The organism is Niallia sp. NCCP-28, from assembly GCF_023168165.1.
Classification (GTDB): domain Bacteria; phylum Bacillota; class Bacilli; order Bacillales; family Cytobacillaceae; genus Niallia.
Genome location: NZ_BQYJ01000011.1, coordinates 1 through 57671, shown reverse-complemented (window position 1 = coordinate 57671; position 57671 = coordinate 1). Strand labels below are relative to the sequence as shown.

Here is a 57671-nt window from a genome sequence, read left to right as displayed (position 1 = left end):
ATGAAGCCCATTTGCGGCATGCTGTAAATAAATTAGGGGAACAGCAGAATTATGGTATAGATGAAAATACTGGAATCCACTTCCAAAATGGAAAAATGCATACAATTGAAGGCAAAGGAGTATATACAATTAAAAATAAGCAATTGCTGAAAATGCACTAAAGTAATTCTCATTACTTTAATTAAAAAATAAGAACCAGCAAAGATCCTTTTAACAAAGAATCTTTGCTTCTACAAAACTCTACAGCCTAGCTGTTCTTTACATCAAAATTGATAATATACTCTTCTGGCAGCAATTTATTGCCGATGTTTTCAAGATCTAAATCACGATTAATATGTAGTGTATAATGTTCTCCATCACTATAGCCTTTTTCTGGAGGGCTGATAATTACATTGTTTTCCCTATCTTTTTTGACGGTAACGGCCACTTGATTTTTATTATGGTCTAGAACATATATATTCTCATCAGAAACAATTGATTTATTTATTCCTTTATCAAAGGCAATCGTAAATTCCTTTTGTTTATCTACTTTCTGAGAATACAATTCTTTTTTGTTACTAATTTCCTTCTTTTCAAAAGGATGTCTAGTAAATAGAACAATCAAAAGTACAGCGCTTATGGAGAATAACAAATTAATTTTCTTCATCTATAGCTCCTTTCTATTTTTACATTTTTGATTTTACCTATAATACCCACTTTTCTCAATATATTTTTTAAATTTTCCGTCTACTATCTAAGAATATCTCTATGCTGCTAATACTTGTCTACAACTGCTCCAATGCTAGATGCTTTTACATAAGATTTTCCTTTTAAGCTAAGGAGATCTTCTTTTGTTCCGGTTACGACAACGCCGATGATTAAGCCGTCTTTTTGCTTTTTCTGCACAGATTTGTATAAATTTTTATCATATTTTTTTAAATGCTTTAAAAATTCTGCTTCACTTTTTATAGTAGGAATACTTTCCGATTCTCCTAATGGAGAGGTAGGTTTATAGATTCCCAATAGCCAGCGTCCATACTCTGGTTCACTCCTTTCCGCAGAATCATCATCATATTCATTCACCCAAAACCAAGTTGGATGTACAGACTTTGGCAGCATTTTTTTGACTTCTTCTAACGAATAGCCTTTATCAAAAGAAACAGCAAGCTCCATATACTTATCTTCTGGATAATCTTTTAATTTAGCCAAATCATTCAAATACTTTTTATATGTATATTGAGGCACATAAAACATCATTTCTTTTTCCCCGCTAGGAATATTCACAACTGTCGTATCATTCACCCTGGTGCTATATGACGAAAAAGATGTAGAGTAATATCCATGATAATCATAATGCACATCTTCGGTATCCCATGGAATAATTTTATCTTCGATCACTTTATAAACTTTTCGTTTGACTGTGCCTTGAAAAAAACCATAATCAATCGTTTCCATTTCAATAGATGTATTAGGCGCTTTCATTACTGCATCTGCTTTTTGATGTTCTAATGTAACTTCACTCCCTCTTTTATCGACAATCCAAATATTCGTTCGATACACTCCATAACCGACAGCCAAACACACAATAACAGAGATAAGCAGTGTCCGCACTAAAGTAATCCATTTTGCTTTTTTTAATGTTTTTTTAAAGCTTTTTTCATCAAAAATATCTTCCAATTCATTTTCTTTATTTTTTTTCATTGTTTTCCTCCTGATAAATCTCTTTAAATTTTTTTCTCGCTCGTGCTAAGTAGGTTTTGACATTGTTTGGCTTTATTTCTAAATAATCGGCAATTTGCTGATAAGACCAATCTAATTCATATTTTAGAAGAAGCAGCTGCTTATACGCAGTTGGCAGCAACTCAAGCATTTTTCTGATTTGCTGCTGATTTTCTTTTGTAATGAGTACATCCTCTATTAACTCTGCATTGGATGCTAAATTTTCATCTAGCATTAAACTCGGTGCTCTATTTTTTTTGCGGCAGTAATCATAATACAAATTGGTTGCTACTTTAAAAAGCCATGCCCGATATTTATCAGGATCAACAGCATCCATATGGATCATCATCTTATACACACTATCCTGCACAATATCCTTTGCCGTTTCCGAATCAGCGCCTTGCTTCATTAAATAATAATAAAGCTCATTCATCACTTTCTTTAAAACATCGTTGGACAACTTCTTTTTCAACTATCTTCCTCCCTCTGTTTTTTAAACGTTTAAAGAGGATAAATGTATACAATCATTAATAATATTAATTGCAAATCATTTTCGTTAATCAAAACTTCCTTTTAAATAAAGGAATTCTTTAATCATTGAGATTTTTTGCGAGCAGTGATTCTCCATCTAGAATTCGCCTAATCTTGAGCTAGGAATCTTACTACCTGTTAAATAGGGATAAAAAATCATTCAGAAATAAGGAAGACTTATGCATACAGCATATGTAAAATTCAACCAAAAACAATGCTATAGCGTTGTTTTTGGTTATTTTCCCCTTTTTTATCTTACCTGTAAAAATCATTCAGAAAGTCTTCTTCTAACATTGATTTTTCAAAGAAGAAGAAAAATTCATTTTCATTTCATTATATTAAATTTCCTGGCTGGTTGTTTAAATAAACAAATATATTAATGAATAAACATGGTGTAAATTTCCAAAACATGCTATGTTTTTTCTATTTCAAAACAAAAAAACGTTAGGATTTCTCCTAGCGTTTCAGTTTGTCGACAAAAAGGTTCAGAATGAGAGCATTCTGAACCCTTTTAAGATAATGATTGGCTGGAACTAATTGATCTAAAGAGATCATTCCTAATGGATCTCTTTGAATAGAAGAATGTTTGGAAAGTATGATGTCACCTCTCTTATGTATATCCTTATATTTTAAAGCTAATCTATTTAAAATTCTATACGAAATAAATTGAAAACAGGTTGATTGGATTGAAAGCGGTGAGACTCCTACGGGATTAGCGAGACAGTCCGAGACCCTGCAGGAGCGAAGCGACGAAGCGGCTCGGCGCTCGCCCCGTGGAAAGCGAACCCCTGAAACGGAAATCACCAACTCCATTTATAATAAAAAAACTGTAAACAAACTTCCTTTTAAGGAGAGTTTGATACAGTCTGAAAACGTTAGGATTTCTCCTAATGCTTTTTTCTTAACTTATCTGCCCGCCCACAACTTTAATATCCTCTTCATATTGTAGTGCTGCTTCTATTCCAACTTGTAGACCCTTGACAATCGTTTCAAGCGACATGCTTGGCTGGCCTGCATTGGCACCTTTGATTTGTTCTGGCAAAAATGGAATATGAATAAATCCGCCGCGGATCGAGTTATTCCCTTTAGCTAGATGATCCATCAATCCATAAAAAAAGATGGTTGCAGACAAATGTTCCTGCTGTATGGGATACAGATGCTGGGATGCCCTTTTTATTCATTTCCTTTACCATTGCTTTAATAGGCAATGTCGACCAATAAGCAGCTGGTCCTCCTAAAATGACTTCTGTATCAATTGGCTGATTTCCGTTATTATCAGGAATCCGTGCATCATTGACATTTACTGCAATTCTTTCCACCGTAATATCCGTTCTGCCTCCTGCTTGTCCTACACAAATAATAAGATCTGGATCAACTTCTTCTATTGTCTTCACTAAATGAGTTATAGATAGATCAAAAACAGTAGGAATTTTTTCGATCTGTATATCGTATTCTCCCATACATGCACCACTAAACGCCTTTACCGCTTCTAATGCTGGATTGACCAATTCTCCTCCAAAGGGCTCAAAACCTGTAAGCAAAATTTTGGGCATCATTTATTCCTCCTATTTAAAAATGATAAACTAAGAAATACATTAATAACATGTTTACTATCATTAATGGAATGGCAATCGGAACTTGTGCTTTTATTACTGCATTTTTATCTTTTAAGTTTAATAGCATTGCCGGAACAATATTAAAATTGGCAGCCATTGGTGTCATCAGCGTGCCGCAATAACCGGCGAACATGCCTAATGCTGCCATAATCGCCGGATTTCCTCCATGCATTTGCACAATTAATGGAAGCCCAATTCCTCCAGTAATCACTGCAAAAGCAGCAAAGGCATTTCCCATAATCATTGTAAATAATGTCATTCCTAAACAATAAGCAACAACGGCAACAAATGCATAGTTTGTCGGCAGCAGATCGCCAACAATTCCAGAAACTACTTTCCCGACGCCAGCTGTTGAAAAAATGCCCCCAAGTGCAGATAACATTTGCGGCAAAATAATGGCCCAGCCTATTGCCTGCATTAAGCGGCTGCTTTCCTGCATAGGAACAGATGCTTTTGCTTTTGTTAAAACTTGTGCAGCTATATAAGCAACAATAGTACTAATGCCAAGAGAAATAAGTGTGGCATTTTTCGGATCAGCGATATAAACATCACCAAAATGAATTTTTCCTAATGTCAATGTACCAATTACCGTTACTGCTGGAATAAGAATGGCCGGCAAAAAGATTTTTCCTTTTAAACGCTCTGCATGACTCTCTCGTTCTTCTTTTTTTAATTCCTTTTCTTTTCCTGCTTTCACTTTGCCGAATGATGCAATAATAACCATAATCAATACTAAGTAGCCCACTACAATCGGCGGCATCCATTGTCCAAATAAAAACGTTGATGCAAATATTCCCCAAAACAGGAAGGATCCAATACGAGTTGGATGGTTTTTATCAAGAAGCACCCGTATTGCTACAAAAGCAACAATAATGCCAAGTAAATAATAAATGCTTTCTAATGTGATAATGTTCATCTTATCCTCCTTCTCTTATGCCGTTGTTTTTTTGGAATGATTTATTTTCCCGCTAGTTGTTGCTTTTTGAATTCGTTTATCTAATAAGCTAAAACGCCACCATGAAAGAAGCAGTGCAGAAATTGCTGTTGGTATTCCCCATAAAGCCATGTCCCAGACACTTACATCTATGCCGACAGAATCATAGAATCCTTTCATCAATAGAATGGCGCCTGTTGCAATAAAGATATCTTCTCCAAAAAACCAGCCGACATTTTCAGATGCCGCAGCATGTGCTTTAATATCTTCTTTCAAATCCTCTGGAAGTTCCCCATGTTTGGCTGCTGCAGCACCTTCTGCCATTGGAGCAACCAATGGGCGAACAGTCTGAGCATGTCCGCCAATATTTAAGCCAAGGGCTGCAGAAAATTCACGAATAATTAAATAAGATAACATAACACGGCCTGCAGTTGCTGCTTTTGCTTTTTTGATAAAAGATTCTGCTCGTTCTTTTAATCCGTATCTTTCCAATATTCCGATAACGGGCAGTGTAAGAATAATCGGCAATGACATATAACGGTTATCAATAAATATTTGCCCAAACTGTGTTAACACATCATTAAAGGAAAATCCGGAAACAAGTCCTGTCACAATCCCTGCCAACATAACAACTAATAATGTATTTAGCCTAAATCCAAATCCAATGGCAACAATAAGAATTCCAATTAGTTTAATCATTATTTCCCCTTCTTTCTCCAACTTGTTTTTTCGTATATACTTAGGCAAAAGGGACGTCTTCTTTTGGCCATAATACGAAGTTAGCAAAAAATTACTTCTTATGTAGTTCAGTATTTCGGAATTATTGTTCCGAATTTTCGTAATATAAATTATTTTAGCACGATATTTGAAGTTGTAAAATAAAATGTTAGAAATTCTTACATTTTTTTTGCATTTGCACTAAATGCATGTATTTTAGTTCACCATTAATCTGATTCGCTTATTTTTTGCTTTTATTCCATAAAAAAAAGCCCTATGAAGAGCTTCTCTTTTAACAATTGTATGGTTATTTATACACAATGTCCCCTGCGTATCCCATTTTCTCCGATACTTCTTTGGCATGAGCCTTTACTTTTCGAATAAATTCCGGCAATCTTTCTGCTTGAAAACGAATATCTGGTCCTGCTAAGCTAAGCCCTCCAACAGCCTGGCCTTTATGGTTAAAAATAGGGGCAGCAATCGCTGTTGTATGGTCTTCTAGTTCCGAGTTGCTGATCGCATAACCGGAGTTTCTCGTTTCTTCTAAAATAAGGCGAAGTTTATCTAGCTCTGTAATGGTTCCAGATGCATATTTCTTAAATTCAACCGTCTTCAAATATTGTTCCTGCTCTTCTTTTGGCAAAAATGCTAAAATGATGCGCGGACATGCCCCTGCATACAAAGGAGATCTTCTGCCAACAGCTGTATATAACCGGACTGGATGGGTGGAATCCAGCTTTTCTACATACATCGCCTCATCGCCGTCTTTAATAATTAAGTTCACCGCTTCTTCTGTTTCCGCGCGCAATTTTCTCATCACAGGCAATGCAATTTGCCTTACATCAAGCCTATCGGCAACTAATTGCCCAAACTGCAAAAATAATAGACCAAGAGAATATAAGTTATCTTCATCTTTATCAAGAAAACCCATATCCTCCAAAGAACCAAGCATACGATGGACAGATGTTTTTGGCGTTTCTGTCAGCTGAATGATTTCATTAAATGAAAGTTTTGAATGTGTAAGAAAAAGCGTTAATAGATCCTTTGATTTAATGACTGTTTTATTTTTGTTTTGCATGCACCATTCCCCTTTTAAACAGATTTATCTATTTTAATTCATTAGGTTATCAAAATCATTAAAATCTCTAAATCCAATTAAAAATTCCAATAAATTCCTTCATTCGTCAATGTTACCTAAATAACATTTACTCGAACTGGATGTAACCCTACACCCGATACTCCATTTGCAAAAGCATCTGAAAATACTTTTCTCATTATATTGTAAGCCCCGTTTACATCAGCATTAATTAATTCACCTTCAGCAGATTTGAACATTCCACGTTTAACTCGTTTTCCTTTGTAGGTATCATGTTTACAAATATCTTCTAAGTCTAAAAAGCTACACTTAGACGTATACGGCTCTTCTGTAATAATCACACTCAATCCCACATTCTCAGCTTTATATTGTAGTTGCTGTATGTACATTTGATGAGGAATGCCGACAAAAGACTGGTTAACCTTCTTACTCATTTTACTTTCACGTTTCCAATCTTTATTGTTACCGACAACAACAATATTACAACTTAATGATAAAGCGTGTTTAATAGTCCAATTACTTGCTTGATGAATGAAATTACTGATTATATTGTTTCTTTTGATTGTCAATCTATTCATCTTATCTGTCCAATCAAGTTTATTCATTCGTTTAGCTATTTCACGATAATGGGAAACATCCTTATTATACAATTTATTTATTGATTTTAGACCTTTACCATTAATAACTACTGGAATTTGTCCAACGTTATTTACAATGGTTGCGAAGTTATCTAGACCAATATCAATTGATAAGTATTTCCCATTATTTATTTTATTTTCTTTTACTTGTGTTTTGTAAACTACTTCAACAACAATGTATTTATTTCTAGGAAGAACTCTAACTTGCTGTAATTCTTTTTCTATTTTTGTATTCAAATAAAACCCATTAAATGACTTAGGAAACTTGATAGTATCACCTTTGATCTTACAATTTTGATTAGTGAGAATTACTATTTGTCTACCATTCTTGCTTAAATATTTTGGTAACTTTGGTCTACCTGTATATCTATTTGGATTTTTCTTGTGATCTTTTACACTATTAAAAAATGACTTCCAATTTTTATCTAATAGTCTTAATAATTGTTGAGACGATTGAACTAACGGCATTTGTTTATAATCATAATTTAATTCTTCTTGTTTAAGCAATTTGTCTAAATCCTTATACCCTATATATTTTCCATTATTAATAAACCTTTGTCTAATTTGATAATTTGCAAAGTTGTATAAATTCTTAGATTTAAAACAAAACTCATCTAACATTTTATAATGTGTATGATTAGGTTTAATTATATGTTTTTCTACTCTTGTAACAATCATATTTTCACCTCCTTTATTCTGGTTCTTCTCTTTTAACCAGTTCCTTTATTATTTTATTTTTTCTTTTACTATACATTTTCATTGAGTAACAATGCAATAAACTCACCATTTCCTCAAATACTTCTTCACTGTCTAGCTTCGCATACCTATTTCACTCATGACGATAATTTCCGTATTATATTTTTAAATAAATGTTTAAATAAATTAAATCCTACTCTACTCATACGATCTTTATATGTAATAATCACTCTTTCTACTTTCCCATTAACAACCTCATCTAACATTTCAAAGAATTGTTTTCTTTTTTCAAATGAAATTCCACTTGCTATATCTTTATATATTTTATTTATTTGCCATCCATTAGAAAAACAAAACTGTTTTAATAATTCTATTTGATTTTCTAAATCTTTCTTTTGTTTATTTGTAGATACCCTGGTATAAATGTACGTATTTCTTTTTACTCCGTCATTTAGAAATAAATAAACAGCTTCTTCATTATTTATAATACACCATATATAAATACCAATTTAAATGTATTTTATTAAAAATTTTAATGTTTTTCATTATTTTTCTTATTATTTAAGCCTATATATTTTTCCATTACAAATACAAGAAAAGGGCAGAAGAAAATAAAAGAAGTGTTTAAACAAAATTATTGTTTAAACACTTCTTTTTAGCAGTCTACTGTTTCATTAAAATAGCGTGCTTCAGCTGTTTCCAATGTTTTTCCTTTTCAAGCTGCATCTGCTGCGCTTCTTCTAGTGTGATAAGCTGAAAGCGAACTTTTTCTCCTGGCTTCCGTTGTGCCAAATAAGCTAAATCAACGGAAGCTACTTGAGCAATTTTCGGGTAGCCTCCTGTTGTTTGGCGATCAGCGAGGAGGATAATGGGATTTCCATTTGGAGGAAGTTGGATAGTGCCAAAAGAAACAGCTTCTGAAAGCATATCTTCCTTTTCCTGAAGCTCCATCGTTGGTCCTGACAAACGGAAACCCATCCGATCAGATTGAGGGGTTATACGAAAAAATTCTGCAAAAAGCTGATGTTTTCCTTGTTTTGTTAATCGATCATATTGCCTTCCAGGAAGCACTCGGATAAACGCTTCATCCGCCCCAGAAAAAAATGGATTGGAGTCTACAAACCAATCGGTCGTGGAAAAATGATTGGTGGATGTTGCATCTTTCAGCTTGCTAACAAGCATCATGGATCGTTCAGAACATTTCCCCCGACCGATAGTATCCCCCTTTTGCAGCGACCTTCCTTTAAAACCGCCGATTTCTCCCCTCAAATAGGTGCTTTTGCTGTCCATAATTGTTTCAACAGCAAATCCGCCGGCCACAGCAAAATAGCTGCGGCATCCAGATTTTGGTGCACCAAACTTTATTACGCTTCCCTTTTTTATCCAAACAGGGCGCCAAATAGGCAAAGGAATTCCGTCTACTGATGGAGATAAATCAGCTCCCGTAATGGCAATCAGCATATCTTCATCTACACTTATCATTGGCCCCATCAGTGTTATTTCAAGGGCAGCTTCCGTTTCCTTGTTTCCAATCAATACATTTGCCATTCTTAAAGAATAAACATCCATTGCACCACTTGCAATAACGCCATATTTTTGAAAACCATATCTGCCCGTATCCTGTATACTAGTCAGAAGTCCTGGATGAAGTATTGTTATGCTCATATCGAAAGCCTCCTTTCCATTCGTTATATTCTTTCCAAGCAATAGAACGAAACTTCACTATATCACCTGCTTGAAGCAAACTTGGAGGATTATGTTCTGGCAAAAAAAGATCTAATGGAGTCCTCCCAATTAAGTTCCAGCCTCCTGGTGTGCCAATTGGATAAACACCTGTTTGCACACCAGCTATTCCAACAGAACCAGGGGGAATAAGAGGACGCGGCGACGAATGTCTAGGAGCGGCGATTTTTTTCGACATCCCGCCTAAAAAAGGAAAACCTGGAGCAAATCCAATCATATGAACAAGATATTCTCCACTTGTATGTATAGCTATTACTTCCTCTGGCGTTAATTTGTTAATGGATGCCACCAGTTCTAAATCTGGTCCAAATTCGCCCCCATAGCATACAGGTATTTCCATGATACGCGGGCTACATTTTTCATTGCTGTTTAGCTTCCCAATAATTTCTTCCATCAAAGCATACACCATTTTGTATGGGGAAACCGATTGGGATGAATTTTTATATTTTTCATAAATAACAACAGGATCATAAAACACAACAACATTGGTGAATGCGGGTATATACTCAATAAACCCTGGAAAAGAATGTTGATCTAAATAGCGAGTTAATTGTTGAATATGCTGATGAATGTCTTTATTTACTTCCTTGCCGAATTCAATTAATATCGCAGAATCGGAGAATGGTTCTATATGTGCTGCTATTCGCAAATCTGTTTTTGTATAAGTCAATGTTCATCCCCTCTTTTTACACGCCCATAATATCTGAATATTACCATAACTTCAATTAAAAAAATAGAAACTAACTAGAAATTCATCTTAGTAGTTTCCCATTTTTGTGATTAATCAATTTCCTGCAAAAATTGGATCATTATAGTAGATTACTTCAGAAAGAATTTTGCTTCCATTTAATTTTGCCAATGTTTCTCTTGCTTCCTTTTCGCTTGTAAACTCATACATGCATAATTCATTTTCTTTTGAATAGAGGGTAATAACCCACATATTTAAATGCCTCCTGACAATCCTGTAATATTTGATAAATGGATTTTACGTCATTCCTTTTTACGGAACTAAAGTTCCATTATATAGATTTAATTATATTATAGTGATCCTTTTCAAAAAGAACAACCGTTACTTTTTAAATAATTATTTAAAAATTTCCATATCTATATTAAGATTATGATAGCTTGCCTTTTTTGGAACTACTATTCCGAAATATAGGCAAATACATAGAACCATTTTAAAAAGGGAGGTTTTTTGCTTGCATCAAATTGATTTAAATTGTGATTTAGGAGAAAGCTTCGGCACATACAGCAAAGGAAAAGATGAAGAAATTCTTCCTCTGATTACATCTGCTAATATTGCCTGCGGATTTCACGGGGGAGACCCTTCTGTCATGGGAAAAACTGTTCGTCTTGCCCTTGATAGCGGAGTAAAAATCGGTGCACATCCAGGGCTGCCTGATTTAATTGGTTTTGGACGCCGCAATATGGATATTTCTCCACAAGAAACATATGATCTTGTACTCTATCAAATTGGAGCATTAAACGCATTTGTGAAAGCAGAGGGTGCAAAGATGCAACATGTCAAACCACACGGAGCATTATATAATATGGCTGCCAACAATAAAAGTTTGGCAGAAGCAATTGCAAAAGCCGTATATAAAATCAATCCAGAACTTATTCTTTTTGGATTATTCGGCAGTGAACTTATAGCCGCAGGAAAAAAAATCGGCCTGCAAACGGCAAATGAAGTTTTTTCTGACCGCACCTATCAGCAAGACGGAACACTTACACCAAGAAAAGAAAAAAATGCTCTTATCCATAACAATGAACAAGCTATTTTGCAAGTAACCCGTATGGTGAAAGAAGGAAAAGTAATATCGGAGCAAGGAACAGATATAGAGGTCCAAGCAGACACAATCTGCATTCATGGGGATGGACCAAAAGCTCTGACATTTGCACAGCTGATTAGGGATTCTTTTGCCAAATCGGATATTTCGATACGGGCAATCGGGGAGAAATAAAGATATCTCCCCTCCTCAGGCGATATAACCAGATATACTTATAGAAGCAAAAACTGTCTATTTGGCTCAATTTTTTGTATTTTGCTTCAACCTTCTAATGGTTTGGTGCAAATTTTTTAAAATAGCTGCTTTTCGACAAAATCCGCTATTTTCTGCTTATCTCCGTTAAGTAGAGTTGTTCCATAACTGCTGATACTACTGTACTTAACGGGGTGATAATAACAGCAGATGCTTTCTTTTCCATCTCTTTAGCCCCATCTGCCATAGATAATTGGGCAACGGAAAGTATTTTCTCCCCTTGCTTAATCAATTCAAGCAAAGCATTCTTTATTTTTTGATCGTATTCTTCTTTTAATCCTTTCATAATCAGCTCAAATGAATCCGGAACCACCACAACCTTAAAATCTATTATTTGATGATGAGCATCTGCATACTTACGAAGGCGCGCTACTGTGTCCTCCACCGTTTGGGGATTGGAAAAAAGCATGGTTTGCGGTTTTTTATTGCGACAAATATGGGCAAAAAATGGCTCATCGATTTTTATGATTGGTGCATTTATAGTCAGTTCTACCTCTTCTAAAACAGCAATATAGGTGGTGCACGTAATAAGAATCGCATCCGCTCCGCATTGGTCCATCCACTCTATCTGCTCTTTTATTTTATTTTTCACCGCATCTGTCTGAAGTTTCCCGGCTAGTGCAACTTGGTAAATTAAACCTGGATCAACAAAATGAATAAATTCAATTTCATAAGCAGAAAACGCTTTTTCTATATACTCTATGTTGGAAAAATGAGCATGAAGGCAGGCTATTTTTTTGTGCACTTTTATTCACATCCTAAAATTTACTTTGATCGTTTATACTTCTCCATCAAATTCTCTATCTTGTTTAACCGAAAACTATTTACTCATTTAAATGAATGCCTATATTTTTTAATTGTTTTTCTAAATGCTCTTGCTTCACTTTTCCATTTTCCTGATATTCAAGTTAATAATATGCCGTCATAAAAACAGGTGCATCAAAACTCAGCCAAATATCGCGGTAAATGTTAAGAGCATCCCTTACGGTTAAAAACTCTCCGTTTTCTAATTCCATATCGTCATCTACTCCAAATTGAAATCGGCAGCATTTACATATTTCAAAAGAACCACCCGCTAATTTTTCAAAATCATCATATACAAGTTCGTCAAATCCCTTATAACCGCATACTGGACAAATATACTTCATGCTACTATAAATCTCCTGCTCTTTTTCATTAGTCTAACATTAAACCTGCTTTAGAATAGCTGTGATAACCTCTATTCAAAATTATTTTTAAAATAGCCTATTATGCATAAAAAATAGAGGCACCTATTATGCCTCCATTTTTTTACTTATTTGCTTTCATATGCAACTAAATGTTGCTGCTCAAGCAGCTCCTTTGCACTTTCGTATAAAAAATAAGCTGCTTTAATAAGTGCATTCTCCTCTATATGTGCAGACCAATCTTTATGTCTATATTGTTCCATATCCTTAAAATGTGTCCCATGTCCTTTTAGCCTTGGGCCATAAACCGTGTAGCCGATTTCTGCAAATTCCCTTCCCAAATAGCGAACGTTTTGAGGCGTTCCCATAAATCTATGGGAAATTAAGATGTCCACCTCATTCCCTTGCAAAAAATAATTCCGCTCCTTCCATAACAGGAGATCTTTCACTCACCCTTCTATCTCCTCTTTCTTTCAATACGATATTGATTTACACTTGTCGTTTCGGGTTCATGTAAATAAAGCAAAATAAACTCATTTAATTTTTTAGTTATTCCACCTTTGCCGAACTTAATAGATTTTGGAGAGTTGACATTTCCTTCTTTAATAAAATCTAAAAATGCTAAAATATAGATGCGTCTATAGACCACATTTGTCATGCCATATTCAAAGAACCAATGATCAATGACATTATAGCTCCCTCGATTAATGCCATACAGTTCATCACATCTTTTATAAAAAGAAATGTCAGGGAGATTTAAATAATAATTGGCCGCCAAAAAGTTTTTCTTCTTTTGCTTTAGTAAACTGCTTAACATAAAAATGGATTCCTCCTTTGACTGCATACTAAATTTTATATACTGATGCTTATCTTCTGCTTCTTTCTAAATCTATCTTTCGCCTTTCAATTGTTTCATCCTTATCTGCTTACGATATTCTAGTTCAATTTCTGATAACGTTAATTCATATAGTTGATGTGATTCTTTTTTATAAATGCCAAAAGAAATTAACTGTTGAATCAGTGTTTCTTTTCTATACTCGACAGCCTTAAGCAGCTCAGTCATTGATTATTCCTCCCCTTTGTTCAAATGGTTATTAAAAATACAAAAGAGACTTAAAAATAAAGTAAAACTTCAATCAGTGGGAGTTTTCTCCATCCCCCATTGATTGTTAGTTGAATCAATCGGGCCTTTACAGGCAGTTACCACCACCTAGATTTCTCGTTTCTTCTCATTCTCCCTTAGATGGAAGTTTTACTGCCCGTTAATGCCAGATAAATTTTGATAACCTATCCATTGTTGAATGTTTTTGTAATTCCTTTCTTGAGAAACAAAAGCTGCACCTATACTTAAAATCTATAAATAAACTAAATCTCTGCCCAAACGAAGATAAAAAGGCCTAACCTTAAGTAAGGTTAGGCCTTCGTTCGTACGATCGGCTGCAGCTATTGATTAATACGATTATAAACACACTATTCCTACCTGTCAACACTGATTTAAAATCCAACTGCATAATAATGGCTAATTTTATCCCCGTAATTGTTTAGTTAAAATTAAGGTAATTCTTTTGATTTATTAACGATTGAAAAAAGCGGCTGATACAAGCTCCAAGGAAGTCCCTGTCGTTCTAGTTGGCGGCGGTTCCCTCTTAGCCTGGGGATATATTATTTTAGAAGACTGCCAATGAATGGCCTATGTCACTTCTGAATTGGTCACATAAGGGGAAAATGAAGATGTAGTATAGCAGAACCACGATAAAAACCAGAGTGATGACCTAGATCTTCATTTGGTTTTTATCGTATGCATTTAATATAGTGGCTTCAATTAAAAATAAATACTCCTGTCCACTGCTTTCGCGATTTTGATGAACCACTTTATATCGTCAAAACCATTCACTAAATAATCGGTGCAACAACATTAAAGCCAAGTTTTTTGGCTTCATCTTCATTAAACCCATTATCAAGATGCATACAGTAAACTTTCTCTCTTGCTTTTGCATCCATTAATTTATCTAGTTTTTTCAAAGATAGATGCACATTCCCTTCATACTCTGCTATGCAAGTATCTTGATAAAACAAGTCAAAGCCGCCATTATTCTGCCTATTAAGAATATCTGCAGGAATGTCATTGCAATCACCGCTATAATAAATGGTTTTATTTTCATAGTGGATAATATATCCATACGATTTTAATTCTTTAACGTGAGACACTTTAATTGATTCAAAGTCAATATGAAAATCAGCATACTGATATTCTGCTGATTCACTGAATTGAATTAATTTATAAGCATTTTCTTCTACCCCCATCATTTGAAGAAGGGGTTTAATATTCAAATCATTCGGCGCGTATACACAAACATTTGCTTCTGCCGGCTTATTCATGGAGTAATAGCCATATAAAATTAAGTCTCCTAATGAGCCTATATGATCACAGTGCGTGTGTGTTAAAAGAATACAAATTTCTTCAACATCTTCAAGTAAATTGGTTTTCTGCAGCCTTGCAAAAGTGCTGCTCCCACAATCAATTAAAAATAGTACATGATCCTTTTTGATAAATGCTCCATTGTTCCCTAATGCAATATTAAAAGCACTTCCACAGCCGATAAAATTCAACAATTTCATTCCTCTTTTCTAAAAATTGTATTTGTTTTGACCTACATACTGAAATACTTCATATTTATAAATCTTTTTTTAGAAAATATTCATTTCATTAACAGCCCCTTAATAAGGGTATCTAATCTTTAAACAACTATCTTTGAATATAACACTCACTTCAGAAAAAACAAATCTCCCTAGACACGTTCTGCACAAAAACTCTTATATTGAGACTTGCCTATCATTGCTCCTTATTCGACTAAACAAAATAGACTATCTAAAAAAAGCCAATGCGTTTTTAACGCATTGGCTCGTCGACTAGTCTATCTGCTTACTCATTAACTTACAGTTGGCTGTTTAATCGTTTTGGTAAAAAATCAAGCTAGCTTAGAAGTTCATCATGATGTGTATGTCTTTTATATCTTTTCGACTATGTTAAAAACAAGGAACATAAATCGAATGCATTTATACAATTAGTTTACATGCCCCTGTGTCAGCTGATTGTTATACAAGCTGGAATAAAATCCATTTTTCATTAAAAGGTCTTCGTGTGACCCCTGTTCAATGATTTCTCCATCTTTAATTACTAAGATAGCGTCCGCCTCTCTTATCGTACTGAGCCTGTGTGCAATGACGAAGCTTGTTCTCCCTTTCATTAAAGACTTCATTGCTTCTTGAATATGAAGTTCTGTTCTTGTATCGACACTGCTTGTTGCTTCATCCAAAATAAGAATGGAAGGATCGGCAAGAACAGCGCGGGCAATTGTTAAAAGCTGCTTTTGTCCTTGACTTAAATTTCCTCCTTCTGCGTTTAAATGCGTATCATATCCTTTGGACAGCTTTTTTATAAACATGTCAGCATGAGCAAGCCGAGCTGCATCTTCCACTTCTTTATCCGTAGCATTCAAACGGCCATACCGAATATTTTCTCGAATCGTTCCAGAAAATACATAAGCATCCTGCAAAACAAGTCCGATTTGCTTTCTTAGAAATTGTTTGCTGAATTGCTGAATATTTTCCCCATCAATAAAAATCTTCCCTGATTGTATCTCATAGAATCTTGTCAATAAATTAATAATGGTTGTTTTCCCTGCACCAGTTGGTCCTACTAAAGCAATCATCTGACCAGGCAGAGCATTTAGAGAAAGTTTTTTTAGAATAGGTACATCTGGCTTATAACTAAAATTCACGTGATTAAAAATGACTTCCCCTTTTATTTTTTTATCAGACATTGCTTCTTTCTCTTCTACAGTTTCTGACTCTAAATCCAACACTTCAAATACACGTTCAGCTCCTGCAATCGCAGATTGAAGCATATTATACTGATTGGCAAGCTGATTGATCGGCTGGCTAAATTGGTTGGAATAATGAAGAAAACTGACAATGACTCCAATTGTAATAATGTCATGGTATGCAAAAATACCGCCACATACTGCAATAATGACAAAACTTAGATTGCGCATCGTATTCATCATAGGTCCCATTGAACCAGAGAAGCTTTGAGCTTTCACACTGACTGACCGCAATTTTTCATTAATCTCTCGAAAATCTTCAATGGATTTGGCTTCCCTGCCAAACACTTTCATCACCTGTAAACCGGAAATGCTTTCCTGAACAAATCCATTTACTTCCCCTAAATGCTTTTGCTGTTCAGAAAAATACTGGCGAGTATATTTAGTGATTTTTTTCGTAATGAAAACAATGGATGGAACAATCAAAATGGTAATCACTGTCATCCAAAGACTTAAACTCAACATCATGACAACACTGCCAACTAGCATAAAAACACTGGAGATAAGCTGCACGACCGTTTGGTTCAGCGTATTGGAGACATTTGCGATATCATTTGTGGTTCGACTCATCAACTCTCCATGTGTCTTTTGATCAAAAAAAGACACAGGCAAATGCTGATATTTCTCAAATAAATCTTGGCGCATGTCACGAACGGTGTTCTGAGATAAACTCGAAGCCACATATTGTTGAATCCATGTGAAAACAGCGCCTAAAAAATAAACCCCTAATAACAGAAATCCCATTAGAATAAACCCATCAAACTTATGTGGAACAATATAGTCATCCATTGTTTTTCCTATTAAATAAGGACCTAAAAGCAGCAAACAAGAGGTTAAAGCAGTACAGAAGATTACTACCAGCAGTCCTTGACGCTGGCGTTTGACATAGTTCCAGATTTTGAGCAGTGTCCCTTTTGCATCCTTTGACCTTACTATCGGAACTTCTCCAGGTCTTGGACCCCGACTTTGCTGAAAACCCATTTGGGAAAGATTTGCTGAACCTTTCTGTTCATTAGAATGTTTGTTGCTCGACATAAGACGCCTCCTGCCTGCCAAATTGAGACTTATAAATATCTTGATAAATCTCACATGTATCCAATAATTCTTTATGAGTGCCGCTGCCTACAATAGCCCCTTCGTCAATCACTAGAATCTTTTGGGCTTGTATAACAGATGAAATTCGCTGAGCAATTAAAAATGTAATATTTTCTTTCATGAAACTTTTTAAGGAATCTCGGAGTTTTTTCTCTGTGCCAAGATCCAAAGCACTCGTACTGTCATCCAAAATTAGTATCGGAGGCTTAATCAGCAGGGCTCGGGCAATGGAGATTCTTTGCTTTTGTCCACCAGATAAATTGACTCCTTTTTGGCCAACTTTCGTGTCATAGCCATTTGGCAGCTTGGAGATAAACTCATGTGCTTGAGCTATTTTAGCAGCCGCCTCAACCTCCTCTTGCGTGGCATCCGATTTGCCGAATGCGATATTATCTTTTATAGACCCAGTAAATAAAAAGGACTCTTGAAGAACCATTCCAATGTTTTGCCGAAGTTCTAAAAGGGGGAGATCTCGAATATCCTTTCCATCAATCTCAATAGAGCCGGATGTGACATCATACAACCTTGGAATCAACTGGACAAGCGATGATTTCCCAGAACCTGTGGCCCCAATGATGGCAACTTTTTCTCCACATGAAGCCTTAAAATTCACATCTCGCAATACTAAATCCTTTGAGCCAGCATAGGAGAATCCTACATGACGAAATGCAATATGCTGAGCTAAAATAGAAGAATCCTTGTTTTTTTCTGCGTTTTCCATTGCAGGATTTGTTGTTAAAACTTCGTGGATGCGTTTAGCCGACACATTAGCTTGTGAGACATTCACAAGAAGCCCACTCACCATCAACAAGGAAGACAGTACCTGTATCACATAGTTAATAAAAGCAACTAAATCTCCCACCTGAACAGAGTTCATCCAAACCAAGTTCCCCCCATATAAAAGGATCGCAACAAGACATGCATTCATAATAAATGTAACGATTGGAGAATTTATTGCAATAAAACGCGCTGCTTTTATGGAGATGTCCGTGTAGTCTCTATTGACTTGTTTGAATTGCTTTGTTTCATAATCAGACTGGACAAAAGCCTTTACTACCCGAATTCCTGCCAAATTTTCTTGCATCCTTGTATTTACTGCATCAAGTTTTTCCTGGACATTGGAAAACAGTGGATAAGAAAATCTGATAAGCACGAAGAGAACTACAATTAAAATGATTAGTGTACCCAGCAAGATAAGCCCCAGCCGCAGATTGATTATCAAAGCCATCACCACACTGCCTATTAATAAGCTTGGTGCCCGGACGAGACCTTGAAGAGCGATTTGCATAAAGTTTTGAACTTGAACAACATCATTTGTCATTCGTGTAATTAATGATCCTGCCTTAACTGTATCAATATTCTCAAATGAAAAGCTTTGAATTTTTGTATAGAGGGCCTCCCGGATGTCTGCACCGAAATTCTGAGAAGCGCGAGTGGCAAAAAAGTTGCATCCAATACCTGCCACTAGTGAAAGCAATGCCACCAGAACCATCATCCATCCAGTATGATGAATAATTTGGAAATCACGCTCTACTACTCCAAAATTAACAATATGAGCTGCTAATTTAGGCTGGAGCAAATCAAAAAACACTTCGAATATCATAAAAAGAGGTCCGAGAATCACGTATTTCCAGTAAGGCTTTATATATGTTTTTAATCCCCACATCATTACTTTTCTCCTTTTGCTAAAGATTCTTTATAAAACGGGATCATTCTAAGGATTCTTTTTCCTCCTCTCTCTATTTGTTTCGTTTTTGTATTTATTTCTTCTGCTTTATGGAGTTCAAAGCGCTTGGTAAATTCGCCAATCACCAACTCAATCGCTTTTAATTCTCCAAGAATATTTTTTTGATCCCATGAAACTCTGGTGCCGCCAGTTGTTGTCTTAATGTTTTAATATAAACTGTTTTACATTCAGCAACTTCCTTTACGTTCTCCTCCCTTATGCTTTTTACTTTTTATTTTGCCTTCAAAATTCTTTATTGTTAGGCACTCCTTACATATATTTGCATACATAATCTATATACCAAATGTATACAATTGTATACACTCTGTCAAATGAATTTTTAAGAATTTTAAATACTAATTTATTAATAGATATTTTTTTGCCAGACGATAAAGCAAAAATTTAAGGAATGATATTTTATTCAAAAAAAGCAATCAAATTTCGCAGAAACAAACATAAAAAAGGCAAAGCCACAGCCTTGCCTTTAAATGTTTCTTTACTTATTTGCAAAATCACAATAAAGTTATTTAATTTTAAAAACATCGAACAAGCATGACTCCGTTCTAAATTTAGGGTGGGGTTAACAATAAGTCGTTTGAAAATCTAAGTTTTATCAACAATAGCCCTTTATTGCGGAAGAACGTTTCAAAGACTTAAATGAAGAAAGCCACCTCTTAAATAAAAAACTATCCTTAAGTCCACTCTTTTCCATGTTGACGAATAAATTTAATATCGTTTTGATAATGTTCAAGATGCCCTTCATCTATCATCTTTTGAAAAGCAATGTCACCTTCACTCGCTTTTCTTATAATTGTTTTACATAATCCTTCTAATCGCAGCAGTACCATGTCCAAATAATCTTCTTCTATTCCCTCACCGTAAAATTCAAAAAACAATCTGACTCTTTGTTTTATACGGTTAGCATGCTGCAGTGGATTATAATAAACTTCCTCACCTGTTTCAGAGAGGTAAAATCTACTTAAGGGAACACAAGTATAAAGAGTATAAGCTATGTCCCAAAGTCTTGGGCCAGGTCCAGCCACATCAAAATCAATAATGCCTATTGGTTTTCCATGATTAAAAATAATATTGTATCTAGCAAAATCATTATGGCATAATACCTCCACTTTGTGAGGAGTATTATCTATTGGTTTCCAATCTTCTGATAATGGAAAATCACTTACAGCATCATGATAAAGACGGAGCATCTTTGCTATATCTTTTAAAACATTATCAGACCACATGTATTTTTTTAAAGGATCGTTACCAGCTTCTCCTTCAATAAAGGAGAGTATTTCTCTTCCTTTTTCATCAATACCTAAAAACCTTGGCGCATAACTAAATCCATTATTTTCTAAATGTTTTAATAGCTTATGAATTTTGGGACTATCCGGCTTTAATTCTCGACGTACAGTATCTCCAAGACGATAAACATTAGAGACATTCCCTCCTGCTAATATTTCTTCATTTTCATGGTTTGGCATCTATATATTCTCCCCTAATATGAATTTCCATTGTTCAACTAATGTTCCTTTAACTTCCTTTTAATCATCCCAAATTTCCCTTAGATCCGCAATTAATTACTCAAGAATATGGCCCAATTGTTAAATAGAATGACTCGCATTTTTTATAACTTTATTATTTTTTAAACAGCTTTATTGTAAATCAAACAACTTTTTTGTCACTTAACATTATTAGATTAAGACAGCTAATTTCATAAGCAAACGATGATAATTTGACATGATGATCCAGAGATTTAAAAAAAGGTTGGGACACAACTAATTAGATAATCTGTAAAGACGAATAATCTCTAAGTTAGCTTTAAAATAAAGGCTAGTTTCGCAATCTTGGTTACTTGTGTTTTTACATATAGTCAAGTGTAAAAACGAATTCGTTCCATTGCGCTACAGACACTCCATTCCACTTCGTTTTTAAAGGGTGTTATCTAAAAAAATTTAAAAATAAAAAAATTAATTATCTGGAAAAACTGAGCAGCCTGAATACACGTAGACTCCTGTGGGATTAGCAAGACAGCTTAGACCCTGCAGGCGAAGTGTATTCAGGCTACGGGTAGGGTAATAACAACAAAATTTCCTGAAACCACCCTTTTAAAAGTTTAATAAAAACGAATGATTATACGTAAATTCCGTATAATCATTCGTTTTTATCTTTAACTGGAATACTTATGTTCCAGCCTTGTATACAGGGATCTTTATCGTAAATGTGCTTCCCCTCCCCACTTCACTAGAAACTCGAATGGTTCCCTTATAACTTTCGACAATCCATTTGGCAATAGCAAGCCCGAGTCCATGCCCTCCTATTTGCCTTGTTCGTGATTTATCTGTTCGATAGAAACGTTCAAATATTTGTTGTTGATCTTTAGCATCAATTCCAATCCCCGTATCCTGCACTTTCATCACCAAATCTTTTTCATCAGCAGCTAAAAAAAGAGAAACCTTTCCTCCGTTTGGGGTGTATTTTATTGCATTATCTAATAATATATATAATAACTGAGTAAACTTTTGGGAATCTCCATAGACGATCAGTGATTCAGAGACCTCAAAAAAGAGTTTAATTTGTTTGGAGTCAGCAAGAGTTTGTACAGATTTCATCGTTTTTTCGGCAAATGGCTGAAAATCAAATCGTTCATTTGCCTGTTCTGCTGTCTCTAAGTCAGAACGAGCCAATGTCAATAAATCCCCCACCATTTGTGTCATCCTTTTGACTTCATTTTTCAAATTGAAAAGCAGCTTATAAGAATAATCCTCTTTTTTCCATTCTGTGGTCATTTCCATCGCATTAATGGAAGAAAGCATAACACTTAAAGGTGTACGCAATTCATGAGAAGCATCCGCTACAAATTCCCGCTGTCTAGCAAAAGCTTTTGTGATGGGAGTCATTGCTTTTTTTGACATATAATAACTGATCACTATAGCCACCCCTAAAAATAAAAGTGCTATTCCTAATAAGATATATGGCAGCCACTTAAATAATTGATAAGCAAATGAAATCTCCTTCCCTATATAAAGCATTCCTATCACTTCTCCATGATGATAGATAGGTTCGGCAGATATCAATAGACGAATCGTGTCTTTCCTTTGGGTAGGCTGAAATTCATTTTTTCTTCCTCTTTCTTTTAATCTTCTTTCTGAATAATTTATTTTTAATGTTTCGCTGCGTATTTCATTTCGGGAAGGATTCCAGCCTTGGACTGTACTTAATATTTCTGAACGAAAATCGGAGATTGTTTCATCTCCTAGGACAAGAATCCCTGAAGGATTAACAACATAGAAAAAAAATTGATCGACATCCTTTTCAACTGATTCTTGATTTTGAAATTCCAATAAGCTGCTTTGCTTATTTTGAGTCAAATAATTTTCTATGCTTGCCGCTTCCTGCTTAACACTTATCTCTAGATCACGTTCTTGTTCTTTGAAAATGGTAAAGTATAACAAGAAGTAGACCACGGCAATAAAAAGGAGCAAAAAAAGCATCAGCAAACTACTATAAAGAACCGTTAAACGAAATTGTGTGCTCTCAAAGATATCCCATTTATTGCGATTTTTCAATAAATGGATAAGAGATGCTTTTTTAGCTTTCAACTTTATAACCAACCCCTCTTATGCTTTGCAGCAGCTCTTGCTGTCCAATCACATCCAATTTTTTTCGAAGCAGTTTGATTGTTGCATCAATCGCCTTCATAGATACATCCGCATCAAAGCCCCAAATGCGATCTAAAATTACTTCCCGGGGCAGTACCTGTCCTTTATTTTGGGCCAATAAATCAAGCAATTGAAATTCACGTGGACTTAACTGAACCTCTTCCCCATTATTGCTTATTGTTTGACTAAGGCGATTTAATTTCATCTCATGAATAAAAAGCTGTTCTTCAAGGATGGGGGCATAATTCCGTCGTGACAGCGCCCGCAATCGAGCAAGAAGTTCATCGATTTCAAAGGGCTTAACCAGGTAATCATCCGCCCCAGCATCTAAACCGCTAATGCGATCTTCCACAGAATCTTTTGCAGTCAGCATCAAAATTGCCCCTGAATACTGTCTGCTTCTTAAACGCCTGCAAACCGAAACACCATCTCCATTTGGCATCATCCAATCTAATATCAATATGTCATAGTAAGATGCATTGGCATAATCGTATGCATCTTCTCCCTCCGTGACCCAATCTACCTTATATCCTCCCTTTTTCTTTAACATATATTCCACTAGTTCACCCAATTGCAAGTCATCTTCTGCCAACAGAATGTTCAAGCAAACTCCCCCTTTTACATCTATTTATATCGTTGCTAAAATTCAGTGGAAATCCTTTCAGCATAAGAAGTTCGTAAATAAACCACCTTAATAAAAAGAATAGAGCATGTTTAGATTAGCTAAACATGCTCTATTTCACCCAGCGTTTATGCAGCTAAACCTGTATATCTGGACTTTCTCTTGCTTTGTCATCCTATATAAATTAGTAACTCATTTTTACATTTTTTACCAATCCATTAATCTCCTATTCCAATCTCTTGAATCCTACCAACTTTTTCTTAATATTAACTTAAAAATGTTTTTACAATAAAAAAAACTGCATAAAGAGACTGTCCAAGCAGCACTAATCCCACCATCATCGCTGGAATCCACTTTAGTCTTGATAAAAACCCTTTACTTGTATAAACATTTCGATTAATAATACTTCTTTTGATTTCCTTACACGAATCTAGAATAGATTGTACAAGAATAATAGAAGGGAGAAAAATTCCTAAATGCATAATGGCTGTCTTTTGGTTGAAATACAGCGGTATAGCTAATAAAAGAATACATGTTATTATCCACATACATCTAATTGGATTACGAATCCATAAGAAAAGGACGAGTACCAGTAAGCCAATTAATAAACATAAAATTAGATAATAGTTTTGTTTTCCTGCTAAATAAAATAACCCTATTGCCACGACCAATGTTACAGTATAACCAATATACAGATTAAATAAATTCTTTAAGGCAATTTTTTCTAACTCTGTTCTTTTTTTGAATTTATCTTTATTCCATATCAATCTATTATTTTTTCCACCTATAAAAACCAAAAAAGTTTCTAAAATCAGCGTATTCCAAATCGAAAAATAAACTTTCAAAAAAGAAATTCTGCTAATAATCAGTGCTGCCCCCAAATAAATAATAATAAGAAAAGCATTATCCTTCACCTATATTCTCCTCTCTTTTTTATACAGAAAAGAAGCACCTTCCTATCTATTCAGGTGCTTCTTTTCTGTATATCTTCAATTATATTGTCTCTTTTTCACTCTTTAGCTTCTCTATTTCCCTGCTGATCTCTTCTTCGCCTACCAAGTTTAAGCTGTTTGCTTCATAGCTTGATAATGGATTCGAAGAATAGCTTCCTGCTTGCACTTCTGCCTCCATTAAGAGAATTTGTTCTTCTGCTTTTGTCACACCTCTTAGAATAGTATCTGATTGGAATGAATTCGAAACTTTTTGAATCTGCTTCATAGATTTTGCTACATTTGCTCGTGAAGCTAACAAGATTTTTTTATGCTGCAATTCATGATACGTGGTTTGCAGTTCATTTACTTTTTCTTTCAGCATCACCGTTTGCTCTTTTATTGCTTCCAGCTGCTGTTCATAAAGACTCAGCTGTTTTTCATGATGGATTTTCTCCTGTACCGCTAATTTGGCAATAGCCTCTTCCCCTTTATCGATTGCCAGTTTTGCCTGCCGGGTTCTTTTTTCCACTAGCTCTTTGGTTTCTAATAAAAGAGCGGTTTGTTTATTTTCCACAAAAATTTGCTGGGATAAAGCTTTTTGTGCTTTTCCTATCTCTTGCTCCATTTCTCTGGAATACTCATTCAGCATTCCAATTGGATCCTCCATGCTATCTAGTAAACTATTAATATCCGCCTTTACGATTGTTTTGATTCTTTTAAAAATACCCATTTTATTTACTCTCCTTTTTCGTTGTGATATTTTTTTCCCATTGATCTAAAATACTTGCATTATTATGGTTTATTAATGGCTTCGGTGAAGATGCTAAGGATGTATCAATAAACTGTTGCATAGAAGAAGTTTTTGACTTCTTTTTTAGCCATTTAACTACTATTACTAAAACAGCCAGTCCAATGATAAGGAATAATAGGAATCCTATCCAAGAAAAGCCAACTCCATGGTGAAAACCTTCCATCATCCGTTCATGTCCAAATCCATTTTGCGGATGCATTTCCATGCCCCTTCCGTGTTCATGAAAACCAGCTGCAAAAGTAACGGTTCCTCCTATTAGATTGGAGATAAAGCTCATTACTACAACCATCGATGTAATGACTGTACTCCAGAAAATACCTTTTTTTATTCTAGTATTCACTGTTTTCTTTCCTCCTTTCCTTTTCGATAGTTGTAGTTTAGTAGCCTTTGGTGAAAACTTGGTGAAATCATTTCAATTAATAGAATTTCTTTTAAGTTTTTGTAAGAAAAGAAAAAAAAGAGTAGATATTAGCTGCTTTAATTAAATGAAAACAAACTTTTATGTGGGTAGACTGATTTTAAATGAACAGAATAATATCCTTTAGATTTAATTTCTCTATATCGTCTAAACTATAGATAGAAACTAGATGAAAAAATGTATTTAAAAGTATGCATTCTTAAAGATTATATAATTTGGCAAAGGTTATATTGACACTTTGTATACAAACGTATACAATTATTCTACGATATACATCCGTATACAAAAAAGGAGTGATATGATGAGAAACAATCACGACAGAGGATACAAAAGAGATGAAAGACCATTTGAAGGTGAGCATAATCGAGAAGAATTTCGTCATCCTAAAGGCGGCGGCCATAAACGCAAAGAACATCATCGGGGGGCAAAAACATTCCGGCGAGGAAGAGCCATTGAATTTTTAGACAGGTTAAATGTAAAACGTGCAACATTAAAACAACAATTAGAATCACCAGAACTACAATCCATTAACCCCATTTTAGTGGGCGAGTTAAAAGCTGTTGAAACAATCATCAATGAATTTATTCAATTATTTGAAATCCATGAAGAGGAAGTAAAGGGAAATAACGCTATTGTAGATGAAGAAGCGACGCCTAAAGATAACGTGCCAACAGAAGAATAATTTTAAATACAGCGCTTAAGTGTGTAGAAATAATTAATTTATCTATAAAATACAGATTGGAGATAATTTATGTTTATTCAATTAAGAAAAATGACCATAACAGAAGGAAACGCTGAACAAGTAGTAAATCGATTCAGCAAAGCAGGAATTATTGAAGAACAAGAAGGTTTTGTTGACCTTAAAATCATGGTAAAAAAAGTGAGACGTGGCGAGGAAGAAGTCATTATTTTAGTAACCTGGGAATCAGAAGATTATTGGAAACAATGGGAAAAAAGCGATGCACATATTGCTGGCCATAAAGCCAAAAATAATCAAGCAAAACCAGAATATATTATCCATACAGAAGTAGGCAAGTATGAAGTTAAAGCAGTTAAAAAGGCAGTAAGAAAAGAAGAAAACCCTGTATAAGGTGAAATTTAATCAATGAGAATTATATTCTTCATGCAGGATAAACAAATCTGGCACATTCATTCAGCGGAAGAAACGGAATGTCCAATAAGTCAATTTCTTTTGCTATAAATATTTATTTTTCCATCTTCAAAGGGGCAGCCCTCAAAACTCAGTAAAACGAATTTTGAGAGTTTCCCCCTTTTTTCATTTATTTTTCTTCAACAATTTCCTTAAAGATTTGATACGACCGTTTTTGTTTATCAGGATCAAAGATATAAGAAACCGCCATAATCTCATCTACATGATACTTTTCTTGAAAATTCATTAACTGTGCTTTTATTGTCTCTTTGCTTCCCATAAACGTCATACTGGACATAGAGGAAGCCATTTCTTTTTCATGTGGACGCCAAATGGCATCCATGCTGTCCACTGGCGGCTGCAAGGGGTTTTGGGTACCTCGGACAACATTCAGGAAAAATTGCTGCATCGTTGTAGACTCTTTTTTCGCTTTTTCATCCGTTTCCGCTGCAATTACATTTAAACAAACCATCATGTATGGAGCATCTAAATATTCAGAAGGCTGGAATCGATTACGGTAAATCGAGATCGCTTCCTCCATATATCTAGGAGCAAAATGTGAAGCAAATACATATGGAAGCCCTAATTTAGCCGCTAAATAGGCTGAATCTGTTGATGATCCTAAAATATATAATGGAATATTTGTATCAACACCTGGATATGCCTTCACATAGCCTTGTTTTTCTTTCGGCCCAAAATAAGCGAGCAAGGAATTTACGTCATCAGGAAATGTATAAACAGCGGCATCATTTTGTGAACGCCGTAACGCACTTGCCGTTTTCATATCCGTGCCAGGAGCCCTGCCAAGTCCTAAATCTAAACGATTTGGATAAATGGTTGCCATTGTGCCGAATTGTTCGGCAACAACTAACGGAGAATGATTTGGCAGCATAATCCCGCCAGATCCAACACGGATGGTTTTTGTATGCTCCAATGTATGTTTAATTAAAATGGAAGTAGCTGAACTTACTAATGTGGGAGAATTATGATGTTCAGCAATCCAGTACCGCTTATACCCCATTTCCTCCGTAGCTTGAGCTAAATCAATCATTGATTCAATAGCTTCTTTAGGTTCCTGTCCCTCGCGAATTGGTGCAAGGTTTAAAACTGAAACGGGTATATTTATATTTGTCATTTCTATAATTCCTTTCTAAATCAAGATACCCTACTATAGTAGCAACTAGCTTAGCAAAAACAAACTGATATGCTTGGATATCAAATCGAATCGCTTTATGCATTGTAGTGAATAGAAAGATTATATTTTCATTTAAATTAGCATCTATCCCATATGCTTAGAAATATTTTGCCCATACATAATCACTCTATTAAAAAAAAAGAAATAGCCAAGTGACAACCTAATTTATTTTCATTTGAAGTTATCGCAAAATGATTTTCTATCTTTTTCAAAAATACTTATCCATCTATAAATAACAAATTATTGTGCTTTCTTGCAAAACAATAAAAATACTCTATCAAAATGCAACAAAAATGTTACATCAGAAATATAATAAACATAAATTTCATCAAAATGTTACTTATGGAAAAAATTTCAGGCAGATATAATTACATTTATATTGAAAAGAAAGGATGTTTTGATTTGCCTAGTAATAAAAAAGAAGGAATTATTTTTGGAATGTTTATGTGTTTTGGAATGGTGTTTATTATGACCTTTTACAACACAGTTTTACACGGATTTTCATCATTTACAATAAAAGGTGCAGTGTTTCAATTTGTTATCACATTAATCGTTGCTTTTACTGTAGAATCATTAGTCGAACCGCAAGCACGAAAAATTGCCTTTTCACTTCCTTATGATAAATCGAAAAAAATCAATGTCATTCTTGTATTCGCTTGTTGTATGGTCCCTATGATGGTTCTTATTATGTCCATTTATGGCCTTGTTTTAACGAATATCATGACAGGAATGGAAGGTCCTATTTTCACCGCTTATCTTAAAACAGTTGGGCTAAATTTTATCGTGGCACTTCCAGCACAATTATTAATTGTTGGCCCTATCTCTCGTTGGCTATTAACTAAATATGTGAAACCATTGACACAAAAAGCTGAATTAAACATGTAAAAAACCAAGCAAGCTACCACTTGGCTAGCTTGCTTGGTTTAAAGAACACTTTCAAACTAACTTTTATTTTATATATATAAAATAAAAGTTAATAGATTTTTTGGATACGTAAAATTTAATACAAGAGTACTCTTCCCTCTGCTAATAGGAAACTAAAAGTACTTTTCTTAAAAATATAATGCCTCGCCATTATATTTACGCTATCTAAAAACGCAACAGCATCTAGCAAACTGCTCTCCCTTACAATATTTTCCGCTTAGAAATAATCGACTGACGCTATTACAAAAAAAAGACAGATTTTCTATTCCCTTCTTTAAATGAAGCATATAACTTTGCGTCTTTTGGCATGTATGCTACAATGCCCTGTAATGAATGGAAAGAGGTGTTAATATGCAGATCGAAGTATGGTCTGATTTTGTCTGTCCCTTTTGTTATATAGGGAAACGAAGATTGGAAATGGCGCTGGATAAATTTGAGCATAAAAATGAAGTGGAAGTGGAGTTTAAAAGTTTTGAATTAGACCAAAACGCCCCGCTCTATTCTGGAATAAACATACATGAAATCCTTGCATCCAAATATGGAATAAGCATAGAACAAGCCAAACAGAATAATGTTCAAGTAGGCCAACATGCTGCTGGTGTGGGATTGACTTTTAATTTTGATGAAATGAAGCCAACAAACACATTTGATGCCCACCGTCTGGCAAAATTTGCAGGCGAAAAGGGAAAAGAAAAAACACTTACTGAAAAATTGCTTTATGCTTACTTTACAGAAGGAAAAAATTTAAGTGATGTGGATACTATTGCTGACATTGCGGAAGCTTCTGGTTTAGATAGAGAGGACTCAATAAATGTTCTAAATGATAAAACAGCCTATGCAAATGATGTTCGCATAGACGAAGAAATTGCCCAGCAATACGGAATTTCCGGGGTTCCTTATTTTATCATCAACCGCAAATATGCCATTTCAGGGGCACAGCCCCTTGAAACATTTGTCGGTGCCCTTCAAAAGGTTTGGGAAGAAGAAAATCCAAAGCCTAAATTTAAAGATCTTTCCTCAGAAAATGGGAATAACGCTATATGCCAAGACGGAAGCTGTGTTGTGCCACCAACGTCAAAATAGACTGCTTCTGTTATAAAAATAAGCTCTAAAAAATTTGTTCTTTTTCTCCATTTTAAAACCTGGGGCAAAGCAGGTTTAAACACTCTTGTCCCAGGTTTAATAAATGAGGTTACCCGAAAAGGACTGCCTCTTTTTTATCAATTCCAACTCTTTCTTCTGCTGCACCAATTTTTTTATCAATTTCGCTCCTCTTTTTATCGATTCCGCCATTTTTTTATCGATCTCGCCTTCTTTTTTATCAACTACACTCTCTTCCTTCTGCTGCACCAATCTTTTTATCGATTTCGCTCCTCTTTTTATCGATTTCGCTCCTCTTTTTATCGATTTCGCCATTTTTCTATCGATCTCGCCTTCTTTTTTATCAACTACACTCTCTTCCTTCTGCTGCACCAATCTTTTTATCAATTTAACTCCTCTTTTTCTCGACAAGGTACATGTCGAGTTTGGAATGGTGGCTTTAGCCCGCAATATCCTGAAAGTAGCAGGCATCCGCCAGCTACTTTCAGATAATAATCCGAAAAATAGAAAAGAAAGTGAAGAAAATCAATTCAGCTTTCTTCACTTTCTTTATTTTAAGAACTTATCGGACAGCCTCTTGTTAATTCAGCTAATCCCTCAATCGCTTCCTCTAAGAAGGTCCTTGCAGCAGCAACTTTTTCTAAAGTGCTTTGTGGATTTTTTAATACAGCTTTTGCATGCTGAATTCTGCTTTTATTTCCAGCTTTTAATCTTTCTTCAAGCAAATCGAAAGCTAAACGACGCTTCTAACAATTCCAAGCTTTTTTTAACCGTTGAATTCCTTTATCAATTTCTGATTCAGATAACCCGCCAAATCCTATTAAAATATGTGCATGATCTTTTTTTATATCCGTATCATGATAGACAGATAATGGATATACTTTTACACCGGCATCGAACGCCCTTCTTATCAGCACCTCTTCTTCCATTCTGTTGTTCACTTCTAAAACAATATGCAGACCTGAATGTTCACCAATTATTTTTACATTATCCCTTAAATATCTTTTTACAGAGGTTATTAAGACTTGATGCTTCTTTCGGTAAAGCGCCCTCATTTTATTCAAATGTGTTTGCCAATGGCCATTTTTCATAAACCGAGCCAATGTATCTTGGTGAAGACGGGAAGCAGTCTGCTTATAAATGGTAAAGCTCTTTTTGTATATTTTCAGCAATTCTTCTGGCAATACCATGTAGCTTATGCGAATCGATGGAATCAAAGACTTTGAAAATGTACCGAAATAAACAACTCTTCCTTTTGTATCCAGTCCTTGCAAGGATGGAATGGGCTTTCCTTTATAACGGTACTCTCCGTCATAGTCATCTTCTATAATATAGCCAGTCCTTTCTTCTGCCCACTTTAATAATTCCAGTCTGCGGGAAATCGGCATAATCATTCCATAAGGAAATTGATGGGGTGGGGTCACATACACTGCATCCGCATGCGTATTTGCTAACTGGTTTATGTCTATGCCATTATTATCAAGAGGAATGCTGTTAACAGATGCTCCCAAATCCTCCAGCACCGCTCTTATCCGATTAAATCCTGGATCTTCCATTGCGAAAATATTCTCTTTGCCAATCACTAAACCCAGTATGCCCATCAGCACCTGGGTTCCTGCTCCAATAATAATTTGGTCAGAAGAGCATCTAACTCCCCGGGATGCAAATAAATATGCAGCAATCTGCTTGCGAAGTTCAAGCTCTCCTTGAGGATCTCCTGTATAAAATAAGTCCCCCTGATCTTCGTATAAAGAGCAAACAGTCAACTTCCGCCATGTAGAATAAGGAAAATGGCTTACATCAATTTTGCCCGAATTAAAATCAATTTTATTATTTGCTTGGATACTTTCATTCTTTTTCTCACAGTTCCGAGAATATTCTTGATTAGCCATTATGTCATCTTCAAGTTTTATTGCATAAAAACCTTTCCGAGGTCTGCTTTCTATAAATCCTTCTGCATTTAATTGATCATAAGCTGATTGAATAGTATTGAGGCTTAAGCCAAGATGATCGGATAATTTTCTTTTGGAAGGCAATTTTTCTTGTGATTTAATTTTGCCAGCTGCTATCTCTTGTTTGATATAATCAGCCAGCTGCAAATAGAGTGGTTTATTGCTTTTGTATTCTAAAACTGGTGTGATTTCCAACATAAGCTTCTTCCCTCCCCTTAACTGGAACCTCTAAAATTTCCTAAACTGATACTTTTTATTATACCAGTTTGTGATTAAATAAAAGATGAATCCACTTATAGGGAGATGTTAAAAATGATTAAAATAGAAGAATTGACAAGTGAGCTTAAATGGAAAGAAGCCTTTCCATTAATGAAGCAATTAAGAACACATTTAGATGAAACAAATTATCTTCAATTGGTGCAAGAAGCGCGAGAAAAGAATCAATATAAAATGGCTGCATTGTATAAAAATACACAAATTACAGCAGTAATAGGTTTTATGCCAATGGTTACTTTATATAATGGCAGATTCATTTGGGTATGCGATCTCATTACAGATGCAAATAATCGATCAAAAGGGTATGGCACTAAACTTTTAAGTTATGTAGAAGAATGGTCTAAGAAGCATGGCTATGATATTGTCTCCCTCTCATCAGGACTGCAGCGTATAGACGCTCATCGATTTTATGAAGAAAAAATGGAATATAACAAAGGCAGCTATGTTTTTCTTAAAAAGCTTCCGATTTGAACAGATAATATGATGAAGTCATCTAAAATAAAAACATAAAGGCTGGTAATGCTTAACGTTTTTTATGAAAATAACTCGGCAGACAGAACAACCAATCGGTGAACAGCCCATTGCTCTGCAACTGAGCTGCAATCACACTTATATTTATTTAATCAATATATAATAGAAGAAACTAAGTTAATTTAAGATTTTATTTGCCTAATGATTATTACTGTCCCCTTTTTTAATCTCTTTAATTTTAAATAAGAAAAAGCTGCATAGAACTTTGCAGCTTTTTTATGCACTACTATATTTCGGTCCCATAAAGCGATACATTTAAACTTTCCCATTAAATGAAACATTATACTTTGCAGATAACTTCTCTTTAATCAGCGGCAATAATAAACGTCCTGTATTAGTTGCTTCTTCAAGATGCGGATATCCTGATAAAATAAATGTAGAAATGCCTGCTTCAATATATTCTGAGAATCGCTCTGTTATTTGTTCAGGCGTACCTACAAAAAGCAGACTTCCTCCATCACGCACTAAAGATAAGCCTGACCAAAGATTTGGTGCAACCATATAATCTTTTTCTCTTGAAGACGATCGCAATTGATTTTGCCTTTTTTGGCCGACCGCTTCAAATGTTGAAAACTTTTCATCTGCTTTCTCTATAGTGGCCTGATCAACTTTGCTGATTATCTCCCATGCCGCATTCCAAGCTTCTTCTTCTGTTTCTCTTACTAAAACATGCGCACGTAATCCGTAGCGTAAAGAACGTTTAATTCCCTTATTTTTTTCTAATTCAGCTCTATATCCTTCTACCTCCTTAATTTGTTCCTTAATCCAGTCTACAGGTTCTGCCCACATAAGATAAACATCCGCTGTTTCAACTGCTACTCTTTTTCCAATTGCTGAACTTCCGCCGAAATAGATAGGCGGATGCGGCATTTGAACTGCCGCAGGATAACTTATAGTGCCTTCTAAACTATAATATTTACCATTAAAATCCAGTTTATCTTCGTCTGCATTTTTGGGTTTTCCTATTGAAAACTCTGAATAGCCAGGTCCCTTCGATTTCTCCCAAAGAGTTCTTACAATGTTTAAAAACTCACTGGTTCTTTCGTACCTTTCATCATGGGAATCAAAAAGCGGATCACCTGTTTCTTTTAAATCTTGAGCAGAATGTCCAGTCACTATATTAAACATCGCTCTGCCATTTGAAGCTACATCTAAAGAAGCCCCCATTCTTGCAGCTGCCACTGGAGCTATTAGACCTGGCCGCATAGCAACTAGCGGTCGAAGCGATTTTGTATGGGAAGCTATCACTGTTCCTATAATCCATGAATCTACGCATGCTCTTCCCGTTGGAATCAAAGCAAAACTAAAACCAGCATTTTCAGCAGCTTGGGCTACCTTAATTAAATACTCCATCGTTGGTTCGCGTTCTGGTTCCACGCCTACATATCTGCCATCGCCGCGTACAGGGATAAACCAGCCGAATTCAACATCTTTTATATTCTCATTCATGCCATCTTCACTCTCCTATATTTTTCATCCTGTTTTATTATTGAATCCCAATTTTCTCTAGATAGCTTGCATCTACTAAATCATTTACGTCGACATCTTTTCTAATCACTTTATTTTCTCTTAAAGCTTTAGATGTCTCCCCTATAGAATCAATGGCTTCCTCTTTTAAACGGATATCATAATTGATTCTTGACATGGATTTTTCTACAATTTTCTTATCAGTTCCATATAATTTAGATATATCTTCAATCGCTTTATCAGGATGCTCTTGACTCCATTTTTCTGCTTTATCAAGAACTTTTAGTACTCTTTCTACAATCTCTGGATGATTTTTCGCAAAAGACTCAGAAACTACATAAAGACTATAACTATTCAAAAGGCCGGTGGCATCTAAAACCTGATGCCCAATGCCTTGCTCCTCCATCGTAGAAATCCAAGGTTCATAGGTTACAGTTGCATCAATATTTTTTTGTTCAATTGCCGTTTTTATATCTGGCGGCTGCAGATTTATTTGTTGTATGTCTTTTGGAGATAAACCATTTTCCTCCAAATATGCATTAAGCAACCTGTGTCCTACAGAACCTACTGTAACCCCCACTTTTTTTCCTTTTAAATCTTTAATAGAATTTATTTTCGAACCCTCTGGAACAACTAATCCAATGCTTTTGGAACCAGAGGAATAAACGCCCACTGCTTTAATTTTAATATTATTAGCTTTTGCTTGAATTGCCGGTTGATCGCCTACTTGCCCAAAATCTAATCGTTCTCCCGCAAAAGCCTCAATAAGTGGAGGTCCAGATAGAAATTTATCATATTCAATAGCAATTCCATCTTTTTTAAATTCCTCTTCAAAAAAACCTTCTTCTTTGGCAACAGCAAGCATCGAAGGAACTGTAGTATGGCCAAATCGTATAGTCGTTACTTTTTCTCCTTGTTTTTTTTCAATTGTATTTTCTTTATTGGTGCTGTCTGCTTGGCCGCATCCTGCAACCACCATTAATAGCAATACAGCAATTCCCATTAGAATGATCTGCGCCTTTTTCATCGTGAATTCCCCCCATAGATTACAAATAACTAGATAGTATATACAAATGGTTCTTCCTCTTTAACAAAAAATTCATTGTATATAGCATTGCGGATATGTACAAAGTCATAACTATTTCGATCTCTCGGACGTGGCAGATCAATTGGAACAATTCTTTTTATCGTCCCAGGTCTGCTGGACATAACAATCACTCTATCCGCCAAATAGATTGCTTCATCAATATCATGGGTAACAAGTATCATGGTTGTTTTTTCCTTTTTCCAAATCCGCAGAACCTCCTCCTGCATATGTATCTTAGTCATTGCATCAAGTGCGCCAAATGGTTCATCTAATAACAGCACTTTAGGTTTATTTATCAATGCTCGTGCAATGCTTGCTCTTTGCTGCATTCCTCCAGATAATTGATGGGGATAAGCTTTAGAAAACTCATTAAGACCAACCAATTTTATATGATCTTCAACTAAACGTTTTTTCTCCTTTGCAGAAACCCTGTCTTGAACTCCAAAAGCAATATTTTTTTCCACCGTCAGCCAAGGGTAAAGCCGCGATTCTTGAAACACCATGCCTCTATCTATCCCTGGCCCCGCAACGGCTTCTCCTTTTACTAATACTTCTCCACCGTATTCCTTCTCTAGTCCTGCAATAATTCTAAGCAAAGTACTCTTTCCGCAGCCACTGGCTCCTACAATACAAATAAATTCTCCCGTTTTTATTTTCAAATTAATATTATTGAGAACTTTAACGTTTCCGGTATCGATTAGGAATTCTTTATTAAGCCCTTCTATTTTTAAAAGCTCCTTATCATGGACTCCATCAAGCATTTTTTTCGCCTCTTTCACTTATTTAAAATAATTAACATTCCATTTGATAAAATGTGCCTGAATCTTTTTCAGTACAATATCCAAAAGCAAACCAACTAACCCAATGCATAAAACACCGGCAAGCATTACATCCGTCTGTGAAAGTTCACGGGCATATGACATCATATATCCAATGCCCGCTGAAGCCGCAATCAACTCTGCCCCCACTACACTTCTCCATGCTAAATCCATTCCTACACGCAATCCTGTAAAGATGGATGGAAGAGCAGAAGGAAGGATTACTCGCAAAAGGAAAGTTCTCTTATTTTTTTCAAGAATTTTTGCTACCTCCAGATATTTTTTATCCGTATTCTTAATTCCGTCTATCACATTAATTAGAACCGGCCAAAAACTTCCTATAGCAATAACAGTTATTTTAGAAGACTCATCAATTCCCATCCATAAGATAAGGACAGGCACCCAAGCCATAATAGGAATAGGGCGCAAAATCCCCGTAATAAGGGATGTAGCTTGTTCTACCCCTTTATTTAAGCCAATTAAAATTCCAAAAGCCACTCCTAAAAAACTGCCTATGGCAAATCCTTGAATAATGCGCCAAAAACTAATGCCAACATGAATAAAAATTTCACCCGACAGCAATAAATCTAAAAATGTTGCTCCAATAACGGAAGGAGCTGGTAAAACAGTTGAGCTAATAACTCCTCGATCACTTAGAAATTCCCACATCATGATTAACAATAAAGGAAAACCAAATTTTATTATAAGATTTGTATAAGAAACCTTACTCGCTCGGCGAAATAGGGATATTTGTTTAGTCTTATGTATATAATTGCTGTTTTTAATACTTGGTGTAGCTATTTTAATCTTCTCCCCTCTTTAATAAAACGAATATTCCGATAACACATTTTAAACGACTGCCACAGGCAAAAAACCTGATAAATTAGCATTTCTAAACAAAAAGAGACCTCTAAAAATAAATTTACATTTAAAAGTAAATTATTTTCAGGGTCTCTGGTTGTCCAGTTGACTCTATTAAAATATAAAATTAACAAGTTTGTTAACTGTTTAATGTAATTATCTGATAACAATATTATATCCATTATTCTTAGGTGTCAACTAGGAATTTAACATCTAAGCATTTTTGCAGTTCTTTTAGAAATAATTTCTTGAGGTGTCTACTTTCTCCCTGCGTCAAGAAATTATTTCTCTCTTTTCATTCGATCTGCCTATTACGATACGAATCTCCCTTACTTATATATCTTTTCCTTTTTTCTATCTCTAATCTATTCCCTAAACTATAAGTTAATTGAATGCTTACTAAAACAGCTTACTCGTTTTAGCTGGGAAAAACTCATCTTGTCTTACGATTTTCCGCCAAAAGTAAAAAAACAGTAAAAATATCAAAAAGATCCCAATTAAAGCATTATTAGATGGATATAGAGGGTTTCTAAATCAAATAAGAGTTTTAATTCTTCTTAAACCTACTTGAATTATAGGAATAATAAGTTTATAATCCTCTTATTAATTGCAATTAATCTAGCATATTCTTTTTTAGTCACAGCTTTTTATATTTGTGAATTGGACAACCATAAGCAATACAGTGACATAAAACTTTATTAAAAAATAAAGTAATTATCATCATAAAAAGAAAGTTTGACCATTAATAAATAAAACTTTCTCCGTAAAATTCCAAATATTAAAAAGAAAGGGAATAAAATATATGCAAAATAAAATATCCTTTGATTTTTTTCAACGTATAGGAAAATCCATGATGGGAGTAGTATTGATTTTGCCGCTTGTGTCAATCTTTATGGGAATTGGCGGAATCATCATTAATCCCAATATTCAAAAACTACTGCCGTTTCTTGCTTCTGATGGATTTCAAACGGGAGGGATACTTCTGCAAAAGTCAGGACAAGCCGTTTTCGCTAATTTAGCTGTACTTTTTGCAGTTGTGATTGCTGCCAGCTGGACAAATAAAGTAATGGCTGGTTTTTCAAGTTTAATTGCATTTTTAGTAATGCATACAGTAATTGGGGCTCTCATTGAAATTAACAAGCCAAATTTAAATGAAAAAATGCTAGGAACTGAGTTGGGGATCCCTACGCTTCAGTTAGGTGTATTCGGCGGTATCTTTATCGGTTTTCTGACAGCATATCTATATAATAAGTTTTATAAAACAAGATTTCCTGATTCATTAGCTTTGTTTGGAGGAGAACGCTTTGTGCCAATTGTTTCTTCCATTGGAGCGGTAATATTCGCTTGCGTTTTTTATTTCATTTGGCCTTCTATTCAAACTGTTATTGGATCAGTAGGAGAATACATAGCTACTCACGCAAATCCGTTTACAGTCGGATTATATGGTGGAGTAGTAAGATTATTGGTTCCCTTCGGCCTTCATCATATTTATAATGCTCCTCTTTTATTCACCGATATTGGCGGAGTATATACAACACTTGATGGAGCCAAAATCGTTGGCGACCAAAATATTTATATTGCCCAAGTAATAGATGCTTTAAAAGATCCATCTGTAAATATAACTGGGGGTCAATATATAGGCGGTAAATTTATTCCCGTTATGTTTGGTTTGCCTGGAGCTGCACTCGCTATGTACCACTGTGCTAAAACAAATAAAAAGCAAGTTACAAAATCACTGTTGTTGGCTGCTGCCCTAACTGCATTTTTAACAGGCATTACAGAACCTATTGAATATACCTTTTTATTTGTTGCTCCGTTATTATATATAGTTCATACGCTGTTGGCAGCATCAGCCTACGCTCTTGCAAGTGCGCTGGACATTCATTCGGGATTTGCAGGAGGTTCAGGAATAATCGATTTCACCTTATTTAATGCTCTTCCAAATATAAATAATGACTGGATCTTTATTCTTTTATTAGGCATTATATACTTTTTCGTTTATTATTTTATATTTAAGTTTTTAATCAAAAGAAATAACTATAAAACACCAGGACGAGAATCAGATGAGGAAGAAACCCGCCTATACTCAAGCAAAGATATGGCAAATAAAAAAGGAACCAAGTCTTCTGCATTACCAATTGAGATTTTAATAGCGCTTGGCGGAAAAAATAATATTACAAATCTTGATGCATGCATTACCAGACTCCGTGTTGGTGTAAAGGACATTTCACTGGTCGATGATAACCGTTTAAAACAATTGGGAGCTTCTGGAGTGTTAAAAGTTGGAGACGGCGTTCAAGTCATCTTCGGGGCTAAGTCATCGGTTATAAAAGCAGAAATTGAAGAAGCAATGTAAGCTATACTTCCATTTATAATCGCTGGCTTATCGAAAAGCAATCATCCATTCGAAAAATTTCCAATATTCGTTATACAGTACTGAAATGTCTAAAAAGCTAGTGTAAATTTTCTATACACACATATCTATCAACTAACAAAATATATAGCAGGATCTAAGAATTATTCCTCTTAAATCCTGCTATTATCATTATTTGTCTAAAATGGAGGAATACATTATGAATAAACCAAATATCATCTTTATGATTTCCCATGATACAGGAAGATACCTCGGATGTTATGGACATCAAGTAGAGACTCCTGAAATTGATAAATTAGCAGAAAAAGGGATTCGGTTTGATCAATACTATTGCCCAGCACCCCAATGCAGTCCAAGCAGAGGCAGCATTTTAACTGGACTTTATCCGCATAATAATGGGCTTATCGGTCTTGCCCACCTTGGATTTGCAATAAAAGATGAAATAACCACACTTCCCCAAGCAATGCAAAAAGCAGGCTATGAAACTGCTTTAATTGGATTAAGCCACGAAACTATTGGAACTCCTCCACCTATTGAAGATCGCGTTTTTAGCTCTACTTATAAACTTGGCTACGATAGATTTGAAGAGGTAAAAGGAGATAGAAGTCCTTATGTAGCTAAAAAAGCCATTGAATTCTTAAATGAAAAGTCCAGCAATTCCTCCCATCAGCCCTTTTATTTAAATATTGGATTTTTCGAAACACATCGGGATTTTGACGAGTATGAGCCGTATGCAGATAATGTAGAAGATGTAGAAGCATTTGCCTATTTGCCAGATACACCCAATGTTAGAAAAGACATATCTTTATTAAATGGTTCTGCTAAGGTGCTGGATAAAGCTATCGGAGAAATTATGGAATGCATTCATAATAGTGAATTAAGCAAAAATACAATTGTCATTTTTACTACGGATCATGGATTAGCTTTTCCTCGTGCAAAGGGAACATTTAAAGATGCTGGATTAGAAACAGCACTTCTCATTTCTGGCCCTGAAATTAATGGGTCTCAAATAAATCAAAACTTGCTTTGCAATATTGATCTCATGCCTACCTTATTAGAATTGGCAGGTGCTCCTATCCCGAAGGAACTAGATGGAAGAAGTTTTGCAGCTTTAATCAAGGGTGAGAAAAAAGAAATACGAGATGAGTTTTTCTGTGAATTGACTTGGCATGATCGCTATCATCCAATGCGTGGAATTCGTACAAATCAATATAAATATGTAAAGAATTTTGCAGACGGGCCTAATATTTATATGCCTTTTGATGCTCATAAAAGCCTTTCAGGGCAAGAAGTTCGCAAAGAATATTATGTTCCAAATGTACCGGAAGAATTATATGACTTAGAAAAGGACCCTCTTGAAAAAAACAATATCATTAATGAAGCATCCTATTCTTTAATTGCAGAAGAATTGCGCAAAAAGGTTGAAAATTGGATGATTCAAACAAAGGATCCTCTCTTAAAAGGACCTGTTTTAGGAGTTGGTTCGAAAAGATGGGAAGAGGAATTGCGAAATAATAATGCTTATCCTGGAAAAGAACATTTTTTAAAATAAAAAGATGCTTAAAAAGGGAAATCAGGTGCAAAATAGACTCTTTAAACGTATTTTTATATAGTATTTTTTTACTTCATCAAAAAATGCCATACAAATTTCTATGTATCTAAAGAAGCATTTCAGCACCTGCCTAATCCTTTTTATTTTATTTTGATAGTCGCCACTTGCTATAGTAATATATTTAACAGGCTTTTCCCCACCTTAAGGTTATAATATAAGAGCAAACCAAAAATCTAAGTGGAGATAAAAAACCCTTCCATTAATTAAAGTTGCACTTTATCGCTCTGCTAAATATCTGCTGCACATCGAAAACCGATATTTCCTGTTGAACTATCTGGTGTATTCGAACTTCTGGCTGCTACTCTGTAACGATTGCAATAAGAATGATGGCAAAGATAAGAGCCTCCTTTCATAACTTTGGCACTGCCCCTAGATGGACCTTTTGGATTTTGCCATAAATCATTTTTATGAAATAATGCTGTAAACCAGTCAGAGCACCACTCCCATACATTTCCTACTGTATTATATAATCCATATGAATTTGGAGGAAACGAATTTGCTGGTGCAGTTCCCATATAACCATCTAGGGCAAGATTATTCAAAGGAAATTCCCCTTGCCAAATGTTGCATCTATATTCGCCGTTTGGCGTTAAACTATCTCCCCAGGGATATAACCTTTGTTCCAAACCTCCTCTTGCAGCATATTCCCATTCTGCCTCTGTCGGCAATCTCTTGCCCGCCCACTGGCAGTATGCAGTAGCATCATTCCAAGAAATATGAACTACAGGATGATCCATACGTTTATCAATAGAAGAATCCATGCCCTCAGGCTGTTTCCAATATGCCCCCTCTACCAACAACCACCACGGTGTCTGCTGCACAGATCCTTTTACTTCTTTTGTATCATTAGATGATAAAAAACTATAGAAAACAAAAGAATTGCCAAACGCTTCTGCTTCGGTCTTATATCCTGTTTCTTTCACAAATTTTGCAAATTGAGCATTGGTTACCGCAGTGGCATCTATATAAAATGGATCTATCACTACCTTTCGGATTGGACCTTCTCCATCTGCTGGATGCCCTTCCTTTGAATTTGTCCCCATCAAAAATTCTCCACCCGATAAATAAATCATTTCTTTTTTGCTGCATGGCTTTAATGTATTAATTACTGGTTGATTAGCAGCCTTTTTTTCATTAGAATTCTGCCTATTTATACTGCAGCAAGCAGACTTAACTGGTTTAGACATTCTATTTCCTCTACTTTCTAGTTTTATAGTTTGTTTTTCTCTTATTTGGCTGGCAAACTTTCCATCTAATAACTTATTGATATCAGTATTTTGGGCTAATCTATATTATGCAATAGACTAAATTCAAACTGCCTACACTTCATGCTGACTAAAAAATGCGCTAAACCTAATAAGCCTCTAATTATAACAATAAACAAATAGCCTCAACTTTAAAAAGAAGAGGACAAATAAAAGTATTTAACTTTCTATCTTAAAACTAGCACTTTTTTAGTCTGACACTCAGATAATAATCCGCCATTTTCCATCATCAAAATTTTTTAATAGATAAAATCAAGCTCTTTTCTTTTTCCAGCGCAGTGATCCCATATCACTGTGAGGATGATTTTTTGCGATAGCCATTCTGAATTGAAATTCTAATTCTTTTACAGACATCTCATAAAGATGCTTATCCTCTTTTTTATATACTTTTAAAGCAATAAGTCTATTTATTAATTTTTCTTTCCTAGCCTGCTCATCTATACGTAAAAGATTTCCCATTACTATCACTCCTCATTATTCAATTTATTTCGTCAAAGAACGCGGGATAATCGCTTCCGTTCTCTAGACATCCCTAAATTATTTGCTTGTCTTTAAATAAATGCAAAAATTATTTCGCCTGTTTTATTGTTGTATTCAGTATATAACAAATTATTCCGATAAGTCAACTTAGAATTAAACAACTTTAGGACATATATGCAAACTATATTTGGCATGATAACCATTCTTTTCTTTAAACAATCCCTCGAACGTTGTCTTTATCACACAGCAACGGGCTTTTTCCCCCTACCTATGGGATGATAACAGAACACAAGAAATCCAGGTGGATAGAAGCTTGCTTGTAATAGCCTGATTGGTTCAACTAATAAACAGCGGGGGACGTGCCCCCACTGTTTGCGTTTTCACTTTATTTACCAACCTCGATTTTATTAAACTTCTATATACTGATGAGTTTTTCGAATGATTTATTCCTTATTAATAAGGAATAAATCAGATTTAGTAGCATCGGGAAAGAACTAACTAACCATCGCTTTCCCTTTTCACCTAATTATGCTTAATTTCCTTTGGAGCAAGTTCAGTGGCAGATTTTAAAGCGGCAACCATGCTTCTTTCATCTGCAATTCCTTTTCCAGCAATATCAAAAGCAGTTCCATGATCAACTGAAGTGCGGATCATTCCACCATTTAATCCTACTGTAATGTTGACGCCTTCTTCTAAACCTAAAACCTTTATAGGAACATGCCCTTGGTCATGATAACAAGCAACAACTATATCAAAATCTCCTCTTACCGCACGGAAAAATACAGTATCTGCAGGGTGTGGTCCTGTTACATTTATGCCTTCATCTGCCGCTTTTTCAATAGCAGGCAGTAATTTTTCTTCTTCTTCTCCCATTCCAAATAAACCGCTTTCACCAGCATGGGGATTTATCCCGCATACTGCTATTCGTGGATTAAGATAACCAGCATTGCTTAATGTCATATGAGCCAATTCTATTACCTTATATGTTCTTTCAGGATCTATTAAATCGATAGCTTTTCTAAGACCAACATGTGTAGTTAAATGTATTACTTTAAGTTTTGGAGAAGACAGCATCATCGAATAATCTTTAGTTTCTGTCAGTTCTGCCAAAATCTCCGTATGACCTGGATATTTATATCCCCCTTTACGCAAGGCCTCTTTATTTAATGGAGCAGTGCAAATCGCATCAATTTCTTTTTCTTTCGCTAAATGAACCGCTTTTTCCAAAAATTTAAAAGCTGCTGCACCAGCTTTTGCAGAAACTTTGCCAAATTCAACTTCTGAATCTAATAAATCTAAATCAATAATGTCAATAACACCATGTTGAAAAGCCGCTTCTTTAACAGAAATAATTTTATTCAATACAAAAGATATCCCTATTATTTTCATTGCTCTATCTAAAATAAAAGAATCACCAATTACTATCGGTCTACACATTTTATATGTTTCAGATTTTGATAAGGCCTTAAGAATGATTTCTGGCCCTACACCAGCTGCATCACCCATTGTAATTCCTATAACTGGTTTCATTTTAATCTTCTCCTTAAATTTTTTGCCTCTATCATAAATAAAGGCCCTTAATTCTTTAGCTCATTTTTTGATTTTTTTCCCATTGAATTTATTTAAAGCATTAATCATCGTATATTCATTTCCGAAGTTTCCTGCTTTTGTTACCGCTATGATGTTGCTGTCATCTAATTTTCCAATAGGAATCCCAGCTTCCACTTCATCTAATAAATGAAAATATTTAATGCCAAGCTGTTCTAATACTTGCTGTGCTGTATCTCCTCCTGTCAGGAAAAGACGTTTCACCTTACATTCTTTAATGATATGGAACGCTATTTCACCGATTGTTTTAGAAATAAGATTGCTGATTTCCACTGCAGATAGCCCTTTTGATTTCCCTATTTTTTGTGTCTCTTCAACTAAATCAGAGGAAAATAAAACTGCACTTTGCTGATTTCCAAAAGCTTCTATTGCTCGTTTTTTTAACAATCTAATCTCTTCTTTTGTTTTCGTTTCCTCTGAAAAGAAGGTAACAGAATTAAATTCAATTCCCACTACAGACCGATCATTTAGTAAATAACGTAATTGTTTACGCCCAATCTTGCTGACACTTCCAACTACGAATAGTGCTGGAAGTACATGATTAGACAGTAAAAAACGATTATTTTCTTCTATTTGCAAACCAAACATCTTTGGAATATGGGATATTAATCCGGACGAACCGCACCAAACAATTTTATTCTTTAATGAGATTAAAGATTCTAATAAAAGAACAAAATCTTGTTCCTCTACTGAATCAACCGTAATATACTTAATTCCTTTTTGTTTATAATAACGAAAAGTTTCACAAATAGCATTCGGTCCACTAAGCAGTACATCTCTATTTATGTGTCCTGTTTTTCTATTTGACTGTTTCTCTATTAACAAAGTAATATCCGATTCTTCCACAGGAGTTTTAGGATCTTTTGCTACTTCCGTTTCATGAAGCAATATTCCATTCAAATAGTGCTTACCCTCTGAAATTTTCCTGTCATTTTGAGGATATCCTGGTGCAATAATGATAAAATCAGGCAGTAAAGCATCAGATAGAGCATTAATTTCTATGCCAATATTCCCTCGCATTGTGCTGTCGATCTTTTTATAAATGACATCAAAATTCCCACCTGCTAGCAAGGATGAAAGTTGATATACTCTTTTATAAGCCTCTTCTTTGGATAAGGATCGACTATCTGTATTAAAAATGACTGTTTTTTTCTCATTTGAAATTTTTTCATTATTTGTAACAGAAACAGCAACTTTTAATCCATATTTAATCAGCTGGGCTCCACAATCACTTGCACCTGTTAAATCATCTGAAATCACTGCTAATCTCATCGTCTCAACACCTTTTTTAACTTAGTGGCTTGCGATATATTGTTTCCATTTCACATACAGCTTCCCAACACTTCGAATCACTTATTTACACTGACGCTGTTAACAGTCTTTTCCCTTGATTAACTGCGAAAAAGCATAGGAGATTAACCTCTTATAGACAAAACACTTGCCAACTTCTCAAAATAACTTGCTATAAATGGAATCGATCTTTTATCATTTTGGCTACTGCCTCAGGGTGAATTTTTGTATTGTTGATTTTTATATAATTCTTTCTTTTTATTTCTCCTTTTATTGAATTTAATCTGTATGCCTCCATGGAACTTTTCAATTCTCGCTCAGACTGCTTAATATCTCTTTTTGTAGGTTTATGTTCAAGTCTATGAGGCATTTTATTGCGGATTAGCCTTTCTTCAAAATCCGCTTCAAGTTCCACAAAGTAAATATCTCCGCCTTTTTCCTCAAAAATACGGCATATAGTCTCAACAAAACCCCAGTCTTCTTGCTGATCAAATGCCCATACATAAGTGAAAATCAGGCCAGACAAATCACTTTCAGCCACCGCTTTAAATATCTCTAAACGAAATAAATCTACCAATCTCCATGTTTCCTTGCTGAATCCGAATAAGGGATGCACTAATTCAATTGTCATATGATTATGAAAAAGCTTTAACTTTGTTATTTTTTCCAGTTCCTGTCCAACCGTCATTTTCCCAACCGCTTGCGGCCCAAATATTAGAACAAATTGCATAAATTCACCTCATTGATTGCCTGTTTCTATACGATCTTTACTGTAATTTTCTCGATGCAGTCTTTTTCTTGCTTTACCAACTAAACAGTTCATTTAATAACACAATAAAAAAGATAACTAATATAAATGCAGGAATAGAAAGAAAAACCTTATTCCGTAAACGAATAGCATCCAACTTTTCATACAATTTGTCTGCAGTAATAAAAATCAGCACCGCCCAAAGCAGACTAATGCAGATTGCCGCAAAATCAACCCACGTAAACGGCTTGCTGATGTACAAATCCAGCACACTATTAAAACAAAAAACAGGCTAAATAATATAAATTGATAAAGTGAAACTTCAATCAATGGGGGTTTTACTGCCCGTTAATGCGGGATAAGTAAAAAACTTGCTGGAATTTTTCATGATAAATCGCTGCACCGCTCTCTTGACCAAAATTTTTAAAATATTATCATAAAAAAGATGAATTTTTTACAATATGCATCTTGCCGTCTTTTATATTGGACCTTTTTCCGGTTCCATCAATAACAAGATCCGCCTTTTCCATTGGCTTTTGAGCCTTTATATAAACCTCTTCTGCCGGCATCCATAAATCTTCCCATAAGCCCCGCTTCTTCTCGCCGTCCCTCTCAATCCCACGGGACAATCTTATATCTCTTGGCGTATCTATCCAAATGGTGAAATGGTAGTAGTTCCTTAAATCTTCTATTAGTGAATAGCATCCTTCTATTAAAACAATTCCTCCTGCTGAAACATTATGCCATTCTAAAAGCTTGTCTGTTTCCCAATCATATCGCTGATAACGAGTCGATTTATTATGGCTTAATGGCAGTAAAATCTGCTCCTTTACACGACTACAATCCCAATTGCCGCCAATTTCTTCCTTTGCTGATTCTCGTTGTTTCGAAGTTTTATAAAAATCATCCATATGGATCACAGTAACCACACTTCGATCAACCGCTTTGAGACTTTCTGCCAATGTGCTTTTTCCCGCTCCGCCGCCTCCATCGATGCCGATTAACAGCGTTAGATTGCTTTCTTTATTTTTTATCAAGCGTTTATAAAGTTCCCGTACAGATATATTCAAATTGCCATCCTCCCTTTTCTAATAAAAATTCCATCATTTAAGTTTCTATTCCTTCTTTTTTATTTGATTATCCCTTATTTTTTTTAACTATAATCCTTCGTTTAAATAACACTCTTTAGGCAAAAAGAATAAGATGAAAATAAATATGCAATTTCAATTTATCCTTGAGGAGGACAAATCATGGAAACCTCAAATAAACATTCAAAAGAAGAAAATCACGCTCCTGCTCTTACACAAAAAGAACAAATTTTCCAAAACGAAGGCCGCTCTTTCCCTGGAAAAACATATACAGAAGTAGTGCTTGAACCTGCTTATGACGAAGCAAAAATGCATTTATTAGACCCAATGATGGCCATTAATAAAGCACATCTTATTATGCTGAAAGAGCAGCAATTGATCAGCGAAACAGATGCCAAAAAAATTGCAGAGGCAATCAACAGCATAGACCTGCAGACCATCAGAACCTCTTGCTATTCAGGCCAAGTCGAGGATTTGTTTTTTCATATAGAATCCGAACTGTTAAAGGAAGCAGGCGATATTGCGGGAAATCTTCATATAGCAAGAAGCCGCAATGATATGTGCATTACCATGTTTCGGCTTGCATTAAGGGAAAAAATGCAGACTGCTTTAGCTTCTGTTTTATTTTTAAAAGAACAATTGCTTCAGTTTTCCAAAGACCATGTGGATACACTTATGATTGGCTATACCCATACACAGCAAGCTCAGCCGACAACTTTAGCCCATTATATAATGGCAGCAGCGGATTCTTTAAACCGGGATATAGAGCGATTTAAACTGGCATACAAACATTGCAATGCCAGTCCAATGGGAGCAGCTGCTTTTACTACCACAGGATTTAACATTGACCGAGAGAAAATGCAGGATTTGCTTGGATTTGATAGTGTTGTGGAAAATTCCTATGATGCGATTGCCGGAGCAGATTATATAGCAGAAACAATGACATCAACACAAATTATTGCTATTAATCTTGGTAGATTCGTGCAAGATTTGCTGCTATGGAGTACCCAAGAATATGATGTGCTTCGTGTTGCCGATCCTTATGTGCAAATCAGTTCGATTATGCCGCAAAAACGCAATCCTGTTTCCTTAGAACATATTCGATCACTATTATCCAGCTGTGCCGGCAATGCCAAAACCGTGCTGACTATGCTTCACAACACCCCTTTTGGCGACATTGTAGATACAGAAGATGATATGCAGCCATATGCTTGGAGAAGTTTGAGTTTGCTCGATAAATTATGCAGACTTTTAGGCTGCATCATTGCTACAGCTGACATTAACAAAGATGCTTTGCGAAAAAGAGCTGCAGCAAGTTTTGCCACCATTACCGAACTCGCCGATACCATCGTGCGCACAGATCAGCTGTCATTCCGTACAGCCCACCTAATCGCAAGCTCGATCGTAAAAGATGCGCTTTTCCATAATATTTCTCCCCAAGAAATAACCTTAAAGCTAGTAAATAAAAATGCCATTTCCATTATCGGCAAAGAATTGACATTAGATGAAACAACATTGCGACAATCCTTAGATCCTGTTTATTTCGTAAATATCCGTACATTACCAGGAGGCCCTAATCCCAATGAAGTAAAAAGAATGATTGGTATAAGGCTGAAGCAGCAAAAGGGGCAGGCGGAGTGGCTAACGGAGATTAGAGAAAAATCAGAAGATGCTTTATATGCCTTAGATGAGTTGCTTGCGAAAATGTTATAAGGATAAATATTCAAGGGGAGGAAACAACAGCTTTTGGCAAATTAGAGGATTTACTTGAAACGTGGACAACTAAAAAAATACTGGAGAGATCAGATGATAGGGAGCTTTCATAAAAAGACAGCTCCCTTTTTTATTCTATTTATATAATACCTAGGTGACATATGGAACTATTTTGGTTATTTTTTTTGAATAAGAGAACTAGATTCATTGTTTTGATTGACCGGTACATTATTCCCAACGGTAACCCGTCTGACAACTCGATGCTCATCATAGTCTGCAATGGCATAATGCTGGGTAGCTAAATTATCCCAGATAGCTACATCGCCTTCACTCCATTGCCAACGAACCGTATTTTCTAACCGGGTAACATGAGCATCAAAAATACTTAATAATCGCTCTGATTCACTTGCCGTATATCCTTCTAGTCTTCCAGCAAATCCTCCTAAAAGCAGATGTTTTTTTCCTGTTTCTGCATGGACATGAACAACTGGATGTCTGGTTTTAAAGATGGTTGATTCAAATACAGCCCGGTTCTTTTTGCTTGCTTCATCACTGCCATCCGTTCTTTTAAATTGCGCATAGTCAAATTCGTTTGTATGGATAGCCCATGATTCATCTGCCAATTTTTTTAATCCGGCAGGAAGGTTTTCATATGCTGCATTTGTGTTGGCCCACACAGTATCACCTCCAACTTTAGGAATGGTTACCCCTCTTAAAATGGAATATTTCGGAACCGCTGGAACAAAGGTTACATCTGTATGCCAATTATTCGCTTTTGCCCCTTGTTTGGAATCTAATTCAAAAATATAGTTTGTATTCTCTTTTACCGGCACGGTCGGATGTGCATAGGCTTCCCCGAAAAGATTGGCAAATGCTTCTTGTTCGGCATCATCTAAATGATTTTGTCCTTTAAAAAAGATTACTTTATACTGATTAAGCGCCTTTTTAATTTCACTGAAGACACCTGGATCTAAATCAGCCGATAATTGCACTCCTTGAATTTCTGCACCAATTCTTCCTGCGACAGGCACCACTGTCAATTGATTGATTTGTTTTGTTGACATATTTAATCTCCTCCTAAAATATGAATTAGTTTTAATAGAAATCAATGAATCCTTTAAAATGCTATTTATGTAGTAAGGACATCACCTCCCAAATAGACCAGCAGAGAATCATTCATTTTGCAAGGCTGTTTTCGCAAACTTTGTTGCTTTTTACGAAGTATGGAGCAATGATTTCCGTTTCAGGATGCTCGCTTTCCGCGGGACGGGCGTGGAGCCTCCTCGGCGTAAAGCTGGGGTCTCCACTGTCCCGCTAATCTAAGCAGGAGTCTCGCATATCCACTCCAATCAGCTAGCCTTGTTTATTCACTTCTCGCATTTACAAAACTTATTGAAAAACAATAATCTTTTAGAACATAGCCTTTTGCAAAAAGCAGAAGAGATTTCAGAAAGCAGAATATATACCTTCTGCTTTCTGAAATCTCTAGTTGTCTAGTGGATTCCTAGCTATCTATTTATTTAAATCATTTCCTTTATTTTGTCCGCCACACTATTAGCAGGTCTTTTTAACCCTAAATTTTCTCTTAGCGTATTTCCAGTATACTCTGTACGAAATAGCCCTCTTTTTTGAAGCTCAGGAATTATTAGATCAACAAAATCCTCCAACCCACCTGGCAAAAACGGGGGCATAATATTAAAGCCATCTGCTGCACCATTTTCAAACCATTCCTGCATTTGATCAGCAATCTGCTCCGGCGTCCCTTTTATCTCTCTGTGACCGCGGGCACCAGCAATTCGCTGATATAGTTGGCGAATTGTCAATCCTTCTCGGTCAGCAAGATCCTTCAGCAGCTTGAAACGACTTTTTCCTCCATTCACTTGATCTAAATCAGGAAGATCCGGCAATGGTCCATCTAGAGGATAACCTGATAAATCGACGCTTATCATGCCAGAAAGAAGAGCAACACCTGATTCTTCTGGTATAAGTTCTTCTAAAAGCTGTTTATTTTTGTCTGCTTCCCCTTCTGTTCTCCCAATAACCGGGAAAATTCCTGGCATAATTTTCAGCTCCTCAGGAGAACGTCCATATTTCTTCATTCTCCCTTTGACATCAGCATAAAATTCCTGCGCTTCTTCAAGAGTCTGCCATGCAGTAAAAATTACTTCAGCAGTGCGTGCCGCAAGCTCCTTCCCATCTTCTGAAGAGCCTGCTTGGATCACAACAGGATGTCCTTGTACCGGCCGAGAAATATTTAGCGGCCCTTCCACAGAAAACCATTCTCCTTTATGGTTAACGGAATGTATTTTAGCAGAATCTGCAAACACCGCCGCTTCTTTATCAAGAACGAGTGCATCATCTTCCCAGCTGTCCCAAAGCTTCGTTACAATATCCACAAATTCTTCGGCCCGTTCATACCGTTTATGATGCTGCAAATGATGTTCCTGGCTAAAGTTTTTTGCTTCTCCTTCCGTATTGGATGTAACCACATTCCATGCAGCTCTCCCTCCGCTTAAATGATCCAAAGATGCAAATTTGCGGGCAACATTAAATGGCTCATTATAGGTAGTAGACACCGTTGCGGCAAGCCCAATAGAACGAGTCACCGCAGAAAGGGCCGATAAAAGGGTAAATGGTTCAAAAAGCGTGTGCACACTTTGACTTAGCGCCGTTTTGTCTTTTGCTCTTACTGCATAGCCATCAGCTAGAAAAATCATATCAAACTTCCCTCGCTCTGCTGTTTGCGCAAGCCTTTTGATAAAATCAAAGTTCATTATATTATGAGCTTCTGCCTTTGGATGCCGCCATGCTGCCACGTGATGCCCTGGTATCATAAAAAATGCGCCTAATTTCATTTCATTATCATTTTTTGTCATGTTTTTATCCTTCTTTCCTATTATTTTTCATTAGGATTCGTCTTCCAGCTGGAAAATCTTCGTTCTAATGAAACTAAAAGATAGTTTAAAAGAAATCCAACTAGAGATATGGTCAGAATGCCTGCATACATTTGCGGAATTTGAAAATTCATTTGTGCGTAATTAATTAAATAGCCTAGACCCTCTTTTGCACCAACCATTTCAGCTGCAATTAAAACAAGAATAGAAGAAGTACCAGCCATACGTATTCCGGTAAAAATAGTCGGAATTGATGCAGGAATAATAACTTTATAAAATAGTTTATAGGAAGCAAGCCCCATTGATTTAGCTGAACGAATAAGCAAAGGATCTACATTTCGAACAGCGTTAATAGTATTTAAAAGAATGGGAAAGATACAAGCAAATAACACAATGGAAACTTTAGATACTTCTCCAATTCCTAATAATAAAATAAAAACCGGCAGCAGCGCCAAAGCAGCTGTATTCCGAAATAGTTCCAGCACAGGATTTAACAGTTCATTTGCTAAAGGATACCACCCAATGATAAGACCTAACGGAATAGCAATTATAATGGCTAAGCCAAACCCGATTAATGATCGAAGAATGCTTGCTTGAAAGTGGGCAACTAATTCTCCAGAGAATAATAATCCCCAAAAGCCTTCTGCTACTTTGGAAAAAGGAGGAAAAAAAGTGCTGTCCACCAATCCAATGCGAGGAGCTGTTTCCCAAAGCAAAAGAAGGAAGACAATGACTGCTGTTTGTTTAGCCAATTTTCCTATCCAATAAAAAGAAAATCTGATTCCATTTGATGCCCGTATAGGATATCCTAAAGATTTATCAACACTTGCCAATTGTTTCACCCCTTATAAAATGCGTTTTTTAAGCTGATTGCCCTGTTTTTTGATCATTTTGCGATTTTTTCACTTCTTCTCGAAGAAGTTCCCAAATTTGATGGCGGGCATTCGCAAATTCGACTGTAGAGCGCAGATCTTCTTCCGTGCTGCTTTTTTGCAGTGGATTTTGGATGATATGTTTAATGGTCCCAGGCCGAGAAGTCATAACAGCTACCCGCTGTCCCAAATACACTGCCTCATCAATGCCATGTGTAATAAAAATGATGGTCTTTTTTGTCTGTTCCCAAATTTGCAAAAGCTCTGTCTGCAGTGTTTCTCTTGTCTGGGCATCCAATGCAGCAAATGGTTCATCCATTAAAAGGACATCTGGATCAAAAGCTAAACTTCGGGCAATCGCAACACGCTGTTTCATCCCCCCTGAAAGTTCATGGGGATAACGATCTTCGAATCCAGATAAACCCACAAGGGACAAAAAATGTCTGGCAATCTCTGTTCGTTCCTTTTTGGGAATCCCTTTTGACTCTAATCCAAATTCAATATTCCCTTTTGCTGTTTTCCATGGAAACAGCGCATATTGCTGAAACACAATGCCCCGATCTAAACCAGGCCCTTCTATTGCCTTCCCATCCAATAAAATTTGTCCAGAAGTTGGTGTTGTCAAACCTCCCAACAAATCAAGCAATGTAGATTTTCCGCAGCCCGACGGTCCTACTAATGATAGAAACTCCCCACTTTCTACTGAAAAATGCACATTTTGAATAGCGGTAAATTCTTTTGACTCTCCCTTTTTTCGATCAGAGCTTCTCACTTTAAAAACTTTTGTTACATGATTAAACTGAATTTTGTCTGCCATTCTAAAAACAGCTCCTTATTTATTTTCAATTTCTTGTTTATATGGATTAAATTCATTCGTATATAAATCATGCAATTTTACTTGCCCGTTTTTAAACTCCCCATCTTTTTCAAGCCAGTCGACCCATACTTTGAATTCTGATTCTTTTATATATCCGCCTTTTTCTGCTATCCCTGGACTTTTCCAATATTTAATCGTTTCTGCATCTTCCTTGCGCCCTCTCTTTTCAATAATAGATTCAAATTTTGCAATTACTTCTTCTTTGGGTGTTGTTCTTGTCCATTCAATCGCTTTGGCAGTCGCTTCCACAAACTTTTTCACTGTATTTGGATTGTCTTTAATAAATCTCTCTGTAAATACAAGGCTGCCTGCTGTAAAGGAGCCAAACAAATCATAATCGCTAAACAGCTTTCTAATTCCTCCATTATCCAATGCCCTGTCTCGAAGCATTCCGCCTAAAACAGCTACATCAATTTGCTTTTGCCTTAGCGCTTGTTCTGTATTTACCGGAGGCACAACCACTAAAGTAACTTGCTTTATTTCATCATCTGTCAGCCCATTTTGCTTCAAGTATTCCTTTAAAATAAATTCCGAATGTGCTCCCATTGTGTTCATGCCGACTTTTTTGCCAATCAAATCTTTTGCCGTTTTTATCGAACTATCCCCCAACACATAATATCCAGAATATGTATCTTCATCGCTGCCATAATAACCAATAACCGATTTAATCGGCGCACCGCTGGCAATCAATTTGGCAATTGCCCCATTAAAGGCACCGCCAAAATCTGTTTCGCCAGTTGCTGCATTTTGAATGGATGCTGGACCGCTGATCGTATTCCCAATCCATTCTAATTTAATCGGATTAAGATATCCTAAATCTTCCGCTAATTCCGGATAAGTGACAGTACCAACAGAGCCTTCATACTTCAGTTTTAATGTTTCATATTCTCCTTCTGCCTCTCCAGCTGTTTTCTTCTCTTCACAGCCAGTTAACGCAATAGCTGATAATATAGCTGCCAATAAAAATTTTGTTCTTCGCCTATTTCTTTTGCCTATCAAAGTCTCTTCCTCCTTTTTTCTCCAATAAAAAAACCTTTACATTCAATCAACACATGATTGCTGTAAAGGCCTCTAGCGGACTAGTCGGCTAATCATCCACCTAAACAAAAAACCGGAGACATCTCTTCATAAAAAGAAAGGTCTCCGGTTGTCCGGTCAATAATTTATAATTCCTATTGGAATAGTGCGAAAATGATTAATATCAATTTATCAGAAATATTTTATATGGTCAAGCGTTAATTCAGGAAATTTTAAATATTTTATATAATTTAGAAAAAAACCTTTCAAACTCATTATTTTGTTTATCTGTTTCTTTCTATCTAATTTCCTAAATGATTGTACCGTTTGGATCTCCATCCTATAATTACCATTTATAGGATAGAGATAGTAAAATATAATTCTCTGTAGACTTTTTTAACAATATGTACACACATTTTTCAATTTGATGATATAATAAAAAAAATTTAAGTCGTCAGACCTCTTATTCATTTAAAAAACATCGCTGACAAGAAGATAGATAAATCAATAATTCACTTTTAGGAGGGGTTGTATGAAAACAGCTTATATCAATGCTGCTTTTTTTACAATGGATCAAAAAAATCAACTTTTCGACAATGGTTTAATGATAGTAGAAAATGAAATAATTACATATATAGGGAGCTTTCAAAATAAATTGGCAGAAGAAGCAGAAAATATCGTGGACTTAAAAGGAAAATGGGTCATGCCAGGCCTTGTAAATGCTCATTCCCATATTGTGATGACTCTTCTTCGGGGAATTGGAGATGATATGCTTTTAAAACCATGGCTTGAAACGAGAATTTGGCCATTGGAAGCTCAATTCACAACCGAAATAGCGCAAGTAAGCACCGAACTTGGCATTTTAGAAATGTTAAAATCAGGAACAACCTCTTTCTCTGATATGTTTAATCCAAAAGGCATTGATGCAGATGCAATTATGGAAAAAATCGGAGAAACTGGTGTTCGCGGAGCATTTTCTTATACGATTTTCAGCTTAGGAACGGCAAAAGAACAGCAGGCACATCTATTAAAAGCAGAACAATTTGCAAAAAAATATAAAACAAGCGCCCATGGCCGTCTCACAACAATGGTTGCTCCCCATAGCCCCTATGCATGTACAACAGAAGCACTTGTAGAAAGTGTCAGAATTGCAAAAGAAAATGAGCTGATGATCCATATGCATGTTTCAGAAACCGATTATGAGATAGAAGATATTCAAAAAAGATATGGCCGCCGTCCTGTTGAATATCTCCGCCGTTTAGGAATATTTGATTCTCCAACAGTTATGGCCCATGGTGTTGTTTTAAATGAGGAAGAAAGAGAAATATTAAAAGCTTATGATGTTCGCGTTGCCCATAATCCAATCAGCAATTTAAAGCTTGGTTCTGGTGTAGCCGATATTGTTCGACTGCTTGACCATGGAATAAAAGTAGGCATTGCCACAGATGGAGTCGCATCCAATAATAACTTTGACATGTTTGAAGAAATGAGAACTGCTGCCTTGCTGCAAAAAGGCATGTATAAGGATGCAACAAAACTTCCCGCCAAAACAACTTTATCTTTAGCAACAAGAGTTGGTGCAGACGCAATCGGCATGAAAAATGTCGGATCATTGGAACAAGGGAAACAAGCAGATTTTATAACGATCTATCCCCATGACAAAGAACATCTGCAGCCCCTAAGCGAAGCCGCGTCCCACCTCCTTTATGCCGCAAATGGACGCGATGTATGTGATGTGTATATAAATGGGCAACTAATTGTCAAAGACCGCAGCTGTTTGACAATTGATGAGGAAAAAGTAATTTATGAAACAAATCGCCTGCAAGCAGAATTAAAAAGATAAAAATAAAAGAATCAGCAGAAGAAAAATGCTGATTCTTTTATTTATGCTGTCATTTAGTGAAAAAACGGCCAATACTTCTTAAAAAATTTGCTAAATTAAGATGCTTTGCTTCGCTTTTTATTATTTCCACTCCGCTTTTTTAATGATTTAGTTCATTTTTTCGCCGCTTTGCTTCATTTTTTTGAAATAGCTATTTTTCTGCAAAAACCCCTGCTGCACAAATAAAAAAAGCTGAAGCACCCATGGATTCAGAAGATACTCTGCTAAATCCATTAATACTTCAACCTATTACATTTATATATTATTTTAGACAAAAAATGGCTCCGCAGGTAGGACTCGAACCTACGACCGTTCGGTTAACAGCCGAATGCTCTACCACTGAGCTACTGCGGAACAATAAATATCTTGGAGCGGGTGATGAGAATCGAACTCACGACATCAGCTTGGAAGGCTGAGGTTTTACCATTAAACTACACCCGCAAATAAATGGTGGAGGGGGACGGATTCGAACCGCCGAACCCGAAGGAGCGGATTTACAGTCCGCCGCGTTTAGCCACTTCGCTACCCCTCCGAAATATTAAAAAGTTTTATACTTTTTTTA

At 35.7% G+C, this 57671-nt stretch carries 55 protein-coding genes, 3 tRNA genes and 2 pseudogenes (1 of these 60 running past the window's edge); 11 read left to right on the top strand and 49 right to left on the bottom strand.

The window, feature by feature from the left end:
- Window positions 1-161: the final stretch of a Type 1 glutamine amidotransferase-like domain-containing protein gene (locus NCCP28_RS20585; protein ID WP_248563091.1), read on the top strand. The gene continues 496 nt to the left of window position 1, outside the view; only the last 161 of its 657 coding nucleotides appear in the window; its start codon lies beyond the left edge, outside the window; its stop codon occupies window positions 159-161.
- Window positions 162-247: 86 nt separating this feature from the next.
- Here the strand turns inward: NCCP28_RS20585 and NCCP28_RS20580 are convergent, their stop codons facing one another.
- From NCCP28_RS20580 to NCCP28_RS20525, 12 genes and pseudogenes are all read right to left on the bottom strand, one after another.
- Entirely contained in the window at window positions 248-646 is a 399-nt protein-coding gene (locus NCCP28_RS20580; RefSeq protein WP_248563090.1) for an Ig-like domain-containing protein, read from the bottom strand.
- A gap of 107 nt (window positions 647-753) precedes the next feature.
- Window positions 754-1680 (bottom strand): anti sigma factor C-terminal domain-containing protein, encoded by a 927-nt coding sequence (locus NCCP28_RS20575; RefSeq protein ID WP_248563089.1) that lies wholly within the window; start codon window positions 1678-1680, stop codon window positions 754-756.
- Complete coding sequence (locus tag NCCP28_RS20570; protein ID WP_248563088.1) at window positions 1667-2170, bottom strand: RNA polymerase sigma factor; 504 nt, start codon at window positions 2168-2170, stop codon at window positions 1667-1669. The genes NCCP28_RS20575 and NCCP28_RS20570 overlap by 14 nt, the downstream gene beginning before the upstream one ends.
- Before the next feature lie 960 nt (window positions 2171-3130).
- Window positions 3131-3782: pseudogene (gene pcp, locus NCCP28_RS20565) on the bottom strand (pyroglutamyl-peptidase I).
- A 16-nt stretch (window positions 3783-3798) separates the two neighbouring features.
- A complete protein-coding gene (locus tag NCCP28_RS20560) occupies window positions 3799-4761 on the bottom strand; it encodes a DUF979 domain-containing protein (RefSeq protein ID WP_248563087.1) in 963 nt (320 codons plus the stop codon).
- A 15-nt stretch (window positions 4762-4776) separates the two neighbouring features.
- Complete coding sequence (locus NCCP28_RS20555) at window positions 4777-5478, bottom strand: DUF969 domain-containing protein (RefSeq protein ID WP_248563086.1); 702 nt, start codon at window positions 5476-5478, stop codon at window positions 4777-4779.
- Between the two features lie 325 nt (window positions 5479-5803).
- Window positions 5804-6574 carry an IclR family transcriptional regulator gene (locus NCCP28_RS20550; RefSeq protein ID WP_248563085.1) on the bottom strand — a complete coding sequence of 257 codons (771 nt, stop codon included), beginning with the start codon at window positions 6572-6574 and terminating at the stop codon, window positions 5804-5806.
- A gap of 116 nt (window positions 6575-6690) precedes the next feature.
- Window positions 6691-7908: an RNA-guided endonuclease InsQ/TnpB family protein gene (locus NCCP28_RS20545; protein WP_248563084.1), complete on the bottom strand. Its 1218-nt coding sequence runs from the start codon at window positions 7906-7908 to the stop codon at window positions 6691-6693.
- A gap of 13 nt (window positions 7909-7921) precedes the next feature.
- Window positions 7922-8405, bottom strand: a pseudogene (locus NCCP28_RS20540) (IS607 family transposase); the annotation flags it as partial.
- Between the two features lie 184 nt (window positions 8406-8589).
- Complete coding sequence (locus tag NCCP28_RS20535) at window positions 8590-9591, bottom strand: 5-oxoprolinase subunit C family protein (protein WP_282579593.1); 1002 nt, start codon at window positions 9589-9591, stop codon at window positions 8590-8592.
- On the bottom strand, window positions 9554-10318 hold the full coding sequence (pxpB, locus tag NCCP28_RS20530; protein ID WP_248563112.1) for a 5-oxoprolinase subunit PxpB: 765 nt from the start codon (window positions 10316-10318) through the stop codon (window positions 9554-9556). The genes NCCP28_RS20535 and pxpB overlap by 38 nt, the downstream gene beginning before the upstream one ends.
- 135 nt (window positions 10319-10453) lie before the next feature.
- Complete coding sequence (locus NCCP28_RS20525; RefSeq protein WP_248563083.1) at window positions 10454-10609, bottom strand: hypothetical protein; 156 nt, start codon at window positions 10607-10609, stop codon at window positions 10454-10456.
- Window positions 10610-10868: 259 nt separating this feature from the next.
- Between NCCP28_RS20525 and pxpA the strand changes: the two genes are divergently transcribed.
- Complete coding sequence (gene pxpA, locus NCCP28_RS20520) at window positions 10869-11633, top strand: 5-oxoprolinase subunit PxpA (protein ID WP_248563082.1); 765 nt, start codon at window positions 10869-10871, stop codon at window positions 11631-11633.
- A 145-nt stretch (window positions 11634-11778) separates the two neighbouring features.
- Here pxpA and NCCP28_RS20515 read toward each other — a convergent pair whose 3' ends face one another.
- The 14 genes from NCCP28_RS20515 to NCCP28_RS20450 all read right to left on the bottom strand — a co-directional run bounded on the left by NCCP28_RS20515 (window position 11779) and on the right by NCCP28_RS20450 (window position 25949).
- Entirely contained in the window at window positions 11779-12462 is a 684-nt protein-coding gene (locus NCCP28_RS20515; RefSeq protein WP_248563111.1) for a hypothetical protein, read from the bottom strand.
- A 157-nt stretch (window positions 12463-12619) separates the two neighbouring features.
- The gene (locus NCCP28_RS20510; RefSeq protein ID WP_248563081.1) at window positions 12620-12859 is read right to left on the bottom strand and encodes a hypothetical protein; all 240 of its coding nucleotides are present in this window, start codon (window positions 12857-12859) and stop codon (window positions 12620-12622) included.
- Window positions 12860-13005: 146 nt separating this feature from the next.
- Complete coding sequence (locus NCCP28_RS20505) at window positions 13006-13326, bottom strand: alpha/beta hydrolase (RefSeq protein ID WP_248563080.1); 321 nt, start codon at window positions 13324-13326, stop codon at window positions 13006-13008.
- Window positions 13327-13334: 8 nt separating this feature from the next.
- On the bottom strand, window positions 13335-13694 hold the full coding sequence (locus tag NCCP28_RS20500; protein ID WP_282579591.1) for a hypothetical protein: 360 nt from the start codon (window positions 13692-13694) through the stop codon (window positions 13335-13337).
- A 72-nt stretch (window positions 13695-13766) separates the two neighbouring features.
- A complete protein-coding gene (locus NCCP28_RS20495; RefSeq protein WP_248563079.1) occupies window positions 13767-13940 on the bottom strand; it encodes a Fur-regulated basic protein FbpA in 174 nt (57 codons plus the stop codon).
- Between the two features lie 830 nt (window positions 13941-14770).
- Complete coding sequence (locus NCCP28_RS20490; protein ID WP_248563078.1) at window positions 14771-15490, bottom strand: MBL fold metallo-hydrolase; 720 nt, start codon at window positions 15488-15490, stop codon at window positions 14771-14773.
- A 452-nt stretch (window positions 15491-15942) separates the two neighbouring features.
- Window positions 15943-17796, bottom strand: a complete 1854-nt coding sequence (locus tag NCCP28_RS20485) for an ABC transporter ATP-binding protein (RefSeq protein WP_248563077.1) — start codon at window positions 17794-17796, stop codon at window positions 15943-15945.
- Window positions 17774-19522 (bottom strand): ABC transporter ATP-binding protein, encoded by a 1749-nt coding sequence (locus NCCP28_RS20480; protein ID WP_248563110.1) that lies wholly within the window; start codon window positions 19520-19522, stop codon window positions 17774-17776. Before NCCP28_RS20480 ends, NCCP28_RS20485 begins: the two co-directional genes overlap by 23 nt.
- Window positions 19523-20274: 752 nt before the next feature.
- Complete coding sequence (locus tag NCCP28_RS20475; protein ID WP_248563076.1) at window positions 20275-21066, bottom strand: aminoglycoside phosphotransferase family protein; 792 nt, start codon at window positions 21064-21066, stop codon at window positions 20275-20277.
- Window positions 21067-21765: 699 nt separating this feature from the next.
- Window positions 21766-23184: a sensor histidine kinase gene (locus NCCP28_RS20470; RefSeq protein ID WP_248563075.1), complete on the bottom strand. Its 1419-nt coding sequence runs from the start codon at window positions 23182-23184 to the stop codon at window positions 21766-21768.
- The gene (locus tag NCCP28_RS20465; protein WP_248563074.1) at window positions 23174-23848 is read right to left on the bottom strand and encodes a response regulator transcription factor; all 675 of its coding nucleotides are present in this window, start codon (window positions 23846-23848) and stop codon (window positions 23174-23176) included. Before NCCP28_RS20465 ends, NCCP28_RS20470 begins: the two co-directional genes overlap by 11 nt.
- Window positions 23849-24132: 284 nt before the next feature.
- Window positions 24133-24780 carry a M50 family metallopeptidase gene (locus NCCP28_RS20460; protein ID WP_248563073.1) on the bottom strand — a complete coding sequence of 216 codons (648 nt, stop codon included), beginning with the start codon at window positions 24778-24780 and terminating at the stop codon, window positions 24133-24135.
- Between the two features lie 79 nt (window positions 24781-24859).
- Window positions 24860-25528 (bottom strand): PspA/IM30 family protein, encoded by a 669-nt coding sequence (locus NCCP28_RS20455; protein ID WP_248563072.1) that lies wholly within the window; start codon window positions 25526-25528, stop codon window positions 24860-24862.
- Window position 25529: 1 nt separating this feature from the next.
- Window positions 25530-25949, bottom strand: coding sequence for a hypothetical protein (locus tag NCCP28_RS20450; protein WP_248563071.1), 420 nt, complete (start codon window positions 25947-25949; stop codon window positions 25530-25532).
- Between the two features lie 379 nt (window positions 25950-26328).
- Here NCCP28_RS20450 and NCCP28_RS20445 point away from each other — a divergent pair, with 379 nt between their 5' ends.
- Both NCCP28_RS20445 and NCCP28_RS20440 read left to right on the top strand, forming a co-directional pair.
- Complete coding sequence (locus NCCP28_RS20445) at window positions 26329-26709, top strand: hypothetical protein (RefSeq protein WP_248563070.1); 381 nt, start codon at window positions 26329-26331, stop codon at window positions 26707-26709.
- 69 nt (window positions 26710-26778) lie between these two features.
- Window positions 26779-27117, top strand: a complete 339-nt coding sequence (locus tag NCCP28_RS20440) for an antibiotic biosynthesis monooxygenase (protein WP_248563069.1) — start codon at window positions 26779-26781, stop codon at window positions 27115-27117.
- A 190-nt stretch (window positions 27118-27307) separates the two neighbouring features.
- On the opposite strand, the gene NCCP28_RS20435 is transcribed toward NCCP28_RS20440, so the two are convergent.
- Window positions 27308-28312, bottom strand: a complete 1005-nt coding sequence (locus tag NCCP28_RS20435) for an LLM class flavin-dependent oxidoreductase (RefSeq protein WP_248563068.1) — start codon at window positions 28310-28312, stop codon at window positions 27308-27310.
- Window positions 28313-28774: 462 nt separating this feature from the next.
- Here NCCP28_RS20435 and NCCP28_RS20430 point away from each other — a divergent pair, with 462 nt between their 5' ends.
- Window positions 28775-29257, top strand: a complete 483-nt coding sequence (locus NCCP28_RS20430) for a DUF2798 domain-containing protein (RefSeq protein ID WP_248563067.1) — start codon at window positions 28775-28777, stop codon at window positions 29255-29257.
- Between the two features lie 390 nt (window positions 29258-29647).
- Window positions 29648-30379: a DsbA family oxidoreductase gene (locus tag NCCP28_RS20425; RefSeq protein WP_248563066.1), complete on the top strand. Its 732-nt coding sequence runs from the start codon at window positions 29648-29650 to the stop codon at window positions 30377-30379.
- 96 nt (window positions 30380-30475) lie between these two features.
- Here NCCP28_RS20425 and NCCP28_RS20420 read toward each other — a convergent pair whose 3' ends face one another.
- From NCCP28_RS20420 to pdxR, 3 genes are all read right to left on the bottom strand, one after another.
- Window positions 30476-30784: a hypothetical protein gene (locus NCCP28_RS20420; RefSeq protein WP_248563065.1), complete on the bottom strand. Its 309-nt coding sequence runs from the start codon at window positions 30782-30784 to the stop codon at window positions 30476-30478.
- A 167-nt stretch (window positions 30785-30951) separates the two neighbouring features.
- A complete protein-coding gene (locus tag NCCP28_RS20415; RefSeq protein ID WP_248563064.1) occupies window positions 30952-31122 on the bottom strand; it encodes a hypothetical protein in 171 nt (56 codons plus the stop codon).
- 21 nt (window positions 31123-31143) lie between these two features.
- Window positions 31144-32547, bottom strand: a complete 1404-nt coding sequence (gene pdxR / locus NCCP28_RS20410; RefSeq protein ID WP_248563063.1) for a MocR-like pyridoxine biosynthesis transcription factor PdxR — start codon at window positions 32545-32547, stop codon at window positions 31144-31146.
- Between the two features lie 114 nt (window positions 32548-32661).
- Between pdxR and NCCP28_RS20405 the strand changes: the two genes are divergently transcribed.
- On the top strand, window positions 32662-33096 hold the full coding sequence (locus tag NCCP28_RS20405) for a GNAT family N-acetyltransferase (protein ID WP_248563062.1): 435 nt from the start codon (window positions 32662-32664) through the stop codon (window positions 33094-33096).
- Between the two features lie 315 nt (window positions 33097-33411).
- On the opposite strand, the gene NCCP28_RS20400 is transcribed toward NCCP28_RS20405, so the two are convergent.
- From NCCP28_RS20400 to NCCP28_RS20385, 4 genes are read right to left on the bottom strand one after another with little or no spacing between them, the layout of a single operon-like run.
- Entirely contained in the window at window positions 33412-34605 is a 1194-nt protein-coding gene (locus NCCP28_RS20400) for an LLM class flavin-dependent oxidoreductase (protein ID WP_248563061.1), read from the bottom strand.
- Between the two features lie 37 nt (window positions 34606-34642).
- A complete protein-coding gene (locus NCCP28_RS20395) occupies window positions 34643-35650 on the bottom strand; it encodes an ABC transporter substrate-binding protein (protein WP_248563060.1) in 1008 nt (335 codons plus the stop codon).
- Window positions 35651-35679: 29 nt separating this feature from the next.
- Entirely contained in the window at window positions 35680-36471 is a 792-nt protein-coding gene (locus NCCP28_RS20390; protein ID WP_248563059.1) for an ABC transporter ATP-binding protein, read from the bottom strand.
- An 18-nt stretch (window positions 36472-36489) separates the two neighbouring features.
- Window positions 36490-37200, bottom strand: coding sequence for an ABC transporter permease (locus tag NCCP28_RS20385; RefSeq protein WP_248563109.1), 711 nt, complete (start codon window positions 37198-37200; stop codon window positions 36490-36492).
- 991 nt (window positions 37201-38191) lie between these two features.
- Here NCCP28_RS20385 and NCCP28_RS20380 point away from each other — a divergent pair.
- Both NCCP28_RS20380 and NCCP28_RS20375 read left to right on the top strand, forming a co-directional pair.
- Entirely contained in the window at window positions 38192-39745 is a 1554-nt protein-coding gene (locus NCCP28_RS20380; RefSeq protein ID WP_248563058.1) for a PTS transporter subunit EIIC, read from the top strand.
- Window positions 39746-39962: 217 nt separating this feature from the next.
- Window positions 39963-41315, top strand: coding sequence for a sulfatase family protein (locus NCCP28_RS20375; RefSeq protein WP_248563057.1), 1353 nt, complete (start codon window positions 39963-39965; stop codon window positions 41313-41315).
- A 287-nt stretch (window positions 41316-41602) separates the two neighbouring features.
- Here the strand turns inward: NCCP28_RS20375 and NCCP28_RS20370 are convergent, their stop codons facing one another.
- The 7 genes from NCCP28_RS20370 to NCCP28_RS20340 form a co-directional block, all read right to left on the bottom strand.
- Window positions 41603-42562 (bottom strand): formylglycine-generating enzyme family protein, encoded by a 960-nt coding sequence (locus tag NCCP28_RS20370; RefSeq protein ID WP_248563056.1) that lies wholly within the window; start codon window positions 42560-42562, stop codon window positions 41603-41605.
- A 330-nt stretch (window positions 42563-42892) separates the two neighbouring features.
- Entirely contained in the window at window positions 42893-43099 is a 207-nt protein-coding gene (locus NCCP28_RS20365) for a Fur-regulated basic protein FbpA (protein ID WP_248563055.1), read from the bottom strand.
- A 543-nt stretch (window positions 43100-43642) separates the two neighbouring features.
- The gene (pdxA, locus tag NCCP28_RS20360) at window positions 43643-44650 is read right to left on the bottom strand and encodes a 4-hydroxythreonine-4-phosphate dehydrogenase PdxA (protein WP_248563054.1); all 1008 of its coding nucleotides are present in this window, start codon (window positions 44648-44650) and stop codon (window positions 43643-43645) included.
- A 60-nt stretch (window positions 44651-44710) separates the two neighbouring features.
- Window positions 44711-46000: a four-carbon acid sugar kinase family protein gene (locus tag NCCP28_RS20355; protein ID WP_248563053.1), complete on the bottom strand. Its 1290-nt coding sequence runs from the start codon at window positions 45998-46000 to the stop codon at window positions 44711-44713.
- A gap of 190 nt (window positions 46001-46190) precedes the next feature.
- On the bottom strand, window positions 46191-46748 hold the full coding sequence (locus NCCP28_RS20350; RefSeq protein WP_248563052.1) for an AAA family ATPase: 558 nt from the start codon (window positions 46746-46748) through the stop codon (window positions 46191-46193).
- A gap of 73 nt (window positions 46749-46821) precedes the next feature.
- Entirely contained in the window at window positions 46822-47028 is a 207-nt protein-coding gene (locus NCCP28_RS20345) for a hypothetical protein (RefSeq protein WP_248563051.1), read from the bottom strand.
- Between the two features lie 172 nt (window positions 47029-47200).
- A complete protein-coding gene (locus tag NCCP28_RS20340; RefSeq protein WP_248563050.1) occupies window positions 47201-47836 on the bottom strand; it encodes a uridine kinase family protein in 636 nt (211 codons plus the stop codon).
- A 180-nt stretch (window positions 47837-48016) separates the two neighbouring features.
- Between NCCP28_RS20340 and argH the strand changes: the two genes are divergently transcribed.
- Window positions 48017-49567, top strand: coding sequence for an argininosuccinate lyase (gene argH, locus NCCP28_RS20335; protein ID WP_248563049.1), 1551 nt, complete (start codon window positions 48017-48019; stop codon window positions 49565-49567).
- Between the two features lie 176 nt (window positions 49568-49743).
- Here argH and NCCP28_RS20330 read toward each other — a convergent pair whose 3' ends face one another.
- From NCCP28_RS20330 to NCCP28_RS20310, 5 genes are all read right to left on the bottom strand, one after another.
- The gene (locus NCCP28_RS20330; protein WP_248563048.1) at window positions 49744-50631 is read right to left on the bottom strand and encodes a TauD/TfdA dioxygenase family protein; all 888 of its coding nucleotides are present in this window, start codon (window positions 50629-50631) and stop codon (window positions 49744-49746) included.
- 456 nt (window positions 50632-51087) lie between these two features.
- Window positions 51088-52443, bottom strand: a complete 1356-nt coding sequence (locus NCCP28_RS20325) for an LLM class flavin-dependent oxidoreductase (RefSeq protein ID WP_248563047.1) — start codon at window positions 52441-52443, stop codon at window positions 51088-51090.
- A 20-nt stretch (window positions 52444-52463) separates the two neighbouring features.
- The gene (locus NCCP28_RS20320) at window positions 52464-53294 is read right to left on the bottom strand and encodes an ABC transporter permease (RefSeq protein WP_248563046.1); all 831 of its coding nucleotides are present in this window, start codon (window positions 53292-53294) and stop codon (window positions 52464-52466) included.
- A 28-nt stretch (window positions 53295-53322) separates the two neighbouring features.
- Window positions 53323-54150 carry an ABC transporter ATP-binding protein gene (locus tag NCCP28_RS20315; RefSeq protein WP_248563045.1) on the bottom strand — a complete coding sequence of 276 codons (828 nt, stop codon included), beginning with the start codon at window positions 54148-54150 and terminating at the stop codon, window positions 53323-53325.
- Window positions 54151-54165: 15 nt separating this feature from the next.
- Complete coding sequence (locus NCCP28_RS20310; RefSeq protein WP_375709437.1) at window positions 54166-55206, bottom strand: ABC transporter substrate-binding protein; 1041 nt, start codon at window positions 55204-55206, stop codon at window positions 54166-54168.
- Between the two features lie 553 nt (window positions 55207-55759).
- On the opposite strand from NCCP28_RS20310, the gene NCCP28_RS20305 reads away from it, so the two are divergent.
- Entirely contained in the window at window positions 55760-57070 is a 1311-nt protein-coding gene (locus tag NCCP28_RS20305; protein WP_248563043.1) for an amidohydrolase family protein, read from the top strand.
- A 318-nt stretch (window positions 57071-57388) separates the two neighbouring features.
- On the opposite strand, the gene NCCP28_RS20300 is transcribed toward NCCP28_RS20305, so the two are convergent.
- The 3 genes from NCCP28_RS20300 to NCCP28_RS20290 all read right to left on the bottom strand — a co-directional run bounded on the left by NCCP28_RS20300 (window position 57389) and on the right by NCCP28_RS20290 (window position 57641).
- A tRNA-Asn gene (locus tag NCCP28_RS20300) sits at window positions 57389-57463 on the bottom strand.
- Between the two features lie 13 nt (window positions 57464-57476).
- A tRNA-Gly gene (locus NCCP28_RS20295) sits at window positions 57477-57550 on the bottom strand.
- 7 nt (window positions 57551-57557) lie between these two features.
- Window positions 57558-57641, bottom strand: a tRNA-Tyr gene (locus NCCP28_RS20290).
- Window positions 57642-57671 lie beyond the last annotated feature (30 nt).

Excerpts from the sequence above, each read along its gene's own strand:
- NCCP28_RS20580 (WP_248563090.1), bottom strand. The coding sequence starts at position 646 with ATGAAGAAAATTAATTTGTTATTCTCCATAAGCGCTGTACTTTTGATT.
- NCCP28_RS20575 (WP_248563089.1), bottom strand. The coding sequence starts at position 1,680 with ATGAAAAAAAATAAAGAAAATGAATTGGAAGATATTTTTGATGAAAAA.
- NCCP28_RS20560 (WP_248563087.1), bottom strand. The coding sequence starts at position 4,761 with ATGAACATTATCACATTAGAAAGCATTTATTATTTACTTGGCATTATT.
- NCCP28_RS20555 (WP_248563086.1), bottom strand. The coding sequence starts at position 5,478 with ATGATTAAACTAATTGGAATTCTTATTGTTGCCATTGGATTTGGATTT.
- NCCP28_RS20550 (WP_248563085.1), bottom strand. The coding sequence starts at position 6,574 with ATGCAAAACAAAAATAAAACAGTCATTAAATCAAAGGATCTATTAACG.
- NCCP28_RS20545 (WP_248563084.1), bottom strand. The coding sequence starts at position 7,908 with ATGATTGTTACAAGAGTAGAAAAACATATAATTAAACCTAATCATACA.
- NCCP28_RS20535 (WP_282579593.1), bottom strand. The coding sequence starts at position 9,591 with ATGAGCATAACAATACTTCATCCAGGACTTCTGACTAGTATACAGGAT.
- NCCP28_RS20525 (WP_248563083.1), bottom strand. The coding sequence starts at position 10,609 with ATGTGGGTTATTACCCTCTATTCAAAAGAAAATGAATTATGCATGTAT.
- NCCP28_RS20510 (WP_248563081.1), bottom strand. The coding sequence starts at position 12,859 with ATGAAGTATATTTGTCCAGTATGCGGTTATAAGGGATTTGACGAACTT.
- NCCP28_RS20500 (WP_282579591.1), bottom strand. The coding sequence starts at position 13,694 with ATGTTAAGCAGTTTACTAAAGCAAAAGAAGAAAAACTTTTTGGCGGCC.
- NCCP28_RS20495 (WP_248563079.1), bottom strand. The coding sequence starts at position 13,940 with ATGACTGAGCTGCTTAAGGCTGTCGAGTATAGAAAAGAAACACTGATT.
- NCCP28_RS20485 (WP_248563077.1), bottom strand. The coding sequence starts at position 17,796 with ATGTCGAGCAACAAACATTCTAATGAACAGAAAGGTTCAGCAAATCTT.
- NCCP28_RS20480 (WP_248563110.1), bottom strand. The coding sequence starts at position 19,522 with ATGTGGGGATTAAAAACATATATAAAGCCTTACTGGAAATACGTGATT.
- NCCP28_RS20475 (WP_248563076.1), bottom strand. The coding sequence starts at position 21,066 with ATGCCAAACCATGAAAATGAAGAAATATTAGCAGGAGGGAATGTCTCT.
- NCCP28_RS20455 (WP_248563072.1), bottom strand. The coding sequence starts at position 25,528 with ATGGGTATTTTTAAAAGAATCAAAACAATCGTAAAGGCGGATATTAAT.
- NCCP28_RS20445 (WP_248563070.1), top strand. The coding sequence starts at position 26,329 with ATGAGAAACAATCACGACAGAGGATACAAAAGAGATGAAAGACCATTT.
- NCCP28_RS20440 (WP_248563069.1), top strand. The coding sequence starts at position 26,779 with ATGTTTATTCAATTAAGAAAAATGACCATAACAGAAGGAAACGCTGAA.
- NCCP28_RS20435 (WP_248563068.1), bottom strand. The coding sequence starts at position 28,312 with ATGACAAATATAAATATACCCGTTTCAGTTTTAAACCTTGCACCAATT.
- NCCP28_RS20425 (WP_248563066.1), top strand. The coding sequence starts at position 29,648 with ATGCAGATCGAAGTATGGTCTGATTTTGTCTGTCCCTTTTGTTATATA.
- pdxR (WP_248563063.1), bottom strand. The coding sequence starts at position 32,547 with ATGTTGGAAATCACACCAGTTTTAGAATACAAAAGCAATAAACCACTC.
- NCCP28_RS20405 (WP_248563062.1), top strand. The coding sequence starts at position 32,662 with ATGATTAAAATAGAAGAATTGACAAGTGAGCTTAAATGGAAAGAAGCC.
- NCCP28_RS20400 (WP_248563061.1), bottom strand. The coding sequence starts at position 34,605 with ATGAATGAGAATATAAAAGATGTTGAATTCGGCTGGTTTATCCCTGTA.
- NCCP28_RS20395 (WP_248563060.1), bottom strand. The coding sequence starts at position 35,650 with ATGAAAAAGGCGCAGATCATTCTAATGGGAATTGCTGTATTGCTATTA.
- NCCP28_RS20390 (WP_248563059.1), bottom strand. The coding sequence starts at position 36,471 with ATGCTTGATGGAGTCCATGATAAGGAGCTTTTAAAAATAGAAGGGCTT.
- NCCP28_RS20385 (WP_248563109.1), bottom strand. The coding sequence starts at position 37,200 with ATGATGTGGGAATTTCTAAGTGATCGAGGAGTTATTAGCTCAACTGTT.
- NCCP28_RS20380 (WP_248563058.1), top strand. The coding sequence starts at position 38,192 with ATGCAAAATAAAATATCCTTTGATTTTTTTCAACGTATAGGAAAATCC.
- NCCP28_RS20375 (WP_248563057.1), top strand. The coding sequence starts at position 39,963 with ATGAATAAACCAAATATCATCTTTATGATTTCCCATGATACAGGAAGA.
- NCCP28_RS20370 (WP_248563056.1), bottom strand. The coding sequence starts at position 42,562 with ATGTCTAAACCAGTTAAGTCTGCTTGCTGCAGTATAAATAGGCAGAAT.
- NCCP28_RS20365 (WP_248563055.1), bottom strand. The coding sequence starts at position 43,099 with ATGGGAAATCTTTTACGTATAGATGAGCAGGCTAGGAAAGAAAAATTA.
- pdxA (WP_248563054.1), bottom strand. The coding sequence starts at position 44,650 with ATGAAACCAGTTATAGGAATTACAATGGGTGATGCAGCTGGTGTAGGG.
- NCCP28_RS20355 (WP_248563053.1), bottom strand. The coding sequence starts at position 46,000 with ATGAGATTAGCAGTGATTTCAGATGATTTAACAGGTGCAAGTGATTGT.
- NCCP28_RS20350 (WP_248563052.1), bottom strand. The coding sequence starts at position 46,748 with ATGCAATTTGTTCTAATATTTGGGCCGCAAGCGGTTGGGAAAATGACG.
- argH (WP_248563049.1), top strand. The coding sequence starts at position 48,017 with ATGGAAACCTCAAATAAACATTCAAAAGAAGAAAATCACGCTCCTGCT.
- NCCP28_RS20330 (WP_248563048.1), bottom strand. The coding sequence starts at position 50,631 with ATGTCAACAAAACAAATCAATCAATTGACAGTGGTGCCTGTCGCAGGA.
- NCCP28_RS20325 (WP_248563047.1), bottom strand. The coding sequence starts at position 52,443 with ATGACAAAAAATGATAATGAAATGAAATTAGGCGCATTTTTTATGATA.
- NCCP28_RS20315 (WP_248563045.1), bottom strand. The coding sequence starts at position 54,150 with ATGGCAGACAAAATTCAGTTTAATCATGTAACAAAAGTTTTTAAAGTG.
- NCCP28_RS20305 (WP_248563043.1), top strand. The coding sequence starts at position 55,760 with ATGAAAACAGCTTATATCAATGCTGCTTTTTTTACAATGGATCAAAAA.